Consider the following 49,162-nt stretch of genomic DNA (forward strand, 5'->3'; position numbering starts at 1 on the left):
CTGTTCGGGGATGTCGNCGAGNTCCTCGATGTGGTCGTAGCGNGGGTCCTCGCTCGGGACGGCGATGACCTTGTCGTCCTGCTCGCCGTCGTCGTCCATCTTCATCAGCGCCACCGGGCGCGCCTCGATGACGCAGCCGGGGAACGTCTGGTCCTCGACGAGCACGAGCACGTCGAACGGGTCCTCGTCGTCGTAGTACGACTGCGGGATGAACCCGTAGTCGGAGGGGTAGTGGACGTTCGAGTGGAGCACGCGGTCGAGNACGACNNCNGGGATGTCCTTGTCGTACTCGTANTTGTTNCGCTCGCCTTTNAGNCANTCAATCACCGCGTGGATCGTTTCCGGGGCGTCAGGGCCCGCGTCGAGGTCGTTCCAGAGGTTTGCCATGTGTAGGTGTTCTTCCGAAACCGGCCGCAAAACACTTTCGGGACTGCTGTTAGAGGAGTCGTCGCTGCGGCGAGTAGAAGCGATTCACCCCACCGTGAACTGCTGGCGTGAGCGAACAGACACTAACCACTGTTGTATTTCCCTGTTATATTGTCCAGTTGTTTACCGTCAGACGGGTGGAAATACCGGTTTTGCAAACCGTTAAATAGTTCGGTGACATGTTTACAGCTATGTCAGAGGCACAATCAATCAGTGATGGTTCGGGCCTGGCACGAGACTTGACCGCATTCCAACAGAACATCCTCGTTATCCTCGCAGAGGAGCCCCGCTATGGGCTTGCGATCAAGCGNGANCTCGANNCNTACTACGGNNCNGANGTNAACCACGGNCGGCTCTACCCCAACCTCGANGACCTCGTCGAGNTGGNGCTCGTCGANAAGAGCGAACTCGACAAACGCACCAACCAGTACGAACTTACGCAGGCTGGCTACGACGCCATCCTCGACCGCTTCGAATGGTCACTGGGCAAGTTCGTCACCGACAGCGACCGGGCAGACGACGTGCGTGACCTGATCGACGGTTAATTTTCCACATCCGCCGGCATCGTTGGGCATTCGGTGTCGGCGGCCGCAAACAAATACTCCAGAGAGGCATCGACGGCGGCCCGTTGGTCGGCTGTCGCCCACGCGTTGCGTGGGTAGTACTCTTCGGTAAATTCCTGCACGTGCTCAGCGGTGGCATCCTCGATCCGGGTGAGATAGTGGTTCCCCATGAAATCCGCGAACGCCCGGGCGTTCGCCGCGTGCGGTGAGCCGTGTTCGTCGGCGACGCGTTCGACCAACTCGGCGTTGGCAGCCTCGATGGCAGCCCAGTCGTCGTCGCCGGCGGTCGCCGACAACGACACCTCGACCGCGCGGTCGGTATCCTCAACGCGCTCCAGTCGCACCGTGTCGCCGTCGAGCCATGCGTCGGGATACAACACCAGCGTCTCGTCCTCCTCGCGGAGTCGCGCCGTGTAGTCATGCTCGGCCAGCGTGTCGTCGCGTTGTGCTCGGTAGGCCTCCTGTTCGGCTTCGTCGCCGACCTGCCGAGCGAGTCGAGTCAGCCGTTCGGCTTCGTCAACGACGGTTTCAGGGAGGGGGTTGTCAGCGTCGTTCGACTCGTCTTCCGCCGTCTCAGGTGTCGCGTTGTCAGTCGGTGAATCGTCGGGTGTCATATATGGAAAACCTCGGTTAGGTGTCGAAGGCGTCGTTTGCGAGTTCGTCGGCGCGTTCGTTGACCTCGCGGGGGACGTGAGCGATCGACCAGCGATCGAAGGCAGCGAGCAGTTCGTGGACGCGCACGCGACGCTCGCGGAGGTCCGGATCGTTCGTATCCCACTCGCCGCGGACCTGTTTGACCACGAGTTCGCTGTCGCCGCGGATGTCGATCTCGCTGACGCCGTAATCGCGGGCGGCCTCAACGGCCCGGATCAGGGCCGCGTACTCGGCTTGGTTGTTCGTCGTCTCGCCGATCCGCTGGCCGCCGTCGGCGGCGATGCCGTCGCTGGTGACGATCACCCAGCCGACCGCTGCGGGGCCGGGGTTGCCGCGGCAGGCCCCGTCGAAGTAGACGTGTGCGCGGCCGCCGCCCTCCTCCAACAGGAGCGTCAGTTCGGTCGGGTCGGCCCCTTGGACGACGACCTTGTCGTCGTAGGCGACGGCGACCGCCTCGCCGCGTTCGGCGCGCCACTGCTCGTGGGGCGTGTTGCCGGACTCGACTGTGACCCCGGCGTCTCGAAGGCGGTCGGCGGCAGCCGCGGGATCACACGTAATCGTCGGCATAGTCGGTTCTATCGGATCGGTGTTGAAAGCTAATTCGCTCTCGATAGCGACGCGCGCCGCAAAACCATCGCCGTCGCCGACCCATCGAGATATATGACAGCAATTGACACACAACCTTTAACAAAGGATAGTCAACAACTATATAAGTGTAATGACACGGCGACAACGGTCCAACCGAGAGCCCCAACGGCAGGCTGACGAAGAGACGGAGGAGGACATCGACCTCGACAACGTCGATCCCGACGAGGTCAAGCGGACGGCCGATGACGAACTCATCCACGAGCCGACGGGGCTGATACTCGAAGAGGACCAGATCGATCGGGGGCCGGAGTGGCGGGCATTCAACCACTCGGAGCGNCAGNNGAAATCNCGNGTNGGNGCGCCGACGACNNANACGATGCACGACAAGGGGNTGACGACGNNNATCGACTGGNAGNACNAGGACGCCTACGGCCGGTCGCTGTCGTCCGAAAAGCGGAGCCAGATGCATCGGCTCCGCAAATGGCAGGAGCGAATCCGCACCAAGGACGCCGGCGAGCGGAACCTGCAGTTCGCACTCAGCGAGATCGACCGCATGGCGAGTGCGATCGGCGTCCCCCGCTCCGTACGGGAGGTCGCGTCGGTCATCTACCGCCGCGCGCTCAACGAGGATCTGATCCGCGGGCGCTCAATCGAGGGCGTCTCGACAGCCGTCCTCTATGCGGCCTGCCGAAAGGAGGGCATCCCGCGCAGCCTCGAAGAGATCGCCGAGGTCTCCCGGGTCGAGCGCAAGGAGATCGGCCGGACCTACCGCTACATCTCCCAAGAACTCGGCCTCGAAATGCGACCCGTCGATCCCAAGAAGTACGTTCCGCGCTTTTCCTCACAACTCGAACTCAGCGAAGAAGTTCAAGCAAAGGCCAAGGAGATCATCGACACGACCGCCGAGCAAGGACTCCTCTCCGGGAAGTCGCCGACCGGATTCGCCGCCGCCGCGATCTACGCCGCGTCGCTGCTGTGTAACGAAAAGAAGACCCAACGCGAAGTCGCCGATGTCGCCCAAGTGACCGAGGTCACGATCCGCAACCGGTATCAGGAGCAGATCGAAGCGATGGGCATTCCGACCTGAACGACGGAATTTGTTTTTCGGCGGTACTCAGTACGAACAAACAAGCAACTGGGTAGCCGGTTGACCAACCGCCACTCCTGGCGGACTGAAAGGGCGAGGCTCTCTCGGCGAACCCGGACGACGCAAGCACCGCAACGAGCAACGCGAGTGAGGAGCGCAGCGAGTCCCGGGAGTCGAGAGAGCCGAGGGCTTTCTACACGATACAGTAGATTCGTAGCTGGACACGACTTCACCGACTGACCGAATATTCAAGCCGACCGCTATCCCAACTTCGTATAGATGCGGCTTTCGGAATTCATCGAGATCGAGCGGAACGAACGCGCCGAGCGTCGTCGCCTCGCCGGCGAGAAATCCTATGAGATTCTCGAACGCCTCGATGGCGTCCAAAATCAGTTCGCCGAGATCAGCGGCGGTGACGCCGTCGGTAGCGTCTCACCCTCGATCTTCGTCGGCCGCGCGGGCTACCCGAACGTCTCGACGGGCTTGCTGTCGCCAGTCGGCAACGAGAGCGACGCCGGGCAGTTCGTCACCGACGGCGCGTGGTACGAAGAAGGCGTCAGCATCGGCGACGTGTTCGAACGCCGTACCTCCCTACTCAACGCGAACCAGACTGCGCCCGTCGAGACGAACGTCCACGACACGTGGGAGGGTTTCCTCGGCGTCCAGCGCGAGGTCGCCCTCGCGGATCGACCGGTCGGGATCGAAGTCGGCCTCGACGGGTCGCCGGAACTCGAGCTCGCCGACAGCGTCGACGACGTGTCGGCCCCGACGGGGCCGCGAGCACGCGCCAACGACGCAAGTCTGACCGAGAATCCCCACGTCCCACGCCCCGTGAAAAAGACGCTCGAAGACGACGACTGGCGAGCGACGGGGGCGATGAACTACCTCTACAACCGGGGGTTCGACGTCTACGAGATCAACACCATCCTCTCGGCGGGCGCGCTCGGCCAGAGCGAAAACCGCCGCCTCGTGCCGACGCGGTGGTCGATCACCGCCGTCGACGACACCGTCGGCCAATATGTGCGAGGTAAGCAGCGAAACGCCACGAGCGTCGATACGGTGTCGGTCTGGCACAACGAGTATCTGGGCAACAGCTTCTGGATCATCCTCGCGCCCGGCCAGTGGGAGTTCGAACTCGTCGAATTCAAAGCCCCTGGCAGCGTCTGGAACCCCGATCCAGCCGCGGGCGTCTGGCTCGCCAGCGACTACGAGGGCCACGAGGGGCGAACGCAGTACGTCGAGGAGACGGCGGGCGCGTACTACGCCGCGCGGCTGGCCGTCCTCGAATACCTCGATTCCATCGACCGACAGGCGAAGGCCCTCGTCCTCCGGCACGTCTCCGACGACTACTGGGGGCCAGTCGGCGTCTGGCAAGTGAGAGAAGCGATCCGCCACGCCTTCGACGGCGACCACGCCGTCAGCGAGACGTTCGACGACGCGGTCGCGGGGATCACTGAGCAGCTACCGGTGAGCCTCGCTGATCTGCGGCGAAAATCGACGCTGGCGGCCGGGCGACAGACCGGCCTCGACGCCTTCGAATAGCCGGCTCAGACGTCGCCGTCGAGTTCCGCGAACACAGCCGCCACCATCTCGCCGGTGTCGGCGATGATCTCGTCCATTGCTTCGTCGTCGGTCGGCAACCCGAGCAGGCGGGCGATCTTCATGATACTGAGGTGGTAGACGCGCTGGACGCCTGGCTCCTCCTCCCAGATGATCATGTTGCAGGGAAACAGCGCGCCGATCCGGCCGTCGGTCGCNTCNAGNGCNCGGTCGGCNANCNCNGGNTTACAGGCNCCGAGCACGTAGTACGGGTCACGGCCGGCGTCGACCTTCTCGTTGAGCATCTCCGAGGGNGAGAACTCGACNGGNANNCCGAACCCGNNGTCGNNNNANACCTCGCGGACGTGTTCGATGGCTGCCTCGTGATCCATCGCCAGCGTCGTCTGTTTTTCGCCGTACTCGTCGGGATCGATAGCAGCGGGATCGATGGGGAGCGTCATGACTCTGCGTTGGTGCCGCGTGAGCAAAAGGAAGCGGGTCGACGCGCCGAACAGCAACGGAGCCCGGAGACGTTACTCGGTGGCGACGGGTTCGCGGCCGACGACGTCGCGGACAGCGGCGACGAACGTCTGCCGACGATCGAAATAGGTGATATCGACCGATTCGAGGATCGTCGCCAACGACTCGGGGCCGTCGGGCGTGCGGATCTCGGTATCGCCGAACTTTTCGAGGATGTCGCTTTTCGTCTGTGGCCAGGTGAGTCGGGCGGCGACGCGAGCGATCGGCGCGCCCGCAACCTCGCGGCCGTCGCCGAGTTGGACCGTCGGCGTGTCGTCGGCGTCGCCGTCCCCGTTGGCGTCCTCGTCTGACATAGGCGTGGCTTCGGCTGGTGTGGGCCTAATGGTTTCGATAGGAACCAAACGGCGACGGCAACAGGAGCGGAGTTATTCGACGAAGTCGATATCGTCGTCGTCAGCCGGTTCAGGGTCGGCGGACTGCTGGGCGGTTTCGGCCTGCTCTTGGGCGACTTCGCTGCTGCCGTAGATCTGCGGGGATTCGACGCCGGTGACGACGATCATCGTCCGCATCGTGCCCTCCAGTTCCTCGTCGATGGAGGTCCCCCAGATAATCCGCGCGTCGGGGTCGATCCGGTCGTAGATCTCTTCGACGACGCCCTCGGCCTCCTCGATGGCCATGTCGTTGCCGCCGGTGACGTTGACGAGCGCGGAGTTCGCGCCCGAGATGTCGACATCGAGCAGCGGCGACCGGAGCGCGCTTTTGACCGAGTCTTGGGCCTTCGATTCGGAGTCGGATTCGCCGAGGCCAATCATAGCGACGCCGCCTTTCTCCATGACCGTCCGCACGTCGGCGAAGTCGAGGTTGACGAGGCCGGGTTTAGTGATAAGTTCGGTAATTCCTTTCACCGAGCGCATCAGGACTTCGTCGCTGACCTGGAAGGCTTGCCGGACGGGGAGTTTGCCGACCGCATCGAGCAGTCGGTCATTAGGGACGACGATGACTGTATCGCTGACGTCCCGCAGGCGTTCGAGGCCGGCCTCGGCGTTCGTGCGCCGGACTTCGCCCTCTGCGGTGAACGGCGTCGTGACAATCGAAATCGTGAGCGCGCCGGAATCGCGGGCGGCCTTGGCGACGACGGGGGCCGCACCAGTTCCAGTACCGCCGCCGAGGCCAGCGGTGACGAAAACCATATCCGAGCCCTCGATGGCGTCGTAGATCTCCTCTTGGCTTTCGAGGGCGGCCTCTTCGCCGACCTGCGGCAGCGAGCCCGCGCCACGACCCTGAGTCTTCTGTTGGCCCATCAGGATCTTGCTGTCGGCCTCGATGTCAACGAGGTGCTGCACGTCGGTGTTGGCCGCGACCAGCTTCGCGCCCTGAATACCCTCCTCGGCCATGCGGTTGATGGTGTTGCCGCCACCACCGCCGCAGCCGACGACGGTGATGTCGGTTTGGAGGTCTTCGAGAACGTCCTGTAGCTCCTCGTCAGTCATCGAGCCGGACTGGGGGTTGCCGCTGGGGGGCCCGTCGAGTTCCTCGGAGTCCTCGGCTTCCGCCTCGGTATCCTCGGCCTCGTCGATAGCGTCGTCAACGATAGAGTCCATTACTGTCCGTGGCTTGCGAACCAAGCCTATTTATCTTTCCCCATTCGTCAGCCGCCCGTCCGACGCCGTCTCAGCCGTTACAGCTGGTTGATACGAATCCGGCCAGTCGACCGAAAACCGCTCGATCCGCTCGCTTTCGACGGACTCGGGGGTGATCTCCCGGCCGTTGACCGTCACCGCCTCGCCTGAGGCCAGCCGACCGAACTTCGGTCCCTCCGGCACGCCGAGGGTTTCGGCCTTCCCCGGATCGAAGCCAGTGTCCCGGCAGACGACGCCCTCCGCTGTTTGCTCAACCGATTCGTACTCCGTCGCCAGCAACGCCACCAACCGGTCGACGAGTTCGACGAAATCCGCGGAGTCGGCGACGAGCGCGCGATCGGCCGGCAGCGTCGCCCCTTCAGTCGTCTCGTAGGCGATCGTCGTCTCGACGACGGCCGCCAGTGTCGCGTCGGTGTCCATCCCGTTTGCGGCCCCGATGAGGTCGTCAGGGAGCGAGACGACCGTCCACGCCTCGGTTGGGTTGTCAGCAGCCACACTCCCGTCGCCGAACCGAAGGCCCGCTGCGACCGTCGAGAGCGTTTCCTCGGCTGCGTCTACGACCGCGAGCGGTCGTTCGCCGACGGTTCGGAGCCACGTCTCGCTGACGACGCGGTAGCCGAGATCGTCGATGACAGTCTCCAGATCGGGTTTTTCGCCATCAACGACAGCGAGTTCGGCATTGCTCGCTGCGAAGGCGGCGTCGATCACATCGCGGTTGGCGGCGGGATCACCCATCGCCTCAAGTTGCCAGTCAGCACCGATGTGGCCGACCGCCCAGTCGGTGTCTACGACGATCCGATGGCAGCGCGGCGTGTAGTGGCCGCCGCCGAAGCCGACGACGTGCCGCGGCTCGGCGACGCCGTCGGGGCGGTAATCCGCTGCGACGCCGCGCAGGTCGAGGACGGCCTCGGCGATCGCTCGCGCGGCATCCGCGTCCTGCCATTGCTCCTCGCCGCTGCCGAGTTCGACGAACATCGACGGGATCGCACAGTCGGTCGGCCCGTGATGTGTGCATTCGATGCCGACCTCGTAGTCGTCGGGCGCGTGCTCGCCGAGGGCAGCGACGACGGCCTTGTGCGCTCCCGGCGCGGCGCGGGCGAAGGCACCGTCCTCGCCGCCGTACTCCGCGGGCCCGAAGTTGCCGGTGACGTGAGCCGTCAGCAGCCGGCCGGTCTCGCCGGCGTGCCGGGAGACGAAGACGATGAAATCCAGATTGTCCGGGTCAGAAAACGCTGGCGCGGGATCGCCGAGTTCGATGTGGATGGTGTCGAACTCCCGGAGTTCGAACCCCTCGGTCGTGTAGTAGGTACCGCCGCCGTCGCTGTCGGCGCGGTCGGTGTCCTCGTGGGCTGTCCACTCGCCGACCGCCCGGAGCTGCTCGCCGATATGCGTCGAGGCCTCGTCGGCCCGGCTGACGACGATTCCGATCACACCCGGACTGAGAGACCGATCAGCAAAACGCCACCGGATCGAAGAACACAGGGAATTTACTCGCTGGCCACCCGACGGCGTCGTATGGATGTGTACGGAATCGTCGGCAACCCCGTCGGCCACTCGGTGTCGCCACCGATGCACGAGGCGGGCTACGCCGAACGCGGACTGGATGCAACCTACGTCACGTTCGAACCCGCCGAAGACGAAATCGAGCAGGCTATCGACGGCGCGGCTGCCCTCGGCATCGCCGGCCTCAACGTCACGATCCCATTCAAACAGGACGTGTTTGAGCTCGTCGAGCCCGACCCGCTGGCCGCCCGCATCGGCGCGGTCAACACGGTCGCCTTCCCCGAGGAGGGCCCGCCGCAGGGGTACAACACCGACGCGGCCGGCGTAACGCGCTCGTTCGACCACCACGATGTCGCCATCGACGGCACAGAGGCGGTCGTCGTCGGGGCCGGCGGCGCGGGCCGAGCGACGGCGTTCGCACTCGCCGACGCCGGCGCGGACGTGCATATCGCCAACCGAACGGTCGAACGCGCCGAGGAGCTTGCCGCGGAAGTCAACGGCGCGACGGGTGGCGGCCTCGACAGCTTAGACCAGATGGTTCCGGCGGCTGACCTGCTGGTCAACGCAACGAGCGTCGGGATGGAGGAGGACGAAACGCCGGTGCCTGCCGAACTGCTGCACGAGGAGTTGGCCGTCCTCGATGCGGTCTATACGCCGCGGGAGACACGGCTGCTCCGGGACGCCGCCGCCGGGGGAGCGACGACGATTCAGGGCGCGTGGATGCTGCTGTTTCAGGGCGTGGAAGCCTTCGAAATCTGGACCGGTGAAGACGCACCGATCGACGCAATGGATGACGCGCTGCGGGACGCCTTAGAATAGAACCCCAGTCGAAACCCGATCCGTCAGAGCCGTGCGTGCGACGGTTCGGCGATATCGCGGTAGAACGTCACCGAGTACGTCGCGTAGAACCCGCCGAGCAGTGCGAGCACGAGGATATACACCACAGCCCCGCCCACTAACAGCGGCAGCGACACCTCAGGGAGGGCCGACTGCAACGCCGGTTGGGGCGAAAACAGTAGCGACGCTGCGGCACCGATGCCGCCGGCGAGACCACCGCCGCCGAATACGATGACTGCGTAGCCGACCGCGCTCAGCAGGTTGCTGCGAACGAGACTGATACTTCGCTTGAAGCCGTCCGTGACGGACGTATCCTCAAGCACGATCGCATGGGCGTAAAACTGAATCAGCAAGACCGCTGCGAGGTAGGCGAGACCGAAAAGCAGGCCGATGAGACCGATGCCGACGAGTACGGCCGTGCTCGGCTGCCCGCCGCCGATGACTGCTCCAGCACCAGCAACGGCGGCAACGATCCCGCCGAGAAGTGTGAACGCGAACACCACGGCGATCACGACGACGTAAGCCAACAACAGCGAGATGTAGTTCGATTTGCCGACATCGATCAGCGTCCCGAGATCGGTCGTCCCGGTGCGGGCTTCGTCGGCCATCCCAAGCATCCCGCCCTGATAGAAGGGCAAAAACAGCAGGAACACGCCACTGAACAGCAGCGAGCCAACGCCGGCCAGCAGCGGCGACATTGACTGGAGGGCGAACTGCGGCAGTTGAAGCACACCAACGGCTGCAGCAACGACGAGAATGATCGGGTTGCGAACGAGACTCCCAATGGCTGGTTTCAGGGACCGAATTGCGGCCATGTGTGGCGATTTGGGCATCGATATATGAACGTTTTGAACTGTCGTCTCCGATGACTCTCCGGTAGCTAGTCACGAACAGTCACGGTCGACAAAAAACGGCCCAGTAAGCGCGGCTTACCAAGCGAGCCCTCCAACGGTCTCGACTGTTCGGAGTGTGACCGGTTTTTAAATAGCGTCATCGTGTATCTATCCGTAATGGCCCTACTCAGCAAACTGAAATCGCTGCTTGGAATCGGTGGCGGCTCCGACGACCGCGAGACAGAAACAACGGTCACGGTCGAACACGAATCCGATGCGCCGGGCGACGACGCGGCGGCCGAACCCGAATCGGAGCCAGTCATCGAGGACGAACCGACGACCGACGCTGCCGAGGAGCCGGACACCGAATCCCCAGCTGACGAGGGCAGCGAGGACGAGCCGGAGGCAGATATCGACGACGAACCCGAAGCGACCGGCGAGACCGAACCCGAGGTCGACGTCGACGACGCAGAGCCCGAAGCGGATGCTGACGAGACAGAAGCGGCGGCGGAAGCGGAACCCGAGACTGACGACGACAGCGAACCCGAGGTCGCCGACGACGAGGGCGACGCCGAGACTGAAGCCGATACGGGTGCGGAGACTGACGAGGACGAAACCGAAACGGCCGAAGCGGACGAGACCGAAACGGACGAAGCCGACGCCGCTGACGACGCGGACGAGTACAGCGACGAGCCGCTGGATTCGATCAAGGGCATCGGCCCGGCCTACAGCGAGCGACTCCATGAAGCCGGCATCACCTCCATCGCCGAGTTGGCCGAGGGCGACGCCGAGGAGATCGGCGAAGCGATCAGCGTCTCGCCGAAAACGGTGAGCAACTGGATCGACCGCGCGAGCGAGAAGTAACCGGTCACGAAACTGTTACCCGCCGGCGGCGACAGGGGGCGTATATGCAATCGCCGACTGTCGTCACCGAGCGGGCGGCGTTCCGCTCGCTGGCGGCCGACGCTCCGCCGGGGGCACGCATCCCGGTCGAACTCCGGGTCGCCGTCGCCGATCCGTTCGCAGCCTATCGGCGGGCCCGCGACGGCCCCGGCGGCGTCTTTTTCGAAACGACGGGCGGGCAGCCGGGCTGGGGCTATTTTGCGGTCGAGCCGGTCGAACGACTGACAGTCACCCCCGAAGCCGTCGTCGCCGACACCGAACGCGCCGCCGAACGGGCAGCCGGCGGCGACTATCAGCGCGAAACGCCGTCGCTTGCCGCCCTCGCTGGCCTGCTCGACGGCGAAACGCTCGTTCGTGGCGACTGCGAGGTGCCCTATCCCTGTGGCGCGTTCGGCTGGCTTTCCTACGACATCGCCCGCGAACTCGAAACGCTCGATGGCGACGCGGCCGACGACCGCGGGCTGCCGCGGCTCCAAGTCGGCGTCTATGACTGCGTGGCCGCGTGGCCCGAACCACACGATGACGCCGCCGACCTGCGAATCACGTGTTGTCCGCGCATCCCCGAAGAAGCGGATGCCGATGCTGTCGACGACATCTACGACACGGCTGTCGAGCGGGCATCGTCGCTGGCGACGGCAGCCCGCGATGGTGATCCCGACATCGGCCAACCGCCGGTCGAGGCCGACGATGCCGAATTCACCGGCGACACCAGCGAGGCCGTCTTCGCCGACCACGTCCGACAGGTGAAGGAATACATCCGCGACGGCGACACCTTCCAGACGAATCTCTCCCAACGGCTGACCGCGCCCGCAGCCGTCCACCCGGTCGCCGCCTACGACGCGCTCCGGGAGGTCAACCCCGCGCCCTACTCGGGATTGATCGAATTTTCCGGGCGGGGCGAGGACCGCTGGACCGGGATCGATCTCGTCAGCGCGAGCCCGGAACTCCTCCTCGAACGCGAGGGCGACCGCCTGCGAACCGAACCCATCGCCGGCACCCGGCCGCGCGGCTCGACAGCGACGACCGACGACGCACTCGAAACCGACCTGCTGGGCGACGTGAAGGAGCGCGCCGAGCACGCAATGTTGGTCGATCTTGAACGCAACGATCTCGGGAAAGTGAGCGACTTCGGCTCCGTGGAGGTCAGCGAGTACCGCCGGATCGACCGCTACGCCGAGGTGATGCANCTCGTCTCGCNNGTNGANGGCCGGCTCCGCNNGGANCNCNNNCTNGNCGACGCCNTCGCNGCGANGTTTCCGGGCGGCACCATCACCGGCGCGCCGAAGCCGCGGACGATGGAGATCATCGACGAGGTCGAGGCGACCCGNCGCGGCCCNTANACNGGGNNNATGGCNNNGTTCGGNTTCGACGGCCGCGCGACGCTNAACATCNTCATCCGGACGCTGACGCGGCACCGCGACCGGTATTACCTCCGTGTTGGTGCCGGGATCGTCCACGACTCCGATCCAGCAACCGAGTACGAGGAAACCCTGGCGAAAGGTCGCGCACTCGTAATGGCTATCGACGACGCACTGGCCGACCGCCGGCTGACCGTCGAGGAGGCGGCGAAATGAGCGCGGCGGAAACGAGCGCGGAGGTGGCGGCATGAGCGCGGATTCGCCGGCAGCAGCAACGGCCGGGCTCATCGACGGCAACGTCGCCGATGGCCCGCGCGTGCTCGTGATCGACAACTACGATTCGTTCGTCTACAACCTCGTCCAGTACGTCGGCGAATTCGCCGGCGAGGTGGCAGTGCGGCGCAACGACGCCGTCGACCGCGACGGCATCCGCGGGATCGACCCCGACGGAATCGTCCTCTCTCCGGGGCCGGGAACGCCACAGTCCGCTGGCGTCTCGATGGACGTATTTGACTTCGAGTGCCCGATCCTTGGCGTCTGTCTCGGCCATCAGGCGATGTGTGCGGCCCGCGGCTCCCGCGTCGGCCACGCGCCGAGCGTCGTCCACGGGAAATCATCGACGATTACCCACGACGGCAGTGGATTGTTCGCTGGCCTCGACAGCGAACTCAGCGTCGGTCGCTACCACTCGCTGTGTGTCGAACGCGGCGACCTCCCGGACGAACTTGTCGAAACCGCTCACACGGCCGACGACCGCGAGATCGTGATGGGCGTTCGCCACCGCGAGCAGCCGCAGTTCGGTGTCCAGTTCCACCCCGAAAGCATCCTGACCGACGACGGCAAGGGGATGGTTGAGAACTTCGTCGATATCTGCGAGGGCACCAATGACTGATCCTGATTCGAATAACCTCGTCTATCACGTCGACGGCGAGTTAGTACCGGCCGACGAGGCCAGCGTCAACGTCGCTGACCGCGGCTTTCTCTACGGCGACGCCGCCTTCGAGACGATGCGTGCCTACGGCGGCGAGGTCTTCGCGTGGGAAGCTCACGCCGACCGGCTGCAGAAGACGTGTTCAGTACTTGGATTAAAGCACGGACTCGCCACCGACGACCTCCATGGGCGGATCGAAGAAACGCTCGCCGCCAACGATCTCAGCGAGGCCTACGTCCGGCTGTCGATCACCCGCGGCGTCCAGCCCGGCAAACTCACGCCCGACGAAACGGTTGATCCCACGGTCGTTGTTATCGTCAAACCGCTGCCTCGCGGCGGCAGCGACGGCCAGCCAGTCTGGGACGAACCGGCGACGCTCCAGACAGTCAAAACCAAGCGCGTTCCCGACGCTGCGATCCCGGCGCGAGCGAAGACGCACAACTATCTCAACGGCATCCTCGCGCGGCTCGAACTCCGGGTTTCCGACGCTGACGAGGCGATCATGGTCGATACCGACGGCCACGTCGCCGAGGGTGCGACGAGCAACCTGTTTTTCGTCCGCGACAACGCGCTCCGCACGCCGAGTCTCGACGGCCCGGTGCTGCCGGGGATCACCCGCCGAGTCGTCCTCGATATTGCAGAGGAAGAGGGGATTCCAGTCGAAGAAGGCCAGTACACGCCCGACGAGATCCGCAACGCCGACGAGGTCTTTTTCACCAATTCGACGTGGGAGATTCGACCCGTGGATATCGTCGATGGGATTCGGATCGGTGACGATGCCGGAAGCGACGACAGCAACGACGCTGGCAACGACGGCAACGACGACAGCAACAACGAGACAGCGGGTTCGACCGCTGCGGGCCCGATCACGACACTGCTCTCGCGGCTCTTCGATGCCCGCATCGACCGCGAGTACTACGACTGATCGCTGCCGGGAACTGTAGGGTTAAACCGCCGCGGTCGTTATCGGCCGCCAATGAGTGCTGACGGGGGAATCGCGCCGGTATCGGAGGTGCCGACGGACACCACGTTCCTGTTCCGTGTGCGGCCGACTGACGCCGACGCTCGACAGACCGCCGACAGGGAATCCGGTGCGGTCAGGGAAGCGATCATGATCAAAGACGACGAGGGCGTCGTCGGCTGGCTCAACTACTGCCAGCACTTCCGACATATCAAACTCGACAAGGGCTCCGGCGCGGAGATGCGAAACGGGGAGATCATCTGCACCAATCACGGGGCGTACTTCGAATCCGACACAGGGTTCTGTAACTTCGGCCCCTGCGAGGGCGCGTACCTCAGCGAAGTCGATCTCGCCGTCGAGGACGGCGTCGTCCAACTCGTCGACGACGATTACGAGTTCGTCGGCCGCGGCGGGATCGAAACCGATCCGACAGACCTAAAATCGAAATCGAACCGCGAGTTCTAATGCGGGATCCGGCTGACACCGGCGAGTATCAAGCTATATAGAGCGGTTCGTATTTGATACGGTATGAACCAGTTCGTCAGGGAGTTGTTGGCGGGCAACGCCGCACACGCTGCGGCGTTCGACGGCCGTTTCGATGATCTGCAGGAGGGGCAAACCCCCCGGGCGGTCACTGTCTGCTGTTCGGATTCGCGTGTGCTGCAGGACGCAATGTGGGACAACACGGAGCCGGGCACCCTCTTTACGTGTGGCAACATCGGCAATCGTGTCATCCAGGAGACCGACGAGGGAACGGTTGTCTCCGGGGACGTGCTCTACCCGCTCGCGCATACCGGCACTGAGACCGCCGTCGTCGTCGGCCACACCGGCTGTGGCGCGGTCACTGCCGCCTACGAGGTTCTGATCAACGGACTCGACGAGCCGGCCGGCATCGAACACTGTCTCGAACTGCTGAAACCCCATCTTGCGCCGGGGATCGAACGGCTCCCCGACGACCTCTCACGGGAAGCAGAGATCAACCGACTCGTCGAGTACAACGTCGACCGCCAGATCGAACACCTCCGCAACAGCACCGATGTACCGGACTCCGTGACGGCCGTCGGTGTCGTCTACGACTTCCAGGATCAGTACGACGGCAAGCGCGGCGAGATCCACGTCATCAACATCGATGGCGAAACCGATGTCGACGCTCTACAGGCCGCCCATCCCGAGATCGAATCCCGGATCGAGCGACTCTGGGAGTACTGAGCCGCCAGCCGACGCGACTGCCCTGCCCACCCGCTCGCTGCAACTCATTTATCACGTCCGTCGTCAAAGATCGATTGTGAGCACCACACGCGATGCCGGGCTGTTCCTCCTGTTGTCGTTCCTCTGGGGCACCTCGTTCATGGCGATCAAACTCGGCCTCGAATTCATTCCGCCGGTGTTGTTCGCAGCGGTGCGGTACGACGTGACCGCGGTGCTGATGGTCGGCTACGTGGCCGCGACGACCGGCGAGTGGCGACCGCGAAGCCGGGCCGACTGGCTGACCGTCCTCGTCGGCGCGACGCTCATCATCGCGCTCTACAACGCTTTTCTATTTATTGGCCAGCAGGGCGTCACCAGCGGTGTTGCCGCCATCCTCATCGCCATGAACCCGATCCTCGCAACGGGGTTCTCGCGGGTCTTGCTCCCACAGGAACGTCTCGGCGGGATCGAAACAGTGGGTCTTCTGCTCGGCTTCCTCGGTGTCGGGGTGGTCGCCTTCCCCGAATCCGCGGGTCCGCTCGCTGCCGACCTCGTCGCGCCGGCGTTCGTCCTGCTGGCGGCGGCCTGTGTCGCTCTCGGAAGTGTCGTCGTCCAACGCGTCGATAGCGACATCGGCACCGAGGGCATGGTCGCGTGGTCGACCGCGCTGGGAGCCGTGCTGCTGCACGCGATGAGTGCCGGCCTCCCGTCGGAGTCCGTCGGCGACGTCGCCATCACGCCGGCCGCAATCGTGACGGTGGTGTATCTCGCCGTCTTCGCCAGCGCGGTCGGCTACGTCATCTACTTCGAATTGCTCGACCGCCTCGGAGCCATCGAGATCAACCTCGTCTCGTACACAGTCCCCGTGTTCGCCGCTCTCTCGGGATGGCTCGTGCTCGACGAATCACTCGATATCGCCGCTGTTGCTGGCTTCGTCGTTATCTTCGCCGGCTTTCTGCTGTTGAAGCAGGCAACGATCCGTGAGCGGATTGCCTGATCGGATCGCCCGTTCGGTCGTCAGCGCGTCTCAAAAGCGTCGATCACGTCGCTTGTCGAATATGTATCGACGACAGCTTGTTCGTCGAAATCAGTGTCGTCGCTCCAGATGGCCGCGTCGGTAGCGAGCGCACACGCAACGTACAACACGTCGTCAGGATCAGTTTCGCCGATCGCCGCTTCAGCCGCCTCAATAGACGAGTAAAACTCGTGGGCGGGAACGATGTCGATATACTGGAAGAGGAGGTCGATGAACTGTTCGACTCGATCCGGGCTCATGCCGGATTTCTCGGCGATCAACCCCGTGTAGTTCTCGATTTCGTCGTGAACGAAGCCCGGAGTGAGGAGGTCCGGTTCGAGTGTAACGAGGAGTTCACGCGTCTTCGAGTCGGCGATGAGCGCGGAAATGACGACGTTGGCATCGACGACCAGTTTCATTCGTCGGGCTATTCGGACTCGGGTTCAACGCGGTCATGCGCGCTCTCGTTGATCCGATCGGCGATCTCCGCCACGTCGCTTTCGGTGAGTTCGCTGCCGGACGTGAGTTCGGCCATCACGTCAAGCGTCTCGATTTTTTCCTGAATGGCTTGGCGCGTGACCTCGCTCCAGTTGATCTCTGGATGCTGCTCCATCCGATCTTTGAGGTCATCATCGACGTTGACCGTGATACTTGGCATACAGAAATCTATGGTAACACAGAATATTGTGTGTTTTGGTGTTTTGAGTCACCAGCTTTCGCGCCGTTCGGCTCTGGTTAGACATCGAACTGCTGGTGCAAGTTCATCCACCGTTTCGAAAGAACAGTAGTCACAGCCGACTCCCCGCTGAGTGAAGGTGCGCGTACCTGCTTGGTAATAACCAAAACAACCCCTATGTCCTTTGTCGCCCGAAGTCGATACATGCAGCAAAACGTTGGCGGACTCGACCGAACCGCACGCATCATCCTTGGACCAGCACTCCTTGTGGCAGCACTCGCCGCCTTCACCGGCTACCTCGCCGTGGGGACAGTCGTCGGCGCAGTTTCCCTCGTCGCCGGGATTCTGCTGGTCGTTACTGGGACAACGCAAAAGTGCCCCGCGCACAAGGTGACAGGAATCGACACGTATCAAAACTAATCCAGCAACAGACGTCTCGTGAGAGAGCCTCTCAGCGGCTCTCGCGCTGTTCGACCTTGTTCAACTCGATCAGCAGCCGGAAGACCGTTTTCACCAGGTTGGAATCGAGGTCGAACTTAGCGGCGTTCTCGCCAGCGCGTTCCATCACCGCATCCTCTTGGCTCTCGTCGGTCGTCGGTAGATCGCGTTCGGCTTTGACATCGGCGATCGTTTCGGCGACGTAGGTGCGACGGGCGATCAGCTCGACGATCTCCCGGTCGATCGATTCGATCTCCTCGCGCAGTTCCTCCAGGCTCATCTCGTCGGGTTCGGGGTTCGTACTCATTGGATGGATGCTCCAGTCGTTCGGGTAGTCGTCTCGATCAGCGTGCCGTCCCGCTCGGCCCATGATTCGCGGACAGGTGCCAGCGACGCCTCGTCGCCGACCGCAACGACGCTCGGGCCGGTCCCGGACAGCGAGACGCCGTGGCAGTGCGGCATGGCCTCGACGGTCGGGTCGGTGTCGAAATCCAGCGCGGCCGAGTACGCCAGCCCGTTGACCGTCATCGCCTCGCCGAACCGACCGTCGAGAGCCAACTCGGCGACGAGATCGGCCATGCCGGCGACGTTCTCACAGCGGTCAACGTCGGCATCCGCGCTGTAGGCGCGCTCCGGTGGCGTCCAGACGAGCACCGTCCAGTCGCGCGTCTCTCGGGCGAGCAGTTCGTCGGCGGTGTTGTCGGTGACGACGACGCCACCGAGCATGCTCGCGCTGGCATCGTCGAACGCGCCGGTGATCGTGACACCAACATCGCGGGCGGCCTCGACGCCGATCCGGCAGGCGTCGATTTTTGTGATCGCGTCGCCAGCGGCTGTGTCGGTGCTGTCGGCGACATCGTCGGCAACAATATCAACACCAAGTGCGTCGAGCGTCGCCAACACAGTTGCGTTAGCGGCAGCACTCGAACTCTTCAGCCCGGCGGCCATCGGCACCTCGCTGTCGGTGGCGACGCTGCCGCCCTCACCGTCGCCGAAGCGGTCGACGACGCGTTCGACACAGCGTTCGATCAGGCGGGTGTCGGCGTCAGGCGCGCCAGCGATCTCGCCAGTTACCGTCTCGGCGTCGGCCGCGAGTTCGACGGTTGCCGTCGTCTCGGCGTCGATAGCGAAGGCCGAGCCCTGTCCGGTCGCTAAGGCGTTGAGCACGGTGCCGGCACCGGGCGCGGTTGCGACGCCGTTCATACCGCTACCGGCGGGCGGAGCGATCAAAGAGGTGGCGATTCGAGGCAACCGCGGGACAGTGGTTATATACTCGCGGGCCGAACGAGGCGGTATGCATCCCCTACGAGGTATCGCCCAGCACCAGCCGCCGTCGCTGAACCACGCCGACAACGGGTGACGATGGCTGGACGCATCCGGCTGGTGGCCGCGAGTACGGGCCTCTTTCTACTCGCAGTACTCGCGCTGACCGTCGCCGTCGGCCCGGCGAGTGCAGCCATCGCTGCCGACGGCTCGGCGGCGACGTATCAGACGACCGATGCCGACGGCGAGTTGGTCGACGACCGACTCAGCGACAACGGGGTCTACTGGCAGGGCCAACGCCTCGCGCTGGGGAACCTGAGCGGCGATATCGCAAACACCACCAACCGAAGCGACGTTTCGACCCTCCAGCTACGTCGCTACGATACGGACGAAAACGAACTGGGCGAGCTCGTCCGCCAGATCGACATCGAATCTGGCAACCGCTCGCTGGAGACCGATGACCTCAACGGTACCTACGTCCTGCTGGCGGGCGATCAGCGTGAAGAAGTTCTAGAATTCGAAAACGGCCGCGTCAACGGCACCGTCGATGTCGAGTCGGCCGCACCGTTCGAACTCCTCGTCCAGACGCTTTCGGCGGAGTGGGAGGCGAGCCCGCCGAGTGCCGTCGGTTCGGATCGTCAACTGGAGATTCAATCGAATCGGCTTCGGTACAACCTGAACGTCAGCAGCCCGGATCTCAACTACACCCAGTTAGAAACGGCGTTCATGGACACCCGCCGGCTCCGGAGTCAAAACGGCCCGTTCGACGACCGGCGGCCGTTCGAACAGCCCTACCGCATGTACGACATCTACGAGGTCGACGGCGTCATCGTCCTGCGTGGGTTCTCCGACGGGGCACTCCAGCCCGATTTCAGCGGATTCGACCGCTTCCCCGAGTCCATCCGGGTCGAAGTGACCGATACGGGCGTCACCGACAGGGCAGTGCTCTCGACCGGTGCGGTGTCGGGTGGGCCGTTCAACATCACCGAAGTAACGGTCAGCGAGACCGTCGAAACCGGCCAAGAGGTAACGCTGGCGGCGACGATCCGAAACGACTGGCAGGAAGACGACACCAGAGAGATCGTGTTCCAACTCGGCGAGCGGCGGAGTACGTTCGAAACCCCGATCAAAAGCGGTGAGTCGACGCGGATCGCAACCGAACTGACGGCACCCGACTCGCCGGGGGAAGTCGAGTACGTCGTCTCGACGGAAGGCAAAGAGGTTCGTGGAACCGTCACCGTCGTGGATCCGAACCCGGAGCAAAGTAGCGATTCATCCGGGAACGAAACGGACAGTGACAACGGTATCATCAACATCGGGATCAACCTCCAGATCGGGCGAACCGGGATGGGTGGCATCATGACCGCCCTGTCGCTGCTGACGGTCATACTGTTCCGAAGACGATGACGACAGGCGCCCGATTTGACTCCCTATAGCAGGAAATAGAGGACGACGCCGATGAGCACGAACACTAACGAGAAAACGGCGTTGGCCCAGACTTTCGGCGGCCGGCCGAACACTCGCCCGAGCAGTTGGCGACTCGGCGGGAACAGTTGGATCCCGCCAAGGATTATCGGTACCCCGCCGAGGTTCCCCGGAAGCAGCGAGATGCCGGCGACGATCAACAGGAAGCCGAATGCGTAGCTCACCCGTCCGATGATCACTTTGCGTCTCGTATTGGGGTCCTGTGGCTCACCACAGTTCGGACAGAACGTCGCCCCCTCGTCGACATCCGTGCCACAGGAGTCACACGCCGGCATACTTGATAATAGTGTCAAGGAATGAGTGTCATATCAACTCTTTCATCGCTTTGTTTGCTTGGAGGGTGATTCTAATAGCTGATAATTGAACCGGATATGTTAAGAGTTGAGAGTCAAAATAACGGATATCAGTAGTGTAGCCTCCTCATGTATAATGACAACTTCCGATTGAGTCTGCAGATTACTGTAGTGATAGTAGCTACGGCCCTTCTTTTGATCCCCGCAATGTCAGGGGGCGTCGCAGCAGATGATGGCAATTTTGAAATCAATATTACCGACGCACCTGAGAGCATAGCGGAGGGGGAAGACATCAAGATCGTATTTAATATTACCAATACCGGTAATGAAACGGCTGAGCGAGATATTGTATTTGAAGGAAACGAGAACGAAGTGAATCGAACTAAAGTCTCTGTGAGCGCATCTGGTTCTGAAACACAAAACCTCACTTGGAAAAATACGCCAACACGACCAGCGCGTGAGTTGCAATCTGCAATACTTGTTGAGGGTGGCGACGCTGATGGAGTTGACTCGACTACGACAATTGTACGTTGGAATGAAACCGAAGTTCAGGATCTAACAGTAAATCGAACTTCGGTTTCGACGGGAGCGAGACTAAATTTTACTGCGACAATCAGAAACATCGGCACAACAGAGGTAAACCGTTCAATCCGGCTGAAAAATAACACCGGTAGAGTGATAAACAATACCACGAAAAAAATCGGGCCGACGGAATCAGTTCAATACACCAATCAAACGACAGCACCGATCATACCAGGTGAATACGTATATACACTTGAACCGGAGCGACCCGACACCAGTAATGCCAAATCGGTTACAGTCACCGTCGATGCTTTCAACGTAAAAATTACCGAAACAATTGTTGATGGCAGTCAAATCACGGTTGAAGCCAACATAACAAAGGATGGAAGTCGTACCGCTACACAGGATGTTTTCTTTGATGTGGAAGGTGTGAAAAAAGACACAAAATCAGTCACCGTTGAGGGAACGACACCAACGCCAGTCAAATTCACTTATGATACTGGAAATGAAGATTTCACGGACCGAAACATATCAGTTAGAACCCAACAGCCCGATATCGACACGGCGCGCATATCAAAAGCAGCAATCAAAGCTGGGCCGAAAATAAATTCAGTCACTAACCAGTTTGTTCAGGCTGAAGAAACGGTTACAATCAATTACACCGCTGATGGACCAGACGTCGATACAGCAACGCTAGTTATTACCGATCCGAATGGTGAAATATTCAGAAATCGAAAAGTTAGCACTGGGACAGAATTGGAAGAATCCATTGAGATGCCCGTCCGCGATCGTCTCGTTGATGGAAGATATGATATTCGTCTCACTGTTGAAGATGACTTCGGTCGAACAAAATCAGCAACACTAGAGGGGGGATTTGTTGTTGCCGACATCCGACGGACTGATGAAACAAACGAATTTTCGCAATCATCCTATCGATCACCGGCGGGTGATTTCGTCGAGATCGATCTGACACACGAAAGTTTCGATGAAGCGTATGTACTGATCGGCGGCGATAAACAGGACGGCGTTGCAAACCCGAAGAACTACTTAGATATTCTGAAAGTGAGTAATAATGCACGGTTCGTCATTAATACACGACTCATCGGGACGAATCGGCCCTCCGAGGAGGTTTATATTCCACTCGAAGGGGATGTAACGAGCTATGCACACTCAATCGGCCCGGATAGCGAACCGAAAGGGGAATTCCGATACGTGTCTTTTGAGGGTAAAGGCGGTAACAAGATCGCTGATTCATTAGCTGAGTATCGCAGTAAGATCGGTCTTACTCCGAGACATGCCCCATTACAGGCTGATAGATATCGGCTCGTGGCTGGAGGGACTGGTACGATTATGCTTCGAGATCAAAACATCCCAGATCTTCGAAATCCCTTTGATCGATCCAATATAGTGTTGACACAGCCGGAACTCGGCCAAGTTAACACATATGTATTACCAACGGGTGCCGCAAATGAAATCGACCAATATGCAGAGAATGAAGACGTGAGCGGTATCCAAGATATAGGCGAATTAAAAGCTGCTGCTACGGAGTCTGATTACATTGCACGAGGAGATCGACTACTCGTCGAAGTGCAGGCGACAGGGATGTTCGGAGCAGCTCTTGATGGAGCTACCACACAACCAACACACTCTGTATTAGATGAAAGTATAAGCGACCCGGAGAACAGTGACATTCCACCAGAACAAATGGCAGCACTACGAAATAGACCTGAGGGGGTAGAAATCGACCTTTCTACAAAACGGCTTGGTAGTCCCAACAGAGCAGAAGCACATCTTCGTTTTGATGGAGCCAGCAATAGCGATGTCTATGTCCTTCCAGATAACACAGCGGACTTATGGGAGAACGAAAGTAGAGTCGGTGATGGACCAATTATCGGTGGTTTTTATATGATTGTTGATACCCGTGGAACAGAACCATTTGATCGTCAGCCGGGTGATGGTGATGTTTTAGAATTCGAAATTGCGTACGAATCACCGCCAGATAGCCGGTTTGTATATGAAAACCCCTCACTCAGCGAACATCCCAACCCATTCAATCCCGCAGACGAGGCTGTCGACGGAGTCGAACACTACCCCTACTTCGGTGACCGTGGAACAACAATCGAGCGTAACGCAACCATTCGAGTTCAGGAACCATCAGTCACGTATGATCGGACGACACCGAATGGAGAATTGATTGTCCCGGCCGAAAGTGATGGGCAGATTTTCGGGGCAACAAGTATTGCTCCGGGCTCAAGAGTAACTATCCAACTGATTGAAAACGAACGACCAAATCAAGAACTCATAACGATTGAGGATGTAAAAATCAACGAGGATCGGACGTTTAGTGCAACTGGAGATTTCTCTGAACTCTCTCCAGGGCAACAGGTTGATGTTGAGCTCTACATTAACGAACGGATTGCTACCTCTCCATCTAGTTTCAGTCCGCATCGGATCGACAAACGTACCGCTCGTGTCGTCGGTGATCTTGACAACCCAGCTACGTATGAAATTGAATCAATCGCAGAACAAGTTGAGACACAGCAACGATCATCACTGCAAGAAATAGAGGCAACTATCAACAATACTGGAAGCATCTCCGGACGACAAATCGTTGAGATCAGAATCGACAACGAAACAATCCGCGAAGAATCACTCGTTATTCAAAGCGGCCAGTCAACTACAGTCGATCTATCGGGACAATTCGTCACGCTTCCGATCGGCACATACAATTATACCGTGCTAACAGAAGATGATCAACGGACGGGACAATTAACTGTCACCGAACCAGATAGCGGGACAGTAATCAGCAGTTCGGAAAACGTAACAACGAGCAGTAGCCCAGTCGATGATACCAGCGGTACTGGAAATAATAATGAGAGTGGCAACGAGAGCGGCCTCTTCGGCTTACTCGGGATTCGCAGTCGTGACGTCGTCGTCGCCACGGCTGTCACCGGTGCGGTCCACGTCCTCGGCTACTGGGCCTGATCCGTAACCGGCGACTTTTTTCGCTCACACCCATACGAGGAAGTATGCCCGTCCACAGCGATGTCGCCCCGCGAACGCTCGGCGTCGATCTCCGTCCCGAAGGCGTGGTCGTGACCTACGCCGACGGCCGGACGACGATGTACCGGGGCGTGCCGACCAAAGTCAGCGACTCGCTGACGACGAACCCCGGCAAGGAGACGCACCTGCTCGTCACTGATCCGAGCGAAACCGAGGGCGTCATGCTCTACGTCAACGATCTGAAAACCCACGACGAGATCTTCGAAGACACAGGCGTGGGACGCATCCTGCTGGACGACGGCGACGAGGAGGAGGTCTTCCCCGGTGTGACGGTCCGCCGCGACGGCGACCACCGAACGACCGTCGAGGCCGACCCGGACGTCGCCCGCGGCCGGGTGTTCGTCTTCGTCGAGGATGACTGGGGCGAGGAAAGTTACGAGTTCGTCCCCGAATCCGAACTGGATGCATGAGCCTCCGCAAACAGTGGCGCGACCTCGACCGATCGACCGTTCGGAGCGCGCCTGATCGCTACGCGCTATACGAGGTCGGCGACGATAACGGGACGAGTCTCGGTGTCGGGATCGGCGTGTTGCCGGATGAACTCCGCGAACTACTGGCCTACGGCGAGGGCTCGAACTTCCATTCGGCGGTCGACGCCGATGCGGCCGGCGAGCCAGCGAAGGTGCGATGGGAACTCACCACCTCGAAATCCCACGCCGAAAACCTCCTTGCAGAACACAGAGACGACTGAGCGACTGCCTCAATCGTCGATTGCTGCGAACTGCCCGTCGATCACGTCGTCGAACTGCTCCGGAAACTCGACGTGCGGGAGCAACATGCTGTTGTCGAAGACAACGAGATCAGCGTCGGCTTCGTTGGCCAGTTCCCGACCATCCGAGAGCGGCGTGATGTCGGCCTCCCGGCCCCAGAGGATCGTCGTCGGAACGTCGAGCGTAGCGATTAGTTCGGCCAGGTCACGGTCGGCGTTGAGGTAGCCGCTGATGAACGAGGCTGGAGCGAAGCGGGCGTTCGGTTGGTGAGTCGTCTGCCACTCGTAGTCCAGCCACTCGTCGGCGACGTTGTCGATGTCGTAGTAGCCGTGGTCGGCGTTGAAATACCGGATCGAGGGTTTCGAAGCGATGAGGTTGAACAACCCAGTGCCGAGCAGCGGTAGCCGGAACAGCTCCCGAAGCCATTCCTTCGGCGGGTCAGGACCGGCGATCGCGGTCGGACAGATCAACAGCAGTTCGGACACGTCGGCGTCGTTGTCGGTTTCGAGCGCGCCCAACACGTACGCCGCCGACAACGACGAAGCGACAACCGAGGGCTCGTCGTACTCGGCGAGGAAGTCGGCAACGAACTCCTCATACAGCGTAGCGGAGTACCGCAGCGGTGGGCGGTCGGAGCGACCGAAGCCCGGGAGGTCTGGCGCGATGACGTGGTAGTCGGCGGCGAGGTCGCCGAACACTTCGCGGAACTCGCCGCTTGAGCCGGCAGCGTTGATCCCATGCAGCATGACCAGCGGCGGGTTCTCGGGGTCGCCAGCGGTCGTGTAGGCGATATCCATCCCGCGCCAGCGATAGGTGTGTTGCTCGCCGTCAAGGGCCGGCGGGAGATCGGTCGCCGTTGACCGCAGCCACCGGTTGACGGCCGCGAGGGCTCCGCCGCCGAGGGCGGTCCCAGCGAGCAGGTTTCGTATCGACATACCTGTACTTGTGGAGGCAGATAGTTATACTCCACAGTTCAGTGAGAACGTTTCAGGATGCTGTCAATAAAACCACTAATTATCGACTCGTGTACGAAGCTCATCGCCAGACAATGTTGTTACTTCGTTGTAGGGTCCGTCCGCTTGTTTTCCTTGAACCACGAACTCAGTAACGTCATCAATAGAGTCATCTGCAGACTCGGAGATGCTCTCGAGGCTCAATTCAAAGTCACGCGTGAGTTCAGATTGAATATCCTCCCACGTATTGTCATCCGCTAGTAGCTCATCGCCGCTATATGCCTCAATGAGGACGTTCACTCGTTTGATACCGCTTCCTGACTCCAAGGTGTTTCTGACGACGATATCGGCACTCAAACCACTGGAAAACCCATACGAAAGAGCGATACTCTCCACACGAAGGTTCGGTGCGAATGCTCTAGAACTGGTGTCATCTTGCCCCTCATCTTGTTGAGTTTCGTTTTGCTGCTGCTCCGAGTCGGAGCTTGAACTATTACCACTACACCCCGCCAACACTGCGACACCACTGACCACGCCAACCTCTGTCAAAAACTTGCGACGGTTTACCATACTCAAACTGTTTCAAAACAAGAAGTTAAATTTGTCCATGATATGCCCTGTGTCGGGACTCACATCGACCTATTCAGCAGAGTCAGGTGACAGGAATTTTGCGAGGGAAGAACGCTCCACGAGCGGTCTTCCCGCATCTGCGGCGTGTGCCGCGCGATGCGAGGGGAGGGATTTGAACCCACGGACCTCTACAGGAGCGGATCTTGAGTCCGCCGCCGTTTCCCGGCTTGGCTACCCTCGCACGCGAGCAACAGTACCGGCGCGGCCCTGTTTAACGCGTCGGTTTTCTCCAGCAGCCACGCCTTTGCATCTCCACCCCAAAGCGACGACATGGACGACCACACCCGCGATCCGAGCGTCGCCCCGCCGCTCGGGAACCCGACCGGCTGGCGACAGTCCGAGCGACGCTGGGAACACGCCACCCTCCGGCGGGCGGTCGANCACGGCNTCCGGCTGTNCAACGNCGGNGNGTACCACGAGNCNCACGACTGCTTCGAGGACGAGTGGTACAACTACGGCCGCGGCACGACCGANAGCGCGTTCNNNCACGGNATGGTGCANGTCGCCGCNGGCGNNTACAAACACGTCGATTTCGAGGACGACGACGGGATGCGGTCGCTGTTTCGGACGGCCGCCCAGTACCTCCACGGCGTCCCCGACGATTTCTACGGCGTCGCCGTCGACGACATCCGAACGACGATCAGCGACGCCCAGACCGAGCCAACGCTGGTCGAAGACTGGCGACTCACGTTCGACGGCGACAGTCCCGACGCCTATCCCGCCGACTACGAGTACGCCGAGGAGTTGGAGTAAGACCCCGGTGTGCAGGCTACGGAGCGAGTCGAGACCGAGGAGATAAAATAGCCCGACAGTCTGGGTACGCCAATGAAGGTGTACGAGCTCGGGGAGGGCGAACCCGAGGTCGCGGTCGTCGGCGGTATCCACGGTGACGAGCCCTGTGGCCCGCTGGCGATCAAACGGCTACTCGCCGAGGAGCCGACCGTCGAGCGACCGGTGAAGTTCATCATCGCCAACGAACAGGCACTCGAAGCCGGCGAGCGGTATCTCGATGCCGACCTCAATCGCGTGTTTCCCGGCGACAGCGACAAGGAGGGCCACGAACACACGCTGGCCGCCGAAATCGCCCGCGAGGTCGAGGGCTGTACGACGCTCGCGCTCCACTCGACGCAGTCGTATCCCGATCCGATCGGCGCGGTCAAATCCGTCGACAGCGTGGCCAGAGAGATCTGTCCCCAACTCCCGGTGTCGATCATCGTCGAAACCGATGCCAACACCGACGGCCGGCTGATCCAGTACCCTCATGTGATCGAAGTCGAGTGCGGGCTCCAAGGCACCGACGAAGCGGCCGAAAACGGCTACGAACTCGTCCGGGCGTTTCTGGCCGCGACCGGCGTGTTGCCGCTGGGCGACCGGACGCTCCGACTGCCGGTTCCCGATCCCGGGTCAGTGCCAGTGTTCCAGCTGAAACGACCGATCCCGAAACCCGAGGGCACAGAGTACGAAGTGTTCGTCAACAACTTCGAGTTGGTAACGGCTGGAACGGCGTTTGCCGCCGTTGACGGCGAGGCAGTCTACGCCGAGGAGGACTTCTATCCCGTGTTGCTCTCGCCGTACGGCTACGCGAATATTTTCGGCTATATCTCCGAGCAGAACGGGACCGTCGCCGACTGGCCGAGTAGCTGAGCGGCGAACAGGCAACAGGGCCGCTATTCGTCGTCAGCTTCGAGTTCGACGAGCGTGAGATCCCGGTCGAGATGGCAGTAGTCGTGTGGCGGCTCGCCGTCGACGCTGGCGATGCGGTACTCCGTCTCGAACTCCGCACCGTCCGGAACGCAGAACTCGTGGCTCGGACACTGCGTGTGCGGACAGGGGCCCTCCAATTCGGTCTTGCTGCCCGCGTAGGCACCCCGCGAGGCGACGTTGGCGCGGACGGGTGCGGGTTCGACTTCGACAGCCCGAACCCCCTTGTCGTGCATCGCACAGTCCAGCAGTTGGGCGTTCTCGCGGAGTCCCGTCACGCGATAGCGACGGCCTTCGGTGAGGTTGAGGCACTGACTCCGGTAGGGACAGCCCTCACAGCCCGCCGCTTCACCCCCGAAGACGAACTCCCGGCCCTCCTCGGCGAGCCGGTCGCCGATCAGCGTGACGGTGGTCATACCCCCGTGTTGGCGATCCAGACGGATGACGGTTCCCCTCGGCGAACGAATCCGCGGGGAGCAAATCAGTCGCCGACGAGCTCGTCGAGTTTCTCGAAGTAGTCCTCGCGTGGGACCTGATACAGCCCGCGGTAGTCAATGTCGCCGTCGATGAACCGCTGGGCGAAGTCGGTCGCGCCCGCGAGTGCGGCCGCGCGGTCGTCGTAGCGTTCGGTGCCGGCGTCGATCTCCGGCTCCAAGAAGAGCGTCACCTGCCAGTCAGTGACGTCGCCGCCGGCCGAACCGGGGCGTCGGCGCGGCGAGCCGTTGGTCACGTAGATCGTCGGCAAACAAGCGGCCGGAAACGCCTCCGAATCGAAGACATCGGGCCGGTAGGCGAGGATCACCCGGCCGTCAGTCTCCGCATTCCAGACCTGCCAGCCCGCCGGCATCGACTCGCTGTCCATACCCTTGCTTCGTGTCGAACCACTAAGTGGCCTCGCTTGCCCGCGACAGGATAATATCGCTCAAGCCCCGTGGATAGCTATGCCCGAGACTGCGATCTGGTGGGTGCGTCATGACCTGCGACTCCACGACAACCCGACACTTGCGGCCGCTTCGGAGGCCGATCACCTCCTCGCTGTCTACTGTTTCGATCCAGCCGCGTACGGCAACCAACCCTACGGCGGCAGCGACGATTTCACGTTCCAAAAGACCGGGTCACATCGCGCACAGTTCCACCGCGAAGCCGTCGATGACCTCCGGGCGTCGCTCCGCGAGCGCGGAAGCGACCTCCTCGTCCGCCACGGCGATCCAGCCACCGAGATCGCCGCTGTCGTCGACGCGGTCGACGCGGACCGGCTCCACGCCCAGCGGCTCCCAGCCCCCGAAGAAGTCGCTACCGAGGGAGCTGTCCGCGAGGCCGTCGGCGACGACGTTGCCGTCGAAACCCACTGGACACACACGCTGTATCACCCCGATGACCTGCCGTCGCCACCAGCCGAGATACAGGACACCTACACGCCGTTCCGCAAAGCGGTCGAAGCTGACAGCGACGTGCGGCCGACCGTCGAGACGCCGTCGCTACCGCCGTTGCCAGAGTCGGCGCCTGAAGCCGGATCGATTCCGACGCTTGCCGATCTCGATTCGTCGTTGTCGCCGCCCGAGCCAGACGACCACGCTGGCCTCGGTTTCGAGGGCGGCGAAACAGCCGGCAAGGCGCGACTCCAGCACTACCTCTGGGAGGCCGACCGCCTGCGAGAGTACAAGGAGACGCGGAACGGCCTGCGCGGGGCCGATTTCTCCTCGAAACTGTCGGCGTGGCTGGCGGCCGGCTGTCTATCGCCGCGACACATTGCTGCGGAAGTCGGTCGCTACGAGACCGAGCGCGTCGCCAACGACTCGACGTACTGGCTCGTTTTCGAACTGCTGTGGCGCGATTTCTTCCAGTTCCAAGTCGCCAAATACGGTGGCCAGTACTTCGCAAAAGGTGGCCTGCAAGAACGCGATGGGCTCGATTGGCGAGACCCGGACGATGAGCCTGCTGCCAACACTGCCTTCGACCAATGGTGTGCGGGCGAAACCGGAATCCCGTTCGTCGATGCCGCCATGCGGGAGTTGAACGCGACGGGCTACCAGTCGAACCGCGCGCGACAGAACGCGGCGTCGTTCCTCGCAAACGACCTCGGGATCGACTGGCGACGCGGTGCGGCCTACTTCGAGACGCAGTTGGTCGATTACGACCCCTGCTCGAACTACGGCAACTGGGCCTATATCGCCGGCGTCGGCAACGACTCGCGGGACCGGGCGTTCAACATCCTCTGGCAGGCCGACCGCTACGACCCCGACGCCGCGTACGTCACCCACTGGCTCCCTGAACTCGCTGGGCTACCGGCCCGGTACGCGCACGCGCCGTGGACGATGAGCGACGCCGAGCAGTCGGAGTACGGCGTCGAACTCGGGAGCGACTACCCCGAACCGACGGTTCGGCTTGAGATTCCCGACGACGTATTCGACGAGTGATGGTCCCCGCAGGACGGTGCACACTTTTCCATCTCCGAATCGAACAGCCGCTATGACAGATTCGTGGCAAGTGTTGTTGCCGCCGGATATCGATCCGTCGGGCCCCCAATCCATCGCTGACTTCGCGGAGTGTACCGGCATGGACGAGTACGACAGCGTCGACGCCGCGCTCGACGATATCGACCGCTACGATGCGGTGATCGTCCGTGTCGCACCCCTAGACGCCGACGTGATCGAACGCGCCGACCGGCTCAAAGTGATCGCCAAACACGGCAGCGGGCTCGACAACGTCGATATCGACGCCGCCAGCGAGCGCGATATCGTCGTCTGCAACACGCCCGGCGTCAACGCCCGCTCTGTCGCCGAGCACTCGATCGCGCTGCTGTTCGGCGTCCAGCGAAACCTCCATACGGCCGACCGCCACGTCCGTGACGGCGGCTGGAATCGGGACGCCTACCGCGGGCGGGAACTCATCGGCGACACGCTCGGGCTGATGGGCTACGGCTCGATTGCAAAGGAAACCGCCCAGTTGGCCGAAGGAATCGGCCTCAATATCATCGCCTACGACCCCCACCACGACGAGTCGATCCGGGACGGCGTCGTCCGCGTGAAAACACTGACCGAACTCTTCGAGCGATCCGATGCCGTCAGCCTCCACGTCCCGCTGGTTGCGGGGACCCGCGGCGCGGTCTCGACCGAACAGCTGAACGCCCTCGGCGAGACGGGCGTCCTCATCAACACGGCCCGCGGCGGCGTGATCGACGAGGACGCACTCGTCGACGCGCTCAACCGCGACGCGATCGGCGGAGCCGGCCTCGATACGTTCGAAAACGAACCACTCGGCGAGGATCACCCGCTGGTCGAGGACGACCGCGTGTTGCTCACACCGCATATCGGCGGCGTCACTGTCGACGCCCTCAAGCGCATGAGTCAGGGTGCAGCCGACAACATCCGGACGGTCTACGAGGGCGACATCCCCGAGTCGACGGTCAACCGCGAAGCCATCGAGGGGGCCGTCCAATGACCAACAACGCGATCCGCCGCGCCGTCGAAAACGACGAGCCCGTCTTCGGCGCGAGCGCGGCAACGTTCTCGCCGACGATGATCGAAGTCTTCGGCGATCTCGGCTTGGATTTCGTCTGGCTGGATCTCGAACACGGCGGGCCGAGTCCCTACGACAGCACCGCCCTCGAAGAGTTGACGCGGGCCGCCGATGTGGTCGATATCGAACTCCTCGTGCGGATTCCGATGCCCGAACCCTCCATCGTCCGGAAGGTCGTCGACGCCGGCGTCAGAACGGTGTTGATCCCGCGGATCGAAACGGCCGACGAACTCCGGCCAGCCGTTGAGGCGGCCTACTTCTCCTACGACGGCGATGTCGGCGACCGCGGCGTCGGTATCGGCCGCGGCAGCCGATGGGCCGGCTACGACGACAGCCACGTCGGCGACGCCGACGAGGACATCCTCGTCGGGACGATGATCGAAAACGAACGCGCACTCGACAACCTCGATTCGATCCTCTCGGTCCCACAACTCGGCTTCGCGTTCCTCGGGCCGGCAGATATGGAGATGTCGATGTCCGGCGGCGACCCGCTCGCCAAACACCCCGAGGCGATTGCGGAGGGCATCGACAACACGCTGGAGGCCTGTCTCGACGCCGGCGTCCCCGCAGGGCGGATTCTGAACGATCCCGACGCTGCAGCCGACGCCGTCGATGACGGCTTCCGGATCGTCCGCATCGGCGACGATATCGGCGCGGTGCGGCAGGTGCTCAGCGAGCGACTCGAAACAGTCACCGAGTAGCGCGGCTATTGCGGATTGAATCGAAGAGAATGCTCGGTATGGGATTTGAACCCATGTCCTCGGCTCGAAAGGCCAAGATGATTGGCCGGACTACACCAACCGAGCGCGGCATATCGAGCCACGGCGGGGCCATACATAAACCTCATCAATCACGGCCGGGGTGTGTATCAGTTGCACACCCACAGCCGTCGCCGCCGTGGATCCGCGACTGACCAACAGTCAATCGACGCGTTCGGCGAACGCGAAGGTCGGTTTCACGTCCGTGATCCGCACTTCGACCGTCTCGCCGGTCGTCGTCCCGGAGACGAAGAGCGTGAAGCCTTCGATCTCGGCGACGCCGTCGCCTTCCTCGCCGACATCGGTGATCTCGACCTCACGGGTGTCGCCGACGCTGACGGGCGCGGTTAGGCGGTGTTTGCCGACGAGATAGACCTCCGAGGAGCTATCCCGTGAGGCCTCGGGGCTCATCGTCCGGACGTACTGGAAGGCGTCCTCGATCTCCTCGCGGAGCACCTCGAGGTCTTGGCCCTGAAACACCTTCACCGCGAAATCGCCGTCCGTCGCCAACACGTCTTTGGCGACTTCGAAGGCCTGCCGGGCGAGATGGACCGACCGCGCGTGATCGAGGTCGTACTCGCCGGTCATGTTCGGCGCGAGATCGGAGATGACGAGATCCGCGCCGCCCTCGCCGATGGTGTCCATGAGGCGATCTTTCGTCCGCTCTTCGGTCATATCTCCCTTGATCGTCTCGACGTTGTCGTGGTCCAGCTCGCGGATGCGCTGGAAATCGACGCCGACGACAGTCCCGCTCGGGCCGACTTTCTCGGCGGCGACCTGGAGCCAGCCGCCGGGGGCCGCACCAAGGTCGACGACGGTGTCGCCGGTGTCAAGGAGGTTTGCCTCGCGGTCGAGCTGTTTGAGCTTGTAGGCCGCCCGCGTGCGGTAGCCCTCCTGTTTGGCGCGATTGTAGTATTCGTCTTTGCGCGTCACAGCTGCCACCTCGGTTTCGGGGTGTCACGCGCTGGCGTGACCGATTCGGCGAGTAGGTACATACCTGCGCCACGGCGCGCACGCCCAAAGACATGCCGCACTCGGGGCGTGGCTGTCATTTATCACCATGACGCCCGTGTGGGTGGTAGAGATGGAAACCGAACATCGGGTCATCATCGACGACGCCCGGGGGCTCGACGCCCTCAACGACGACAGCGTTGAACTCGTCGTCACCTCCCCACCGTACCCGATGATCGAGATGTGGGACGACCTCTTTGCCGACCTCGATCCGGCGGTCGGCGATCGCCTTGAGGCCGGCGATGGCGACGCCGCGTTCGAGCGAATGCACGCGATACTCGATTCGGTCTGGGGGGAACTCGACCGCGTGCTCGTCGACGGCGGCATCGCCTGCATCAACGTCGGCGATGCGACCCGCACGCTGGACGGCGGCTTTCGCGTCTACCAGAACCACGCCCGGATCATCGAGGCCTTCACCGATCTCGGTTTTGACCCATTACCCGAAATCGTCTGGCGGAAACCGGCGAACTCCGCGGCGAAGTTCATGGGTAGCGGGATGGTCCCACCCAACGCCTACGTGACGCTGGAACACGAGTACGTGCTGCCGTTCCGGAAGGGTAGCGACCGTCGATCGTTCGAGCCGAATGCCGACCGCCGGTACAACGCCGCCTACTTCTGGGAGGAGCGAAACCGCTGGTTTTCGGATCTGTGGACCGACCTGCGCGGCGAACTTCAGTCGCTGGAAAACGACGACCTCCGGGATCGCTCCGGCGCGTTCCCGTTCGGGCTGCCCTACCGGCTCATCAACATGTACAGCGTCTACGGCGACACGGTCTGCGATCCGTTTTTCGGTACCGGGACGACGGGACTCGCGGCGGCGGTCGCCGGCCGAGATTCGGTCGGCTACGAACTCGAACCGGCTTTCGCGTCGGTCTTCGAGGAACGGATCGACGACGCGCCCGCACTCTCCCGTCGCGTCATCGACGACCGACTGGCCGCCCACAGAGAATTCGTCGACGACGAACGCGCGGCCGGCGAGACGTTCGACTACGCGGCCGACCACTACGACGTGCCCGTCCGCACCAAACAGGAACAGTCGATTCGGTTCTACGCGGCCGACGCAGTGGAGTCGACCGACGAGGGCTACCGGGTGACGCATACGCCGTTCGACGGCGTGGACGACGAATCCGAGTCCTGAATCTACGCCGTTGCGTCCGGCCGTCGAATCCCCCACAGCCGACCGTCATGCGGTTCGATCTCGAAACCACACGCCAGATAAAATGGGCGAACACCCTCGTCGAACACGGCTGTCAGCGGGTGCAGCGCGACTCGCTCGGCAGCCGCAGCCACGAGTCGCCGACCGATCCCGCGGTCGCGTCGGCGACGACGGACGGCGATCGCCGTGATCCGAACCGGATCGGCGTCGCCACCGGCTGGCTTGCTGTCGATGGCTGCCGAGGCGTCAAGCGCGATCGCGCCGACCGGCGTTGTGTCGATGGTGGCGAGGAGAACGAACCCGTCGGTTTCGCGGAGTTGCCGACGAAGCCGGTCGTCGTCGGTTTCGAGCATCGCGGCATCGAACAGCCGAGCGACGGCAAGGCGATCGTCGGGGTCGGCGGGGCGGATCGTCACCTCGCTGGCCATCCTACTGGTTCCGTTCGAGTTCAAGCAGCAGCCCCTCGATCGTCGGACGGTCACCGGGGCCCTCGCCGACGTGGGAGTACACCAGCCGCGGCTCGTCGTGGCGGCGGTCGATGATGAGGGCTAACGGCATCCGCCCAATGAGGTCGTGGAGTTGTCCGAGGAAGCCGAATCGGACGGGCTGGCCGAACCGCTCTGCGGTCGTACTCTCGGGATCGGCGAGGACAGGAAACGGGAGATCATAGGTGGCGGCCCACTCGGCGGCCCGTTCTTTCGGTTCGGGGAGGATCGAGACGACGATCGCGTTTCGCTGGCGGAACTCGTCGTACCGCTCGGCGATAGCGGCAACCTGCTCTTGGCAGTTGCTGCAGTGGTGATCGCGCTGAAACAGGAGGACGACAAACGCGGCATCGACCTGATCCAATCGGAGCGGGTCCGGCCCCGCCCCGCCGTTCGGGAGGTCGAAGGAGAGATCGGTCGGCGTCGAGTACATATCGGCTGTAGCGACCCGACCGACAAAAATACTCAGTTCCGACGGGAGGCTATCCGCCTTTGATGAGGCGGACGACCTGTACTGCGTCGACCTCGATCGGCTGATCCTCAGGGACCGGAGAGCCATCGACGAGCACCGATACCTCCTGTGGGCTGTAGTCGATTTCGGCCAGCAGGTCGGCGTAAGTCGCCGCGTCGCCGACGCTCACCTCGTGGGTGTCCTCACTGACGACCTCGACGGTCACGTCCATACCAAGGCTACAGCCGTCGAGTCATAAAGCGTGTCGGCTCCGCGGTCAGAGAGAAAACCGGATCAGTCTCGGGGCGTTTATCAGCCTCCCGGTCGCCAGCAACGGTATGAGCGACGCCGACGCCGCGGGGACGGCCGGCCGGGAGATCTGGATCGAGAAGTACCGCCCACAGACCCTCGACGACATCAAAGGCCAAGACGACATCGTCGAACGCCTCCAGAGCTACATCGACCAACACGACCTGCCGCATCTCCTCTTCTCCGGCGGCGCGGGCATCGGCAAAACGACCGCCGCAACCGCTATCGCCCGGCAGGTCTACGGCGACGANTGGCAGGNNAACTTCCTCGAACTCAACGCCTCCGACCAGCGCGGCATCGACGTGGTTCGCGACCGCATCAAGAGCTTCGCGCGGTCGTCGTTCGGCGGCCACGACTACCGGATCATCTTCCTCGACGAGGCGGACGCGCTCACGTCCGACGCGCAGTCGGCGCTCCGCCGGACGATGGAGCAGTTCTCCAACAACACCCGGTTCATCCTCTCNTGTAACTACTCCNNNNAGATNATCGANCCNATCCAGTCGCGGTGTGCCGTCTTCCGGTTTTCGCCGCTCTCGGACGACGCTATCGCCGCCCAGATCGACGAAATCGCCGCCGCCGAGGATATCGAGATCACCGACGACGGCCGGGAGGCACTGGTCTATGCAGCCGGTGGCGACATGCGCCGGGCGATCAACAGCCTGCAGGCCGCCGCCACGACGGGCGAAGTCGTCGACGAGGAGGCCGTCTATCTGATCACGTCGACCGCTCGGCCCGAGGAGATCGAGGCGATGGTCACCGACGCGATCAACGGCGATTTCGCCAAATCACGGGCAACGCTCGACACTCTCCTCACAGAGACCGGCATGGCCGGCGGTGACATCATCGACCAACTGCACCGCTCGGTGTGGGATCTCGACCTTGACGAACGGGCGGCCGTCCGGCTGATGGAGCGGATCGGCGAAGCCGACTACCGGATTACCGAGGGCGCGAACGAACAGGTCCAGCTTGAGGCACTGTTGGCGTCGCTCGCGTTGGACGAAGCCTGAGTACAGCCAAACCCGGCGGCGACCAGTCACTCCTCGGTGACAGGAATGAAAACGCCGTCGTCGCCAGCGTTGTCGACGCGATCGGTGGCGGCGCGGTCGCCCGCCGACTGGCCGCCGTCAGGGAGGAGTTTCTTTTTGCCGCCGCAACAGCCGCAGTCGGGGAGCAGCGCGCCCGCGATGTAGCCGGTCGCGCCGCCGAACCCGCCGCCGATGCCGGCCCCGACCGGGCCAGCTTTGCCGCCGAGCGACGCGCCGATTGATGCCCCGATTGACGCCGCCGTCTCTGCTTTTTTGTTGGATCGCATGTGCCCGTTGTAGGGCTGTATCGATAATGAAGATTGTGACCGGATAGCATGCGACGGCACCGACGGTCGAGGCGCAACCGTCTTTTCAGTGTCGTGCGTGGGTGTCACTGGCCGATGACGATCACACCGCTCCGAGGCGGGGTGGCTCCCGCCGGTGACGAGCCCTATGAGTGCCGAGGCCAACTTTCTAGGATCAACTCGCTCTACATAGCATCGGATAAGATACGAACATACAAACATACATTTATACAAAATTACGTCCAACACCCACGTATGCCGATCAGCATCGACGAGTTCGACTCCCACGACACAGCCGAGGAGACGAACGCCGAACAGGTGATTCGCTTCCTCGCGCGCAACGCCGACAAGGCGTACAAGGCCGTCGAAATCGCTGACGCCACCGGGATCAACCACAATTCGATCCACCCCGTCCTGAACCGACTCCACGACCGCGACCTCGTTCGCCATCGAGAGCCGTACTGGGCTATTGGCGACGCCGAAACCGTCCGCAACGCTGCGATGGTCAGCACAGCAGCGTCGTTTCTCGACGAGGAACTCGGCGAGGAGCGTCGTAGCGAGTGGCTGGCTGCCGCCCGCGAGGAGCGAGACGAGTGACGATCCCCGCGTTCGACGAGCTTTGCCGCGGCCACGTCGTGCTTGCCCCCGATCCGTTCAAATCTGACCACGAAGCCACGCGCCCATGGGTTGTCATCAACACTGACCGGCATCCGTTCGACGGCGAGCAGTACGTCGTCATGGGACTGACAACTCGGACGTGGTACGACGACCGGATACCCCTCGCTGCCGACGATTACCGCCACCGCTCCGCGCCGGAAACGAGTTCGATTATCCCACACGCAGTGGCATCGCTCAGTCCGTCGCTAGTAACCGACTACGTCTGTCGGATACACGACGAGCCGCTGAACCGGGCCGTCGAAACACTGCTCCCGTATCTCCATCCGGATCGATAGTCTCTGTCGGCTGTCGAAACGGGTGCCGATCTATCTCCGAGATCGAACCGACTACGCCCAGTTGGTGACGAGTAGGCCAGCCGTACGTTGCTGTCCGGGCAGGATACAACGGCTTACTCGCTCCGAGGGTTGACCCTACCGCGAGGAATCGACGCATAACAATCCCGCCCCGGAGCCTTCGACCGAGTATGGCATACCAAGTAGCCTGTAGCCAAGAAGACAGTTTCATGATCAAATCCGAGGACGAACACGAGGTCATCCAACACGTCAAGGAACACGCTGAGGAGAAACACGATATGGCCCTGAGCGATAGCGATGCGAAAGACATGATCGAGCAGGTCTCCTAAAGCGCGTTCACCGCTACAATCGGTTTCGCGGACCGGCTCTCAGTTCAACTTCCTACAGCACAACACAGCAGCGCGTGGGAAGCCGCCGCTGGCCGAATGCGATTGTGTAACGTGGTTCAGTGTAGCTTATTACACATGGGGTCGCTATTGGTGGCTATCGAACTGACGTATGGACGAGCACACGCACGCGGACCGACCCACGCAGCCAGCCGGCGGGTTCACACCGTCGGCAGCACTCGACCCGTCAGCGTTCTACAGCCTGTATCTCGGCAGCCTCGCGCTCCCTGACGAGGACCACCGCACACACGCCAGCATCGTCCTGCTGCTCGGCGGCCGCCTCGGCCTGCGACCGGGCGAGATCCAACACCTCCACGAGGGCTGGATTCACTGGGACCGCGGCGAACTCCGGATTCCTGACCGCGATCCATGCGCCTGCCGGCTGTGCTGGCAGACCGCGCGACACGCCCAGCGGGCCGGCGACGGCCGCCGGCTCAACGAGATCATCACCGAAACGACGTGGGGCTCGCCCGGCGGCGGCCGGACCATCCCCTTCGCGTGGTCACAGCGGCTGACCGCTGCGTTGGCGACCATCTGCGAGGAAGAGTACCTCGATCTCTCCGTCGAAGCGATGGCCCAACTGATCACGGCGAGTGCGCAGTTAGCACAGGGGCTCGACGGCGACGAAATCGACTTCCGGAACCTCCGGGCGACTGGGGCGTCCTTCTTTGCGGACGCGGGATTCCCCGCCCACCGCGTGGCGTCGCTGCTGGGCGAAGACCTCGATACCGCCCGCGCGTTCACCCGCCAAGAGGGCGGTGACGCCCGCGAACAGTTGTTCCGGCTGTTCGGCGCGAGTCCGGAGGAAGCCGCCCCCGAGGGAACCTACGTCCTGCTTACCGATCCTGAGCCCTTCGACGGCGAGCCGTTCGACCCACGCGAGTACGATGCCGACTGGCGACACAGCCGCGCCGACGCGGTCGCTGGTGACCCCGATCCGCTACGTAACCCCCGGCCAGTGACGAACCCCACCGAGACAACCCTCGATCCGAGTGCCCTCGGCGAGCGAACGCAACTCGATAGCGACAGCGACCTCGTCGCCGACGACAACACGGCGACGACGCTCGGCCAGTGGGTCCACGAACAGGACCGCCAGCGGCGCGACGGCGCGGCGGCCAACAGCGCGGTTGCCACGGACGCCGCGACGGCGACTGCCGCCGAGGGCAGCACGAGCGACACGGGCGTTGACGACGCGGAAATCCTCGATCCCTACGAACGGATCGACGGCGAGCCGATCGCCACCGTCGAAACCACGGTCGCCTGCGGCACCATCGCCGACGGCCAGCCCGTCCCCTGTCGCGTCGTGCTCGGGCCCGAATCGCTCCTGATCGTCCACGACGAGTCGATGGTCGCCACCGAGCACAAGCGGATCGACCTCTCGACGGTCGTCGGCCAATCGATCGATTACGTGCCCTCGCAGTTCGAGACCACCTTCGACTCGACGGTCGCCGTCGCCTTCGACGAGGGCGAAGGCCGGGAAATCGCGGTGCTGGGGCTGTCGGGCAACGAACGGATCAACTTCGCCAACGAGGTCTTCAAACTCATCCTCTCGGAGTGTCCGATCTTCGTCACCCATCCCGCGCGGCGCGGCGGCCGCGTGACCAACAAGGAGCCGGCGACCGGGCGGCTGACCGTCGATGACCGCTCGCTGACGATCACGTCGCTCGACGACCAGACGGCGGATTTCACCATCCACCTCTCGGATATCATGCACATGGAGACGGACCGCCAGACCATCGACGGCGAGGAGCGGTGGAGTCTCTCGATTCGGCACCTCGGCTCCGACGGCGCGGTCGAATCCGAGATCACCGCCCGCGACGACCGCCAGTACAAACTCCTCCGGCAGTTCGCCAAGCGCGAGTACCGCAAACGCAAGAGCCAGCTTCGGGAGTTGACGCTGACCGACGACCAGAAAGAAGTGTTGGTCGCGCTGTATACGGCCGACAGTCACATCGATATCTCGACGATCATCAGCCAGCAGGCCGACAACCTCCAGACGATTCTCACCACGCTTGAGGAGGCAGGACTCGTTCGTACTGGCACCAACGGGACGGAACTGACGGGGCTCGGCCGCGTCGCCGTCAACAACAAAGTCGAGGACGTAAACGCCTGATCGGCGGCAGTGCCTGAACAACCACAACACCTGGGGCGATATTGCGAATCGTCCACCGACAGCCTGTGTCGGTGGCGACACCCGCAACCGGAAGCGTGTCGAGACTGGGTTTCGTCGGCTGTCGATACGCTGGAGTGAAAAATATGAGTTATCCGTGCGGAGCACAGAAGGCAACCAACGGCCAACCTATGTCCGGCAAATACGACCTCGTGATCGTCGGCGGCGGCATCAGCGGCGCGTCGCTGCTGTACACGACCGCGAAGTTCACTGACATCGACTCAATCGCACTGATCGAGAAAGAGCCCGACCTCGGCGCGATCAACTCCCACCACACCAACAACTCCCAGACGCTCCACTTCGGCGACATCGAGACCAACTACACGCTCGAAAAGGCCGAAGAAGTCAAAGAGGGCGCGGAGATGCTCGCGGGGTATCTCGAAAACCACGACGGCGACCGCGAGATGCACTCGAAACGCAGCAAAATGGTGCTGGCGGTCGGCGACGAGGAAGTCCCCAAACTCGAATCGCGCTACAACGAGGAGGGCTTCGGCGAGCTGTTCCCGAAACTCCGCCCAATCGAGCGCGATGAGATCGCCGACATCGAGCCAAAGGTCGTCGAGGGCCGCGATCCGAACAAGGATCTGCTCGCACTCCAGACGCCCGACGGCTACGTCGTCGACTACGGTCAGACGACGAAATCCTTCGCCGAGCAGGCCCGCGAGGAGGCCAGCGTCGATGTCTACACCGATACGAAAGTCACCGACATCACGCCGACGCTCGACGGCCACACCATCGAGACCGACGCGGGTCGCTTCGACGCCGACGCGACCGTCGTCGCCGCCGGCTCCCACAGTCTGCAGATCGCCAAGGAACTCGGCTACGGCGAGGACAAAGTCCTGCTCCCGGTCGCGGGTAGCTTCTTCCTCGCCGACGACCTGCTGAACGGCAAGGTCTACACGCTGCAGATGAAGAAACTCCCGTTCGCCGCGGTCCACGGCGATGCCGACGTTCACGACGGCTCCATCACGCGATTCGGCCCGACGGCGAAAGTCGTCCCCGGCCTCGAACGCGGCCGGCTCTCCTCGGTGCCGGACTTCTTCGACGTCTTCGGCTTCACCCCCGAGTCGTTCCTCAGCTACGCCAACATCATGGCCGACCGGATCCTGCTGCCCTACGTCCTGAAGAACCTCGTCTACGACCTGCCGGTCGTGGGTCGCAAGCAGTTCCTCCCACACGTCCAGAAGGTCGTCCCGAGTGTCGAGCTTGAGGACATTGAGCGCGCGAAGGGCTACGGCGGCATCCGCCCGCAGATCGTCGATACGAAGAACAAGTCGCTGGATATGGGCGAAGCGAAGATCGTCGGCGACGACATCATCTTCAACATCACGCCATCGCCCGGCGCGTCGACCTGTCTCAAGAATGCGATGCGGGATACCCACACTCTACTGGACTCCCTCGAAGGCGACTACGAATTCGACGAGGACGCCTTCCGCGAGGCGACGATCGGCCACTTCCCGCGAATCGATGACGACGACACCATCGAGGTCGACGCCGTCGAATCGGCTGCGGCCGACGACGACTGATCGGTTGTAGCAGCGAATCACTCCCGCTTAGGCGTCCGCAGTGTCGTACGTCGATGCCGACTCACTGAGCGGGAGATCGACTTCTATCGCATCGTACCACGTGGTCGGACGCTTCGAGCGACCATCTTCGTCGAGGTCGATAAGTCCGAGTTCTTCAAGCGCGGTAAGGTTACGGTGGACTTGCCGGACATCCCGATCAACTATCCGAGCGGTTTCACGGATACTCGACGGCTCCTCGCGGACGATGGTTCGGAGCAGTTCGAGGTTTGTCGGTCGCGTAACTTGGTGGAGATCCTCGAGATCGTGATAGACCACCTCGAACACTGGCTCCGGCGTCTCGCCGTGATCAAGCGCGTCGAGAGCCTCAGTGAGGCGGTCGTCGTCACCGCTCCGGTAGCGGATGTGCAGTACGCGGTCAGCGGTCGTGTCGTCGATGTTAGTTCCATTGTTCGTCATAGTCTTCGGTCACCTCGGTTTTGAACGCTTCAAACAGCGGCCGCAACCCGGCGAATTCGACGGCCTCGACGGTTCCATCCGGGAGATGCTTGTGATGGATCGCCGCGTTCGGGTGGTCAGGGAAGTTATCGTATCGGATGATCGTCCCGTCGTCGGTCGCGGTGTCAGTCTTTGTGTCGTCCTTGGTTCCGTACTGGAAGCTGTATTTCACGCCGTCCGGGTAGCGATCCGAGACAGGCACCCTCCACGCCCGAGCATGGGCGTACGTTTCACCGAACTCCTCACGACGGTCGATTACCAATGTCGCACCGTCGTCTCCTGCCATCGAACGTTGTTATGTTCTCCAACAATATAATCGTTGTTGCGACTAACAACATAGGAGTCACCACACAGTCGTCAGCACTGATTAGCCCCGACTCGCTTACTCGTCGTCTGCGAGATTGGCTTCGACTTTGTCGGCGTACTTCTCGAGATCGGACGCAATCGTTCGAGCCTGCTCCGGCGTCAACCGCACGCGGTCGGCGTGGGCTGGGAGGTGCTCCAGTTCGGCGTTGTCGAGTTCCATCTCCAGTTTGACGTGGTCTGGGTTCTTCCGCGGCGCGGTCGCGTTGACGACGGCGTAGGCCGATTCGGTGAACTCGTGGGCCACGGCTTCCCCCTCAAGTAAATCGAGGGTCGTGTAGGCGTTGACTGACAGCAGTCGGTCGGACATGGCCGCCGATAGGCGGGGCTGGCTCTTGAGGCTTTGTTTAGAGCAAAAAACCGCGGTGAGCGATGGCGTGGGCGGCTTAGTCGTCGGCCGGCGTCGCGTCGATGGAGTTGCCGTCGCCGTCGGTCGGNGCNGGNGAGGCNCTCATGTCGTCNTCGTCGGCGTACGGGTACCACGTCATCTTCGTGTTGTGCATGTACGGGTCCTCGTANNTCGTCTCCTCGGGCTCGNNGANCNCNNNNAGGNNNTCCTCNTCGTGGCGNGCGATGAACTCACGGAAGGTTTCGCTGCCCTCGCGGTTATCCTCGAAGGTCGCCAGCAGGTTCTCGATCGCACCGGGGACTTCGTCGGCCGGGACGCGCTGACCGACCCAGTCCGCGAANTGNGGGTTCTCGCCGAGNCCGCCGCCGAGGCCGACGTCGAACGCCTCGACCGGCTCGCCGTCCTTCCGGGTCTTCATCCCGCGCAGCGAGATGTCGGCGATCTGCGGCTGCGCACAGGAGGCCGTACAGCCGGATAGGTGGATGTGGAAGTCCTCGACGCCCGACGGAACCTCGACGTTGTTCTTCAGCCANCGGGCGTANCGNACNTGNCGGTTNTTCGTCTCGACGATNGAGAGCGAACAGAATTCGGTGCCGGTACAGGCGACCGAGCCGCGCATGAACGGGTGCGGATCCGGCGAGTAGTNCTCNAGCAGCGGCTCGTCGAGNANNNCGTCGAGNTCCTCCTCGGGGATGTCCGTCACGATGAGGTTCTGTCGCTGGGTGATGCGGACCTCGCCGGAGCCGTACTCGTCGGCGAGGTGGGCGAGTTCGCGGGTGTCCTCAGCGCCCATGCGGCCGACGAGGACGCTCAGGCCGACGTAGTAGTTGCCGTCGGGCTGCTCGTGGACGCCGACNNGGTCGCCGTGNTCNNCGNCGCCGGCGTTGTACGTGTACTGATCGCGGAGGTCCTCGCCCGCGGTGCGGAGTTCGAAGTCGACGAAGTCCTCTTGGAGGACCCGCCGCATCTTCTCGGTGCCCCACTCGTCGACGAGGAACTTGATGCGGGCGTTGAACCGGTCGTCGCGGTCGCCGTGTTCGCGGAANAGCGNGGANATGCCNNCGGCNACNTCGGNCGCGTNNTCGGGGCGGACGAAGACGTCGATATCGCGGGCGAGGCGCGGTTCGTTCCGCGAGAGGCCGCCGCCGACACGGACGTTGAAGCCGCGGACTTCCTCGCCGTCGATCTCTTTGGAGGCTGGCTCAAGTGCGAGGTCGTTGATGTCGCCTTGGCCGGAGCCGTCGGGCGAGCCGGTGACCGAAACCTTCCATTTGCGGGGGAGATTCGAGTGGTCCTCGTTACCCTTGAACGTCTCGTTGAGTTCCTGAATCACGGGGAGGGCGTCGACGAACTCCGGAGCCTTGCCGGCCATCGGGTTGCCGACGATGTTGCGCCAGGAGTCACCACAGGCTTGCTGCGTTGAGAGGCCGTTGTTTTCGAGTTTCTCGAAGATGTCCGGGATATCCTCCAGTTTGATCCAGTGGAGTTGGATCGACTGTCGGGTCGTCCAGTCGACGTAGCCGTCGCCGAACTCGGGGTTCGTTTCCGGGCCTCGTGCGTACTCGTCGGCGATCTCGGCGACGACCTCGGTTTGNCCGGGTTCAAGNACGCCGTTCGGCGTNCCGATNCGCATCATGAAGTAGCTCTCCTGGCCCTTCCGCTGGTGGTACAACCCCCACCATTTGAACCGCTCGAACCACGCGTCGTGTTCGTCTTCAGGGATCGAATCCCAGCCCTCCTCGGCGAACTCCANNAGNNGNTCNCGGANCTCNTTNCCGTAGACTTCCGATTTCCATCGCTCAACGTCAGTTGGCATGCGAGTATCCAATAGCTCCACACGTAAACAGTCGCTCTCCGCGTCAACCATGCCCGGTGGTTCACTAAACCGGATATTATTGCTGGTTTGTGGTGGGGCGAGTCTCAACCGGCTCCAAAACGACGTGTTCGCGGTCGTAGTTGCGGTATTCGCCCTCGCGGATGTAGCCGACGGGGATCTTGCCCGGCACACCGCTTTCGCCGCAGGCGATGCACTTGCCGTAGGTCGTCACCGCCACGTCGCGGCCGTCAGCGGAGACCTCGGTAAAGCCCTCGGCGATGAAATCGACGAGCGAGCAGTCACAGAACTCGGGGGCATGGAGCCGCCAGAGTTCGCTGACGCTGACGCGTCGCTGGTCGTTGACCGAAAGCCACGCGCCGTCATCGAGGATGCGCAGGGCGACAGACACACTTCCTGTTGGGGCCGGAGCTACCTGTAGGGGCTGACTGCTGCAATGGCTGACCGCACCGGTGACGACCGATCCCCCCACCGATTGGACTGCAGTGATGCGAATCCGCGCTAATCGAGGCGTCCGGTATAGCCGCAACACCATCCGGTATCACCGAGCGCGGGCCAGTGTTACGGGTTAGGGGGTGATTAAGCCGTCAAGGCACATACGGGGAAGTGATGACAGCAGAAACCACGTTCAGACAACATGCGTCCGCCGATGTCGCACCCGAACTCTATACTCGGCACTCGACGGAGGAAGACACGTGAGCGACGATAGCGAACACCTTGCGAACCTCTCGGATGGCGCCGGCTGCGCCGAAGTCTGGGAACACCTCTCCGAGCAGCGCGACGCCGAAGCGACGGAAGACGCTGACGACGACAGCGACACCGACGCCGACGCAGCCGCCGACGCGGACGAGACCGCCGAGGACGCCCCCGAGCAGGACGCCGCGCTCACGGCATAGCCCGCCAACCACGTTTGACTGTCCGCTGTTTTGTATTCTCGTTCGAATCGACACCGACTGCGAGTGGAAACGCAACCGTGATCTCAGTGCCGTCGGGAGCAACGATGCGACACAGAATTTGAACGGATCCGAAAGAAATCCGAACAACACCTTTGTACCGGCCCCGCGTTGCCGGTCGTATGACTGTCGCGTCGCATGCCCGCGGTTTAGCGCACGCAATCGAGCGCGGTATTTTTACTGACGGCAGCCAATGGCACACCAAATGAGCGAGGAGTACGGCTCCGACCGCGAGACGCCGGTCGGAACACCCGTCGTCCGCGCCGACCCCGAGATCACGGGCGACCGCGCCGAGGAGGCCGTCGACTTCGATCCCGACGATCCCGATAGCGTCGCGGAAGCCGCCGAGATCGTCCACGACTTCGCGACCGGGGCGGTCGGCGGCAACGACCACGTCCTGATGCTCCGCGGGGCCGCGGCCTGTGCCGCGCTCGTCCGCGGGCGTGGCTCCTACAAAGAAGCCGCCGAGGCCGCTGGCGACGGCGTCAGCGTCTCCTTCATCCGCAAGTGGGCGCGCGTCCACGACCTCCCACAGTCGATCCGGCGGCACGTCGCCCGCGGTCATATCGCGCCCACAGCCGCCAAACACATCGCTCGCGTGCCCGCGGAAGATCGGTACCTGCTGGCATGGGCGAGCCTCGACGCCGGGCTGACCGTGCGGGATATCCGGTCGATCGCAAGCGCGATCAACGACGGCGTCGATACCGAAACCGCGCTGCGAGAGCACGGCATCACGCCCGGCGAGGTGACGGTGACGCTGCCGGTCGAGCAGTATATCGAACTCCGACACCGCGCCTCGATGGACAACGAAACCCCCGGCAGCGTCGTCGGCGACGCGCTGGCCGCGTACTTCGACGAGTAGATCGTGTGATCGGCTGCCGGCAGCCACTTCGATGTAAACGCTTATCAGCGCGTGCGGGCAACTCCGCGTGAGGGCTGGTAGCTCAGTTAGGGAGAGCGTCTGGCTTTTAACCAGACGGTCGGGGGTTCAACTCCCTCCCAGCCCGTTTTGCTCCGAACACTATCGTGAGGAGCAACACGGTTGTCAGAAGGACCAAATCAGGGACCAACACTGGTCAATACTGGGTCGTATCTGAAAACTATCCTGTCTGTAAACACTGACAACCGAACCACGCACACACCGACGTTGCCACCACCCTGTCAGAAACAGTTTTGAGAGTCCATCACGAAGAGCAGATAGACGCAGCCATCGGGGCATCGACAATGGAACGACCCAACCCCTCCCCCAACGTCATCCGCTCGGAGGCAGCCGAGCCGGCCGCCGAGTCGCCGGCCAGCGACGAGTCCCTTCGCAGCCTCGTCAAGGACCTCGTCGTCTCGTTCCAGGAGAAATCGGTCCCCGATCTGCAGGAGATCCGCGAGCGCACCACCATCCGCAACATCGTCGACTACCGCGAGGTCGACCGCGTGCTCGATCCCGGCTGGGCCGCCGCGCCCGAAATCGTCCAGTTCGGCAACGACCCGCTGGCCGACACCCTCGTGTTCAGCCACACGAACCGCCCCTACGAAGTCGTCCTCAAACCGGACGACGTGTTCGTCCCGACCGACGACATCGAAGTGTATCTGCTCGACCGCAACAACGGCACCCGGCACCGACTGATCCGGACGCTGCCGACGCTGGATTTCGCGCTCGAACACGCCGTGCATAAGTTCACGCACAAACACTTCGATCCCGACGCTGTCTATCAGATGTCGATGATCGGGCCCGACCTTGATGAGCCATCTGCGGTCGGCGACACCGACCTGACGGCGATCAGTTTTGAAGACCGGGACTAACTGCTCGACGCACTCTTGAGGTTGTCGACGATGCGTCTCCAACTGCGCAGTCGACGATATCGATACTACCAATGAGGAGTAGCCAATCAACTATCGCCTATGGGTCTCCTCCAACGGATCGCAGCCGGACTGAAAGAGCTGGTGTTGCTTGAACTGAGCGGGTGGGTGTACGCCATCGTCGCGGGGATCGTCTTTTTCGCCACGTTGCTCGCCGGGGTGACGTTGTTAGGTGAGGATCCCGGTTTCACCGTCGGTGGGGTCAGTGGTGTCGTCTTCGCGGTCGGTGCGCTGTACGCACTCCGGACGCAGCTTCCGTACCCGAAAGACCACCAGTAGGCTACTCGGTGTCGATGTGTTCGCCCTGATAATCGCCGTCGTAGGTCCCGTCGTGATCAGCCTCCGCGAGGACAATCTGGGCGATGCGCGCACCCTGTTCGATCTCGATTTCGTGATGGACCTCCAGCAACCCCTCGCCTTTGCCCTCGTAGCCGGCGTCCCAGACTGCCGTATGCAACATACAGGAGTTCCGCATCAGCGACGACCGCGGATAGATGAAGCCGATATGCTCCTCGGGAATGGCGACCGTTTCGCCGTACTGGACGATATACGCGCCCGGTTCGAGATGAAACACACCGTCATCGGCCTCGATCTCACGTCGCTCGCCGATCGTTTTGCCGTCGGTCCCGATGCGGCCCGGTTCAGTCTGTTCGTAGACGGCCGCTGCGGTGAGGTCAACGCCGTTGGGTTGTAGCTGTGCGTCCGTTGTCGGCGTGATGTGGGCACCGACTGTCTCGCCGGCTCTGAACATAGCCGACTGCTCGGCCGAAGCGGGCAAAACGCTGTCGGCATCGCGGTCGCCGCGGCAGCGTGATTGAAATACCAGTAGAAAGACCGCCGGAACTCCGTTGAGCTTCGACGACCGTCCAAACACCGGCCGCTGGCAGTCGGAGGAGTTGTGGGATACGCGGGATTTATACCCGCGTAGGGACCATCTGCGAACGTTATGGGACAGACGCTCACGGAAAAGATCCTCGACGACCACCTCGTCGANGGNGANNT

The 49,162-nt window shown here is 62.4% G+C and carries 58 protein-coding genes, 3 tRNA genes and 3 pseudogenes (2 of these 64 only partly in view); 34 read left to right on the plus strand and 30 right to left on the minus strand.

The window, feature by feature from the left end:
- On the minus strand, window positions 1-387 hold the 5' portion of the coding sequence (locus EGH24_RS01140; RefSeq protein WP_142978336.1) for an inorganic diphosphatase. The gene continues 144 nt to the left of window position 1, outside the view; the window shows 387 of its 531 coding nt (coding positions 1-387); it begins with the start codon at window positions 385-387; its stop codon lies off the left edge, out of view.
- A gap of 230 nt (window positions 388-617) precedes the next feature.
- Between EGH24_RS01140 and EGH24_RS01145 the strand changes: the two genes are divergently transcribed.
- A complete protein-coding gene (locus tag EGH24_RS01145; protein ID WP_142978337.1) occupies window positions 618-971 on the plus strand; it encodes a PadR family transcriptional regulator in 354 nt (117 codons plus the stop codon).
- On the opposite strand, the gene EGH24_RS01150 is transcribed toward EGH24_RS01145, so the two are convergent.
- Both EGH24_RS01150 and rnhA read right to left on the minus strand, forming a co-directional pair.
- Window positions 968-1,603 (minus strand): DUF7108 family protein, encoded by a 636-nt coding sequence (locus EGH24_RS01150; RefSeq protein ID WP_246057864.1) that lies wholly within the window; start codon window positions 1,601-1,603, stop codon window positions 968-970. The genes EGH24_RS01145 and EGH24_RS01150 overlap by 4 nt on opposite strands.
- A 16-nt stretch (window positions 1,604-1,619) precedes the next feature.
- Complete coding sequence (gene rnhA, locus EGH24_RS01155; RefSeq protein WP_142978338.1) at window positions 1,620-2,210, minus strand: ribonuclease HI; 591 nt, start codon at window positions 2,208-2,210, stop codon at window positions 1,620-1,622.
- A gap of 151 nt (window positions 2,211-2,361) precedes the next feature.
- Here rnhA and EGH24_RS01160 point away from each other — a divergent pair, with 151 nt between their 5' ends.
- A complete protein-coding gene (locus EGH24_RS01160) occupies window positions 2,362-3,318 on the plus strand; it encodes a transcription initiation factor IIB (protein WP_142978339.1) in 957 nt (318 codons plus the stop codon).
- 279 nt (window positions 3,319-3,597) lie between these two features.
- Complete coding sequence (nreA, locus tag EGH24_RS01165; RefSeq protein ID WP_142978340.1) at window positions 3,598-4,860, plus strand: DNA repair protein NreA; 1,263 nt, start codon at window positions 3,598-3,600, stop codon at window positions 4,858-4,860.
- Between the two features lie 5 nt (window positions 4,861-4,865).
- Here nreA and EGH24_RS01170 read toward each other — a convergent pair whose 3' ends face one another.
- The 4 genes from EGH24_RS01170 to EGH24_RS01185 form a co-directional block, all read right to left on the minus strand.
- The gene (locus EGH24_RS01170) at window positions 4,866-5,318 is read right to left on the minus strand and encodes a DUF302 domain-containing protein (protein WP_142978341.1); all 453 of its coding nucleotides are present in this window, start codon (window positions 5,316-5,318) and stop codon (window positions 4,866-4,868) included.
- A 72-nt stretch (window positions 5,319-5,390) separates the two neighbouring features.
- Complete coding sequence (locus EGH24_RS01175) at window positions 5,391-5,690, minus strand: DUF5789 family protein (RefSeq protein ID WP_142978342.1); 300 nt, start codon at window positions 5,688-5,690, stop codon at window positions 5,391-5,393.
- 72 nt (window positions 5,691-5,762) lie between these two features.
- Complete coding sequence (ftsZ, locus tag EGH24_RS01180; protein ID WP_142978343.1) at window positions 5,763-6,938, minus strand: cell division protein FtsZ; 1,176 nt, start codon at window positions 6,936-6,938, stop codon at window positions 5,763-5,765.
- Between the two features lie 30 nt (window positions 6,939-6,968).
- The gene (locus tag EGH24_RS01185; protein ID WP_142978344.1) at window positions 6,969-8,408 is read right to left on the minus strand and encodes a D-aminoacyl-tRNA deacylase; all 1,440 of its coding nucleotides are present in this window, start codon (window positions 8,406-8,408) and stop codon (window positions 6,969-6,971) included.
- An 84-nt stretch (window positions 8,409-8,492) separates the two neighbouring features.
- Here EGH24_RS01185 and EGH24_RS01190 point away from each other — a divergent pair, with 84 nt between their 5' ends.
- Entirely contained in the window at window positions 8,493-9,299 is an 807-nt protein-coding gene (locus EGH24_RS01190) for a shikimate dehydrogenase (protein ID WP_142978345.1), read from the plus strand.
- 23 nt (window positions 9,300-9,322) lie between these two features.
- Here the strand turns inward: EGH24_RS01190 and EGH24_RS01195 are convergent, their stop codons facing one another.
- Complete coding sequence (locus EGH24_RS01195; protein ID WP_142978346.1) at window positions 9,323-10,132, minus strand: DUF7847 domain-containing protein; 810 nt, start codon at window positions 10,130-10,132, stop codon at window positions 9,323-9,325.
- A gap of 195 nt (window positions 10,133-10,327) precedes the next feature.
- Here EGH24_RS01195 and EGH24_RS01200 point away from each other — a divergent pair, with 195 nt between their 5' ends.
- The 7 genes and pseudogenes from EGH24_RS01200 to EGH24_RS01230 all read left to right on the plus strand — a co-directional run bounded on the left by EGH24_RS01200 (window position 10,328) and on the right by EGH24_RS01230 (window position 16,488).
- Window positions 10,328-11,014 (plus strand): helix-hairpin-helix domain-containing protein, encoded by a 687-nt coding sequence (locus tag EGH24_RS01200; protein WP_142978347.1) that lies wholly within the window; start codon window positions 10,328-10,330, stop codon window positions 11,012-11,014.
- A 44-nt stretch (window positions 11,015-11,058) separates the two neighbouring features.
- A pseudogene (locus EGH24_RS01205) lies at window positions 11,059-12,627 on the plus strand (anthranilate synthase component I family protein).
- A gap of 31 nt (window positions 12,628-12,658) precedes the next feature.
- Entirely contained in the window at window positions 12,659-13,303 is a 645-nt protein-coding gene (locus tag EGH24_RS01210; protein ID WP_142978348.1) for an anthranilate synthase component II, read from the plus strand.
- Complete coding sequence (locus EGH24_RS01215) at window positions 13,296-14,267, plus strand: aminotransferase class IV (RefSeq protein WP_142978349.1); 972 nt, start codon at window positions 13,296-13,298, stop codon at window positions 14,265-14,267. Before EGH24_RS01210 ends, EGH24_RS01215 begins: the two co-directional genes overlap by 8 nt.
- Before the next feature lie 51 nt (window positions 14,268-14,318).
- Window positions 14,319-14,768 (plus strand): Rieske (2Fe-2S) protein, encoded by a 450-nt coding sequence (locus EGH24_RS01220; RefSeq protein ID WP_142978350.1) that lies wholly within the window; start codon window positions 14,319-14,321, stop codon window positions 14,766-14,768.
- Between the two features lie 63 nt (window positions 14,769-14,831).
- Window positions 14,832-15,512 carry a carbonic anhydrase gene (locus tag EGH24_RS01225; protein ID WP_142978351.1) on the plus strand — a complete coding sequence of 227 codons (681 nt, stop codon included), beginning with the start codon at window positions 14,832-14,834 and terminating at the stop codon, window positions 15,510-15,512.
- 76 nt (window positions 15,513-15,588) lie between these two features.
- The gene (locus EGH24_RS01230; RefSeq protein ID WP_221886693.1) at window positions 15,589-16,488 is read left to right on the plus strand and encodes a DMT family transporter; all 900 of its coding nucleotides are present in this window, start codon (window positions 15,589-15,591) and stop codon (window positions 16,486-16,488) included.
- 20 nt (window positions 16,489-16,508) lie between these two features.
- Here EGH24_RS01230 and EGH24_RS01235 read toward each other — a convergent pair whose 3' ends face one another.
- Window positions 16,509-16,925, minus strand: a complete 417-nt coding sequence (locus EGH24_RS01235) for a PIN domain-containing protein (protein WP_142978353.1) — start codon at window positions 16,923-16,925, stop codon at window positions 16,509-16,511.
- Between the two features lie 8 nt (window positions 16,926-16,933).
- Window positions 16,934-17,164: a DUF4256 domain-containing protein gene (locus tag EGH24_RS01240; RefSeq protein ID WP_142978354.1), complete on the minus strand. Its 231-nt coding sequence runs from the start codon at window positions 17,162-17,164 to the stop codon at window positions 16,934-16,936.
- Between the two features lie 222 nt (window positions 17,165-17,386).
- Here EGH24_RS01240 and EGH24_RS01245 point away from each other — a divergent pair, with 222 nt between their 5' ends.
- A complete protein-coding gene (locus tag EGH24_RS01245; RefSeq protein ID WP_142978355.1) occupies window positions 17,387-17,602 on the plus strand; it encodes a YgaP family membrane protein in 216 nt (71 codons plus the stop codon).
- Between the two features lie 31 nt (window positions 17,603-17,633).
- On the opposite strand, the gene EGH24_RS01250 is transcribed toward EGH24_RS01245, so the two are convergent.
- Together EGH24_RS01250 and EGH24_RS01255 are read right to left on the minus strand one after the other, a co-directional pair.
- Window positions 17,634-17,927: a chorismate mutase gene (locus EGH24_RS01250; RefSeq protein WP_142978356.1), complete on the minus strand. Its 294-nt coding sequence runs from the start codon at window positions 17,925-17,927 to the stop codon at window positions 17,634-17,636.
- Window positions 17,924-18,823, minus strand: a complete 900-nt coding sequence (locus EGH24_RS01255) for a shikimate kinase (protein WP_142978357.1) — start codon at window positions 18,821-18,823, stop codon at window positions 17,924-17,926. The genes EGH24_RS01250 and EGH24_RS01255 overlap by 4 nt, the downstream gene beginning before the upstream one ends.
- Window positions 18,824-18,982: 159 nt before the next feature.
- Here EGH24_RS01255 and EGH24_RS01260 point away from each other — a divergent pair, with 159 nt between their 5' ends.
- A complete protein-coding gene (locus EGH24_RS01260; RefSeq protein WP_142978358.1) occupies window positions 18,983-20,290 on the plus strand; it encodes a hypothetical protein in 1,308 nt (435 codons plus the stop codon).
- A 23-nt stretch (window positions 20,291-20,313) separates the two neighbouring features.
- Here EGH24_RS01260 and EGH24_RS01265 read toward each other — a convergent pair whose 3' ends face one another.
- Window positions 20,314-20,643, minus strand: a complete 330-nt coding sequence (locus tag EGH24_RS01265; RefSeq protein ID WP_142978359.1) for a zinc ribbon domain-containing protein — start codon at window positions 20,641-20,643, stop codon at window positions 20,314-20,316.
- 147 nt (window positions 20,644-20,790) lie between these two features.
- On the opposite strand from EGH24_RS01265, the gene EGH24_RS01270 reads away from it, so the two are divergent.
- Genes EGH24_RS01270 through EGH24_RS01280 form a run of 3 tightly spaced genes read left to right on the plus strand, consistent with a single transcriptional unit; the run spans window position 20,791 to window position 24,937 of the window.
- Complete coding sequence (locus EGH24_RS01270) at window positions 20,791-24,168, plus strand: BGTF surface domain-containing protein (protein ID WP_142978360.1); 3,378 nt, start codon at window positions 20,791-20,793, stop codon at window positions 24,166-24,168.
- Between the two features lie 44 nt (window positions 24,169-24,212).
- Window positions 24,213-24,656 carry a DUF5796 family protein gene (locus tag EGH24_RS01275; protein ID WP_142978361.1) on the plus strand — a complete coding sequence of 148 codons (444 nt, stop codon included), beginning with the start codon at window positions 24,213-24,215 and terminating at the stop codon, window positions 24,654-24,656.
- The gene (locus EGH24_RS01280) at window positions 24,653-24,937 is read left to right on the plus strand and encodes a DUF7508 domain-containing protein (protein ID WP_142978362.1); all 285 of its coding nucleotides are present in this window, start codon (window positions 24,653-24,655) and stop codon (window positions 24,935-24,937) included. Before EGH24_RS01275 ends, EGH24_RS01280 begins: the two co-directional genes overlap by 4 nt.
- 9 nt (window positions 24,938-24,946) lie before the next feature.
- On the opposite strand, the gene EGH24_RS01285 is transcribed toward EGH24_RS01280, so the two are convergent.
- From EGH24_RS01285 to EGH24_RS01295, 3 genes are all read right to left on the minus strand, one after another.
- Entirely contained in the window at window positions 24,947-25,891 is a 945-nt protein-coding gene (locus EGH24_RS01285) for an alpha/beta fold hydrolase (protein ID WP_142978363.1), read from the minus strand.
- Between the two features lie 75 nt (window positions 25,892-25,966).
- Window positions 25,967-26,479 (minus strand): hypothetical protein, encoded by a 513-nt coding sequence (locus tag EGH24_RS01290; RefSeq protein ID WP_142978364.1) that lies wholly within the window; start codon window positions 26,477-26,479, stop codon window positions 25,967-25,969.
- A gap of 157 nt (window positions 26,480-26,636) precedes the next feature.
- Window positions 26,637-26,720 (minus strand) — tRNA-Leu (locus EGH24_RS01295).
- 89 nt (window positions 26,721-26,809) lie between these two features.
- Between EGH24_RS01295 and EGH24_RS01300 the strand changes: the two genes are divergently transcribed.
- On the plus strand, window positions 26,810-27,292 hold the full coding sequence (locus EGH24_RS01300; RefSeq protein ID WP_142978365.1) for a DUF309 domain-containing protein: 483 nt from the start codon (window positions 26,810-26,812) through the stop codon (window positions 27,290-27,292).
- Window positions 27,293-27,364: 72 nt separating this feature from the next.
- Window positions 27,365-28,183, plus strand: coding sequence for a succinylglutamate desuccinylase/aspartoacylase domain-containing protein (locus EGH24_RS01305; RefSeq protein ID WP_142978366.1), 819 nt, complete (start codon window positions 27,365-27,367; stop codon window positions 28,181-28,183).
- Window positions 28,184-28,206: 23 nt separating this feature from the next.
- Here EGH24_RS01305 and EGH24_RS01310 read toward each other — a convergent pair whose 3' ends face one another.
- Both EGH24_RS01310 and EGH24_RS01315 read right to left on the minus strand, forming a co-directional pair.
- Complete coding sequence (locus EGH24_RS01310) at window positions 28,207-28,656, minus strand: UPF0179 family protein (RefSeq protein ID WP_142978367.1); 450 nt, start codon at window positions 28,654-28,656, stop codon at window positions 28,207-28,209.
- A gap of 65 nt (window positions 28,657-28,721) precedes the next feature.
- A complete protein-coding gene (locus EGH24_RS01315) occupies window positions 28,722-29,102 on the minus strand; it encodes a DUF5820 family protein (RefSeq protein WP_142978368.1) in 381 nt (126 codons plus the stop codon).
- Between the two features lie 79 nt (window positions 29,103-29,181).
- Here EGH24_RS01315 and EGH24_RS01320 point away from each other — a divergent pair, with 79 nt between their 5' ends.
- The 3 genes from EGH24_RS01320 to EGH24_RS01330 are packed head-to-tail and all read left to right on the plus strand — an operon-like array spanning window position 29,182 to window position 32,460.
- A complete protein-coding gene (locus tag EGH24_RS01320; protein ID WP_142978369.1) occupies window positions 29,182-30,657 on the plus strand; it encodes a DASH family cryptochrome in 1,476 nt (491 codons plus the stop codon).
- 52 nt (window positions 30,658-30,709) lie between these two features.
- Window positions 30,710-31,681 (plus strand): hydroxyacid dehydrogenase, encoded by a 972-nt coding sequence (locus EGH24_RS01325; RefSeq protein ID WP_142978370.1) that lies wholly within the window; start codon window positions 30,710-30,712, stop codon window positions 31,679-31,681.
- Window positions 31,678-32,460, plus strand: coding sequence for an HpcH/HpaI aldolase family protein (locus tag EGH24_RS01330; protein WP_142978371.1), 783 nt, complete (start codon window positions 31,678-31,680; stop codon window positions 32,458-32,460). The genes EGH24_RS01325 and EGH24_RS01330 overlap by 4 nt, the downstream gene beginning before the upstream one ends.
- A gap of 30 nt (window positions 32,461-32,490) precedes the next feature.
- Here EGH24_RS01330 and EGH24_RS01335 read toward each other — a convergent pair.
- Window positions 32,491-32,565, minus strand: a tRNA-Glu gene (locus EGH24_RS01335).
- Between the two features lie 114 nt (window positions 32,566-32,679).
- Complete coding sequence (locus EGH24_RS01340; RefSeq protein WP_142978372.1) at window positions 32,680-33,450, minus strand: 23S rRNA (uridine(2552)-2'-O)-methyltransferase; 771 nt, start codon at window positions 33,448-33,450, stop codon at window positions 32,680-32,682.
- 151 nt (window positions 33,451-33,601) lie between these two features.
- On the opposite strand from EGH24_RS01340, the gene EGH24_RS01345 reads away from it, so the two are divergent.
- The gene (locus tag EGH24_RS01345; RefSeq protein WP_142978373.1) at window positions 33,602-34,666 is read left to right on the plus strand and encodes a DNA-methyltransferase; all 1,065 of its coding nucleotides are present in this window, start codon (window positions 33,602-33,604) and stop codon (window positions 34,664-34,666) included.
- A 2-nt stretch (window positions 34,667-34,668) separates the two neighbouring features.
- Here the strand turns inward: EGH24_RS01345 and EGH24_RS01350 are convergent, their stop codons facing one another.
- The 3 genes from EGH24_RS01350 to samp2 are packed head-to-tail and all read right to left on the minus strand — an operon-like array spanning window position 34,669 to window position 35,852.
- Window positions 34,669-35,112, minus strand: a complete 444-nt coding sequence (locus tag EGH24_RS01350) for a GNAT family N-acetyltransferase (protein ID WP_142978374.1) — start codon at window positions 35,110-35,112, stop codon at window positions 34,669-34,671.
- A gap of 1 nt (window position 35,113) precedes the next feature.
- A complete protein-coding gene (locus tag EGH24_RS01355; RefSeq protein ID WP_142978375.1) occupies window positions 35,114-35,602 on the minus strand; it encodes a peroxiredoxin family protein in 489 nt (162 codons plus the stop codon).
- Window positions 35,603-35,651: 49 nt separating this feature from the next.
- A complete protein-coding gene (samp2, locus tag EGH24_RS01360) occupies window positions 35,652-35,852 on the minus strand; it encodes a ubiquitin-like small modifier protein SAMP2 (RefSeq protein WP_142978376.1) in 201 nt (66 codons plus the stop codon).
- A gap of 106 nt (window positions 35,853-35,958) precedes the next feature.
- Between samp2 and EGH24_RS01365 the strand changes: the two genes are divergently transcribed.
- On the plus strand, window positions 35,959-36,936 hold the full coding sequence (locus EGH24_RS01365; protein WP_142978377.1) for a replication factor C small subunit: 978 nt from the start codon (window positions 35,959-35,961) through the stop codon (window positions 36,934-36,936).
- A gap of 26 nt (window positions 36,937-36,962) precedes the next feature.
- Here the strand turns inward: EGH24_RS01365 and EGH24_RS01370 are convergent, their stop codons facing one another.
- Window positions 36,963-37,241 carry a hypothetical protein gene (locus EGH24_RS01370; RefSeq protein ID WP_142978378.1) on the minus strand — a complete coding sequence of 93 codons (279 nt, stop codon included), beginning with the start codon at window positions 37,239-37,241 and terminating at the stop codon, window positions 36,963-36,965.
- A 273-nt stretch (window positions 37,242-37,514) separates the two neighbouring features.
- Between EGH24_RS01370 and EGH24_RS01375 the strand changes: the two genes are divergently transcribed.
- The 5 genes from EGH24_RS01375 (at window position 37,515) to EGH24_RS01395 (ending at window position 42,312) form a co-directional block, all read left to right on the plus strand.
- Window positions 37,515-37,856: a TrmB family transcriptional regulator gene (locus EGH24_RS01375; protein WP_142978379.1), complete on the plus strand. Its 342-nt coding sequence runs from the start codon at window positions 37,515-37,517 to the stop codon at window positions 37,854-37,856.
- Complete coding sequence (locus EGH24_RS01380; RefSeq protein WP_142978380.1) at window positions 37,853-38,212, plus strand: type II toxin-antitoxin system PemK/MazF family toxin; 360 nt, start codon at window positions 37,853-37,855, stop codon at window positions 38,210-38,212. The genes EGH24_RS01375 and EGH24_RS01380 overlap by 4 nt, the downstream gene beginning before the upstream one ends.
- A gap of 188 nt (window positions 38,213-38,400) precedes the next feature.
- Window positions 38,401-38,559: a DUF1059 domain-containing protein gene (locus tag EGH24_RS01385; RefSeq protein WP_142978381.1), complete on the plus strand. Its 159-nt coding sequence runs from the start codon at window positions 38,401-38,403 to the stop codon at window positions 38,557-38,559.
- Window positions 38,560-38,728: 169 nt separating this feature from the next.
- Window positions 38,729-40,729: a CheF family chemotaxis protein gene (locus EGH24_RS01390; protein WP_142978382.1), complete on the plus strand. Its 2,001-nt coding sequence runs from the start codon at window positions 38,729-38,731 to the stop codon at window positions 40,727-40,729.
- Between the two features lie 188 nt (window positions 40,730-40,917).
- Complete coding sequence (locus EGH24_RS01395; RefSeq protein ID WP_142978779.1) at window positions 40,918-42,312, plus strand: FAD-dependent oxidoreductase; 1,395 nt, start codon at window positions 40,918-40,920, stop codon at window positions 42,310-42,312.
- Window positions 42,313-42,339: 27 nt separating this feature from the next.
- Here the strand turns inward: EGH24_RS01395 and EGH24_RS01400 are convergent, their stop codons facing one another.
- The 5 genes and pseudogenes from EGH24_RS01400 to EGH24_RS01420 form a co-directional block, all read right to left on the minus strand.
- Window positions 42,340-42,768 (minus strand): HVO_A0114 family putative DNA-binding protein, encoded by a 429-nt coding sequence (locus EGH24_RS01400; protein ID WP_142978384.1) that lies wholly within the window; start codon window positions 42,766-42,768, stop codon window positions 42,340-42,342.
- Window positions 42,749-43,093 carry a toxin-antitoxin system TumE family protein gene (locus tag EGH24_RS01405; RefSeq protein WP_142978385.1) on the minus strand — a complete coding sequence of 115 codons (345 nt, stop codon included), beginning with the start codon at window positions 43,091-43,093 and terminating at the stop codon, window positions 42,749-42,751. The genes EGH24_RS01400 and EGH24_RS01405 overlap by 20 nt, the downstream gene beginning before the upstream one ends.
- A 96-nt stretch (window positions 43,094-43,189) precedes the next feature.
- A complete protein-coding gene (locus tag EGH24_RS01410; protein WP_142978386.1) occupies window positions 43,190-43,480 on the minus strand; it encodes a DUF6360 family protein in 291 nt (96 codons plus the stop codon).
- 76 nt (window positions 43,481-43,556) lie between these two features.
- Window positions 43,557-45,335, minus strand: a pseudogene (locus EGH24_RS01415) (nitrite/sulfite reductase).
- Window positions 45,336-45,411: 76 nt separating this feature from the next.
- Window positions 45,412-45,744 (minus strand): hypothetical protein, encoded by a 333-nt coding sequence (locus EGH24_RS01420; RefSeq protein WP_142978387.1) that lies wholly within the window; start codon window positions 45,742-45,744, stop codon window positions 45,412-45,414.
- 304 nt (window positions 45,745-46,048) lie between these two features.
- On the opposite strand from EGH24_RS01420, the gene EGH24_RS01425 reads away from it, so the two are divergent.
- The 5 genes from EGH24_RS01425 (at window position 46,049) to EGH24_RS01445 (ending at window position 48,439) form a co-directional block, all read left to right on the plus strand.
- Entirely contained in the window at window positions 46,049-46,249 is a 201-nt protein-coding gene (locus EGH24_RS01425; RefSeq protein ID WP_142978388.1) for a hypothetical protein, read from the plus strand.
- A gap of 262 nt (window positions 46,250-46,511) precedes the next feature.
- A complete protein-coding gene (locus tag EGH24_RS01430; protein WP_142978389.1) occupies window positions 46,512-47,168 on the plus strand; it encodes a DUF7119 family protein in 657 nt (218 codons plus the stop codon).
- A gap of 71 nt (window positions 47,169-47,239) precedes the next feature.
- Window positions 47,240-47,313 (plus strand) — tRNA-Lys (locus tag EGH24_RS01435).
- Between the two features lie 217 nt (window positions 47,314-47,530).
- Window positions 47,531-48,103 (plus strand): hypothetical protein, encoded by a 573-nt coding sequence (locus EGH24_RS01440; protein WP_142978390.1) that lies wholly within the window; start codon window positions 47,531-47,533, stop codon window positions 48,101-48,103.
- A gap of 99 nt (window positions 48,104-48,202) precedes the next feature.
- Window positions 48,203-48,439: a hypothetical protein gene (locus tag EGH24_RS01445; protein WP_142978391.1), complete on the plus strand. Its 237-nt coding sequence runs from the start codon at window positions 48,203-48,205 to the stop codon at window positions 48,437-48,439.
- 1 nt (window position 48,440) lies between these two features.
- Here EGH24_RS01445 and EGH24_RS01450 read toward each other — a convergent pair whose 3' ends face one another.
- Complete coding sequence (locus tag EGH24_RS01450; RefSeq protein WP_281284922.1) at window positions 48,441-48,938, minus strand: deoxyuridine 5'-triphosphate nucleotidohydrolase; 498 nt, start codon at window positions 48,936-48,938, stop codon at window positions 48,441-48,443.
- 168 nt (window positions 48,939-49,106) lie between these two features.
- On the opposite strand from EGH24_RS01450, the pseudogene EGH24_RS01455 reads away from it, so the two are divergent.
- Window positions 49,107-49,162 (plus strand): annotated as a pseudogene (locus tag EGH24_RS01455) (aconitate hydratase) (it continues 1,918 nt past the right edge of the window).

The organism is Halonotius terrestris (assembly GCF_006861665.1).
Classification (GTDB): domain Archaea; phylum Halobacteriota; class Halobacteria; order Halobacteriales; family Haloferacaceae; genus Halonotius; species Halonotius terrestris.

Bases quoted from the DNA above. Each gene is read 5' to 3' on its own strand.
- EGH24_RS01150 (WP_246057864.1), bottom strand. From the start codon at position 1,603: ATGACACCCGACGATTCACCGACTGACAACGCGACACCTGAGACGGCG.
- rnhA (WP_142978338.1), bottom strand. From the start codon at position 2,210: ATGCCGACGATTACGTGTGATCCCGCGGCTGCCGCCGACCGCCTTCGA.
- nreA (WP_142978340.1), top strand. From the start codon at position 3,598: ATGCGGCTTTCGGAATTCATCGAGATCGAGCGGAACGAACGCGCCGAG.
- EGH24_RS01175 (WP_142978342.1), bottom strand. From the start codon at position 5,690: ATGTCAGACGAGGACGCCAACGGGGACGGCGACGCCGACGACACGCCG.
- ftsZ (WP_142978343.1), bottom strand. From the start codon at position 6,938: ATGGACTCTATCGTTGACGACGCTATCGACGAGGCCGAGGATACCGAG.
- EGH24_RS01190 (WP_142978345.1), top strand. From the start codon at position 8,493: ATGGATGTGTACGGAATCGTCGGCAACCCCGTCGGCCACTCGGTGTCG.
- EGH24_RS01195 (WP_142978346.1), bottom strand. From the start codon at position 10,132: ATGGCCGCAATTCGGTCCCTGAAACCAGCCATTGGGAGTCTCGTTCGC.
- EGH24_RS01200 (WP_142978347.1), top strand. From the start codon at position 10,328: ATGGCCCTACTCAGCAAACTGAAATCGCTGCTTGGAATCGGTGGCGGC.
- EGH24_RS01210 (WP_142978348.1), top strand. From the start codon at position 12,659: ATGAGCGCGGATTCGCCGGCAGCAGCAACGGCCGGGCTCATCGACGGC.
- EGH24_RS01215 (WP_142978349.1), top strand. From the start codon at position 13,296: ATGACTGATCCTGATTCGAATAACCTCGTCTATCACGTCGACGGCGAG.
- EGH24_RS01220 (WP_142978350.1), top strand. From the start codon at position 14,319: ATGAGTGCTGACGGGGGAATCGCGCCGGTATCGGAGGTGCCGACGGAC.
- EGH24_RS01225 (WP_142978351.1), top strand. From the start codon at position 14,832: ATGAACCAGTTCGTCAGGGAGTTGTTGGCGGGCAACGCCGCACACGCT.
- EGH24_RS01235 (WP_142978353.1), bottom strand. From the start codon at position 16,925: ATGAAACTGGTCGTCGATGCCAACGTCGTCATTTCCGCGCTCATCGCC.
- EGH24_RS01240 (WP_142978354.1), bottom strand. From the start codon at position 17,164: ATGCCAAGTATCACGGTCAACGTCGATGATGACCTCAAAGATCGGATG.
- EGH24_RS01245 (WP_142978355.1), top strand. From the start codon at position 17,387: ATGCAGCAAAACGTTGGCGGACTCGACCGAACCGCACGCATCATCCTT.
- EGH24_RS01250 (WP_142978356.1), bottom strand. From the start codon at position 17,927: ATGAGTACGAACCCCGAACCCGACGAGATGAGCCTGGAGGAACTGCGC.
- EGH24_RS01255 (WP_142978357.1), bottom strand. From the start codon at position 18,823: ATGAACGGCGTCGCAACCGCGCCCGGTGCCGGCACCGTGCTCAACGCC.
- EGH24_RS01260 (WP_142978358.1), top strand. From the start codon at position 18,983: ATGGCTGGACGCATCCGGCTGGTGGCCGCGAGTACGGGCCTCTTTCTA.
- EGH24_RS01265 (WP_142978359.1), bottom strand. From the start codon at position 20,643: ATGCCGGCGTGTGACTCCTGTGGCACGGATGTCGACGAGGGGGCGACG.
- EGH24_RS01270 (WP_142978360.1), top strand. From the start codon at position 20,791: ATGTATAATGACAACTTCCGATTGAGTCTGCAGATTACTGTAGTGATA.
- EGH24_RS01275 (WP_142978361.1), top strand. From the start codon at position 24,213: ATGCCCGTCCACAGCGATGTCGCCCCGCGAACGCTCGGCGTCGATCTC.
- EGH24_RS01280 (WP_142978362.1), top strand. From the start codon at position 24,653: ATGAGCCTCCGCAAACAGTGGCGCGACCTCGACCGATCGACCGTTCGG.
- EGH24_RS01285 (WP_142978363.1), bottom strand. From the start codon at position 25,891: ATGTCGATACGAAACCTGCTCGCTGGGACCGCCCTCGGCGGCGGAGCC.
- EGH24_RS01290 (WP_142978364.1), bottom strand. From the start codon at position 26,479: ATGGTAAACCGTCGCAAGTTTTTGACAGAGGTTGGCGTGGTCAGTGGT.
- EGH24_RS01305 (WP_142978366.1), top strand. From the start codon at position 27,365: ATGAAGGTGTACGAGCTCGGGGAGGGCGAACCCGAGGTCGCGGTCGTC.
- EGH24_RS01310 (WP_142978367.1), bottom strand. From the start codon at position 28,656: ATGACCACCGTCACGCTGATCGGCGACCGGCTCGCCGAGGAGGGCCGG.
- EGH24_RS01315 (WP_142978368.1), bottom strand. From the start codon at position 29,102: ATGGACAGCGAGTCGATGCCGGCGGGCTGGCAGGTCTGGAATGCGGAG.
- EGH24_RS01320 (WP_142978369.1), top strand. From the start codon at position 29,182: ATGCCCGAGACTGCGATCTGGTGGGTGCGTCATGACCTGCGACTCCAC.
- EGH24_RS01325 (WP_142978370.1), top strand. From the start codon at position 30,710: ATGACAGATTCGTGGCAAGTGTTGTTGCCGCCGGATATCGATCCGTCG.
- EGH24_RS01330 (WP_142978371.1), top strand. From the start codon at position 31,678: ATGACCAACAACGCGATCCGCCGCGCCGTCGAAAACGACGAGCCCGTC.
- EGH24_RS01345 (WP_142978373.1), top strand. From the start codon at position 33,602: ATGGAAACCGAACATCGGGTCATCATCGACGACGCCCGGGGGCTCGAC.
- EGH24_RS01350 (WP_142978374.1), bottom strand. From the start codon at position 35,112: ATGGCCAGCGAGGTGACGATCCGCCCCGCCGACCCCGACGATCGCCTT.
- EGH24_RS01355 (WP_142978375.1), bottom strand. From the start codon at position 35,602: ATGTACTCGACGCCGACCGATCTCTCCTTCGACCTCCCGAACGGCGGG.
- samp2 (WP_142978376.1), bottom strand. From the start codon at position 35,852: ATGGACGTGACCGTCGAGGTCGTCAGTGAGGACACCCACGAGGTGAGC.
- EGH24_RS01370 (WP_142978378.1), bottom strand. From the start codon at position 37,241: ATGCGATCCAACAAAAAAGCAGAGACGGCGGCGTCAATCGGGGCATCA.
- EGH24_RS01375 (WP_142978379.1), top strand. From the start codon at position 37,515: ATGCCGATCAGCATCGACGAGTTCGACTCCCACGACACAGCCGAGGAG.
- EGH24_RS01385 (WP_142978381.1), top strand. From the start codon at position 38,401: ATGGCATACCAAGTAGCCTGTAGCCAAGAAGACAGTTTCATGATCAAA.
- EGH24_RS01390 (WP_142978382.1), top strand. From the start codon at position 38,729: ATGGACGAGCACACGCACGCGGACCGACCCACGCAGCCAGCCGGCGGG.
- EGH24_RS01395 (WP_142978779.1), top strand. From the start codon at position 40,918: ATGTCCGGCAAATACGACCTCGTGATCGTCGGCGGCGGCATCAGCGGC.
- EGH24_RS01400 (WP_142978384.1), bottom strand. From the start codon at position 42,768: ATGACGAACAATGGAACTAACATCGACGACACGACCGCTGACCGCGTA.
- EGH24_RS01405 (WP_142978385.1), bottom strand. From the start codon at position 43,093: ATGGCAGGAGACGACGGTGCGACATTGGTAATCGACCGTCGTGAGGAG.
- EGH24_RS01410 (WP_142978386.1), bottom strand. From the start codon at position 43,480: ATGTCCGACCGACTGCTGTCAGTCAACGCCTACACGACCCTCGATTTA.
- EGH24_RS01430 (WP_142978389.1), top strand. From the start codon at position 46,512: ATGAGCGAGGAGTACGGCTCCGACCGCGAGACGCCGGTCGGAACACCC.
- EGH24_RS01440 (WP_142978390.1), top strand. From the start codon at position 47,531: ATGGAACGACCCAACCCCTCCCCCAACGTCATCCGCTCGGAGGCAGCC.
- EGH24_RS01445 (WP_142978391.1), top strand. From the start codon at position 48,203: ATGGGTCTCCTCCAACGGATCGCAGCCGGACTGAAAGAGCTGGTGTTG.